The organism is Microvirga yunnanensis (assembly GCF_025460875.1).
The window spans coordinates 1-56,660 of record NZ_JAMXFI010000032.1 but is presented as its reverse complement, the minus strand read 5'-3'; the positions used below and the strand labels follow the sequence as shown (position 1 = coordinate 56,660).

Sequence of the window (56,660 nt, the reverse complement as noted above, 5' to 3'; positions counted from 1 at the left end):
TAATGACGGGGCATCTGCCGCTCCTGAGCCTTACAGGCGGGAGCGCTCTCATCTCTCAGCCGCCAGCGCCTGTGGATCACTCGTGCCGGCAATGCCTCATTGTACGCCCTTCCCAAACCCAGTACCAGCACGGTCCATGAAGGCTTCTCGGAAATTTACACCCTTCTATGGTCTATTCTTCGGGCTCGGGAACGGGCTGTGCGAGACCGCCGGTTGCGCCAGTGCCGGTAGAGCATCTAGTGTGCCCTCTGTCCAAGCGTGTCTAGATGAACAACCCTCCCCCAGCGGGTTGGAACATTCCGAGTGCGACCTGTACATCCTCCCAACTGGCATACAAGAACGTGATGTAGTCTGGGGGCTTGCCTGATGTGTCACTAACCTGATTTATCACCAGCCCCATTGGAGTTCTGTCGTAGTCCAGATAAACCGTTGTCTTGTCGATCTTGCCGTCGCTGTTGAAGTCGAACTCTTGGTATGTTGTCCCTTCAGCGACAGCGTCTCCACCTACAAGGAGGAGACCGACTCCCTCACCGAAGACGATACGGTCGCCCTCGGAAGGATTCAGGTCCGTCACCGTATCCTTCCCGCCATCTCGCACGAAATGGAATGTGTCCGGCCCCTTACCTCCGATCAGCCAGTCGTTTCCCGCTTCTCCACGAAGGTGATCCGCTCCCCTTCTACCAAACAGATAATCGTTGTTAGGCCCACCGAACAGCGCATCATCCCCGCCATACCCGAAGAGCCAGTCAGAGCCTTCAAGGCCACGGAGCTCATTGGCGTGTCTGCTCCCGAACAGGTAATCATTACCGCTGGTGCCGTCTACATTAGGATCAGCTTCCGTCGCGTATCTGATGGCCATTCTCTCCTCCCATCAGCGCCAGGCTCAGTCGCCTAAGGTAAGCTTAGTCCCGCAATAGGGCAGCACTCTGACGGGCGTGGCTCATGTGTCAGGGCGGCGGCAGTACCGAGAGCAGCATATTTGCCATATAGGCGAGAAAGAGCAGAAGCGGCCCCAGAAGCAAGGCTGTCAGGAGACAGCCGAGCATAAGATTGGCAAATCTCATGACAAGGCTCCCACACGTCAGCTTCCACGCTCACGACAAACCTTGGCCCTCAAGAGGCGCAATCTTGGCTAACCACAAGAGGCCCTGTAAGTGGGACCTCAGTTTCTATTGGGAATAACCGATGCTCTCAGTTGGGGTTAGTCTCGGGTTATCCCTCAGGTCGGTCAATTCAAGTATCCTTGCAAATCATGTAAGGAACACCTGCCTACGTGCAGCGGGACAAGCGCCTTTTGAGTTTAGTCGCCCAAACCTGCAAGCCCCTTGCTCAACCCTTGTCCAATCCTGTTCCCCCCTCCGGCACCCGTCACTTAGGGCCGCTCGGTCACAGATCAGAGGTCTATCAAGCCCGAGCGAGACTGTCAGGCACAGCCGTCCACATGGGGTAATCGCGGGAGCGAGTCGCCCTGAACCAGTCACGCTCGTGGAAGGCGGTGGCTGTTCCCCGATAAGATGGAAAACGGGCTCACGACGGGAAGCCGGGCCCAGGCATCGAATGGAGAACAGCCATGGACGATTATATCGGGCTCGACGTGTCGATGAAAGAGACGGCGGTGTCGATCCGTCGGGACGGCAAACGCGTCTGGCGCGGCAAATGCCCGTCCGATCCCAAGCTGATTGCTGACCTGATCCGCAAACGCGCTCCGTCTGTGAAGCGGGTGGTGTTCGAGACCGGCCCCTTGTCCGTGTGGTTCTATCACGCGCTTTGCGCCGAGGGGCTGCCGGCGATCTGCATCGATGCGCGTCATGCCAAGGCCGCCCTCGACATGGCACCGAACAAAACCGACGCCAATGATGCCGACGGTCTGGCCCATCTGGCCGAGGTCGGCTTCTTCCGTGAGGTGCGGGTGAAAGGCTTCGACAGCATGCTGACCCGCACGCTGGTAGCGGCCCGCACCCGGCTGGTCCGGATCTGCACCGAGCTGTCCAACCAGATCCGCGGCCTGATGAAGACCTTCGGCTTGGTCGTTCCCGCCGGCAAGGGCAGCACGTTCGAGACGAATGTGCGCGGTCTTCTGGTCGACCATGACGGGCTTTCTGCCATCGTGCTGCCGATGCTGGAGGCGTGGCGCAGCCTGCGCATCCGGGCTGCGGAACTCGGCCGTCAGCTCGTGGCCGGCGCGCGTCAGAACCAAGCCTGTCGCATTCTCATGTCGATCCCCGGTGTCGGGGCGATCACCGCGACATCGTTTGCGACCGCTGTCGAGGATCCGGATAACTTCAAGAAGTCCCGTTCCGTCGGTGCCTGGCTCGGTCTGACCACCCGGCGTTACCAGTCGGGCGAGGTCGACTATGACGGCCATATCTCCCGCCGGGGCGACCGCCAGGTGCGGGGGCTGCTGTTTGAGGCGGCAACGGTCATCTTGACCCGCAGCTCGGCCGAGAGTGGCCTGCGGACCTGGGGCCTCAAGCTCCGGGAGCGGGTCGGCTTCAAGCGGGCAGCTGTGGCCGTGGCGAGGAAGCTCGCTGTCATCATGCACGCAATGCTCAAGACCGGCACCTTCTTCGACCGGACTGTTGGCGCAGTCGCATGACGGATTGAGGATCGCGTTCAGGCTCTGAGCGCGCTGAGACGTCCCTGCCGGGACGTGGGCCGAGCCATTCCGCCTGTTGGGATGCACCGCTGATCCAGCCGAGTGCGGCGTCCACATAGGAAGGCTCCTCCCGCGAAGCTCTATCATGCGGCGACGGCTGTCGACCGCGAAGACGACCCTGTACCCGGCATACGTCGACCCGGCGCGCCTCTGTTCCGCTGTGATCGCTCCTCGTGAAGGCTCCCTTGACCCTAATCCTGGCGTCGAGCCGGGGAAGATTGAAAAAATGACTTGCAAAATGGCTCGCGATTAGACGACCCCCTCATAACGACCAACGAGAACAGTGACTTCTGTGGTATGTTCATGAAATGGAATATCTAGGAGGGAGTCATGACCTCCAAGGCCGTGAAGATCACGCTTACTGCTCTGACTGGCATAAGCCTAAGCTTGCTCCCGACCGTTACCGAAGCACAGGTGAGAACCGGAACATGGCGTAGCGGGACATCAGGTCCTTATAACCCCGGCTCTCCTAACGCAGGTTATGGTGTTCTATATGGGTTTCCTGGATACAGCTACTATCCTAGCGTGGAATATTATCCCGATTCTTACTATCGGGCGAGTCGCCCCACATCGGGTGCAGCCGCTGTGATGACCTCTCCGGCTCAGCCTTCTCGCTGTCCCATTGCACTTCGCCGCGTCGTAAGCCCATCAGGAGCGACCTATACCCAGCAGGTCCAAGTGTGCACGAAGCCGAGGGTGAGATAGCCACATCCTGCCTGTTGATTGGACCCACGCCTACAGAGGCAAGCTGGGGTCCTGATTGGAGCATGACCGGGATGACAACAACGGTCGGGTGTGTGGGCGAGGTCCGCATTGGCCTATGTGTAGGCTCTTCCTGATCAAAGATGGTCGGTCGCCAGCGGATTGCAGCAGGAGGGTGACAGGCATACCATAGCTCACGAGCGTTCAGCCGCGCCCGGGCTGGTGGAATAGGTCCAGGTCGGGTGTTTGCCGGCTCCGCCCAGGGGCAAGCATATCGTCGGCGTCATCCCGCCGGGCGACGGCGCGGGTCCAGGACGGGCTGCTCTGAGTGACATCTCAGACCGGGCGGGCCGCCTCGAGGCCCGATGACCTTCGTCACGGATGGTCTCGGACCTCACCTTCGAGCCGAATGGACGATGTACATACCGGCCTCACCCCTGAGGAGGCGAGAGCTATCCGATGCAGGACCTCGACTTTCAGGATTGCTCAAATGCTGCAGGGGAACTCGCTGGGGAGGCGAGGATTGCCCGAAGCTCGGCCTCACAGCTTTCCGGGGAGGGGAAGCAGTGACCATCCTCCTGAACACCGGATGCCCAATGGCGGGTCTGGGCTGCGTCGAGCAAACCCTGCTGATCCCCCTTGCGGCCCGGGCACTCGCCCGCCGCCTTTTCCCCGACCGGGGCTTTGCTGATCCCGCGGCCGAGGCGATCGCCGCTCGCCTCGCTTACGATCTCACTCGCTTCGAAGGCGATCGGGAGATGCTGCGCGGCCTGGTCGAGCGTAGCCTGGTCTTGGACCGGCTCCTGCGTGCCTTCCTCAACCATCATCCCGACGCTCACGTGCTCAGCCTCGGGTCCGGCCTGTCGACCCAGTTCGAGCGGGTTGATAACGGCCGGCTGCACTGGGTGGATGTCGATCTCCCCGAGGTTGCGGAGTTGCGACGCTCCCTCTTCCCGCCCCACTCGCGTAGGCAGCTAGTGAGCGCCTCGGTCACCGCGGCAGGCTGGACCTCCATCGTGGGAGATCTGCATGGCCCGACTTTTGTGGTCGCCGAAGGTCTCTTGATGTATCTCGAGCCTGCGCAGGTTTTTCGATTGGCGCGAGACCTCGCCGAGGTGCAATGGGGTGGCCCAGCCGAGTTGGCCTACGACTACTACTGTGCCCAGATGGTCGGGCACGCGTGGCTGAGCGCGTCCCTGCGTCAGCTCGGTGCTGAGTTCAAATGGGGGCTAACATGTCCGGAGGACCTGTCGCTCGAGGAGCCGCGCTGGGATGTGATTGGCACCTACCCGGTGATGGAGCGGCTGGGTTGGCCGTACGATAATTTCTGGTCGTGGTATCGCTTGTTCACAGGCGTCCGTCCCTATGGCATTGCCCATTTGCGGCTCGTCGAGGGCGCTTCAGGGGCATGCGACGCGGGGGCTTGAAAAAAAGTGTGAAAGTCAGGATTTGACCTGTCAGACAGTGTCAGACCCAATCGTGTTTTACACGAGGTAGCTGAGTTCAGAACCGGCCATTCTGGCATTGTGGCTCTCAGCTTGGGCGAGGCGCGCGGTCAAGCCCGCAGCCGCTCTGTGGTGCGCCGCAAGCGCAGGGCTTGAGGGCTCGCCGGAAACCCAAGCCATCATTCAGGCTGCCAGAGTGCAACTCACTCTGACACTGTCCGTCAAATCAAGTCCAGGATTCTACACTTTGAAGGAATGTTTCGTGATAACCCGGCAGCAGCCGACGAAAATCTGACCTACGAGGCTGACCGCATGAGGGGGGCGACGGCTGGAGCTCAGCTCTTCACCCGAACATAGCTGCCCGGCGCATCCTCGATGGGCGTGAGCTTACTCCCGCCGATCTCCCGGGCCAGAACCCGCCTCCCGTCCTGCACCTCGCGCCAAGCCTGCCAGTCCAGCCACCAAGAGCCCAGATGCTCCTCTGCGGCATCAAGCCAGGCCTCGAGCTCTCCCACATGTGGACCGTTGGTCCAGTACCGATACCGGTCCCGTGCCGGCGGGTTCACAACCCCGGCGATATGGCCCGAGCCGGTAACGACAAACCGGACGGAACTGCCAAGGAACCGTGCCCCTGGGAACACGGATCGCGCCGGTGCGATATGATCCTCGCGCGCCGCTAAGTGGTAGATCGGGATCGCCACCGTCGAATTCTAGGTCCAGGATCTCCTCGCTTCCCATGCTCCGCGTGCTGCTGGCGTTCGCCCCCTCGCCGAGCCGGAAGGCGATTTTCAGGATCACCCGAAACTGGATAACCTGCTCGTTCTCCACCACGACCTCGATCTCCTTGATCCAGACAGAGGATGTTGCGCATCGTCTGTGCGGCGCGCTCTAGCGCCTGAGCAGCGCCCAAAGGGACAAGCCCATAACAAGGCGGCCCTTCCTGGTCAGGAAGCTTCTCCCGGGCCCCATTCCCGTGCATGAGGCTATCTGCATACGCTGAAGCCTGGGCCCCTTAGGCAACCCAGCTGCTTCAGTCAATCAGACGCAGGCAAAGGTGCTATTCTGGCAGGACCTGCCCCAGATCGAAGCGGATTGGTCCCATGACTCACCATTACGTTCAGCAACTGCAGAAAGCACGCGAGCGGCTGGTCGCGCACCGGCGCGAGATGGCCGAAATCATCATCAACACGGCGGCCTTCATCCCTGAGAGAGCCGTCGAGTTCACGGAGATCCAGGATGCGATCAAGTCGATCGACGAGGCGATTGAGGATGAAGCCAAGCGGGTCGGCACCGTGCTTCGTGACGAAGGCAGCGTGTAACCTGACCGGGACCGGGCCCGCGACGGGGCCGTTTCCAGGTTTGGCGATGGAATTGTCCCGCTTGATGACGCGGATCATGTAGCAGCCACAAACCAGACGCGGAGCTGGAGCAAAAGCGTCATAATCTTGAGCCCTGCGCCAACCTGACGCGAGCTGATCTCCTTAACAGTCAAGGAGTTCGTCGCGGTTCGCTGGACATGACAAGGACCTGAACCTCATTGAGAGCGGTTCATAAACTCGCGGGATCTGGTATCCTTACCAGCAGCCTTGCGAAGAGCCACCTGAGCGGGGAGGTGTCCCATGCCAAAGCTGACCGTGAGTTGGGATGAGAGCGGGCCGCTGCTGCAAACGGCTGAAGTTGAGAGCCCAGCTTTCGATCGGCGCTGGAGTGCTCCGATCGGGCAACTAACCGAAGCCGAGAGGCAGGAGTTGTTGTCAGCCGCCCAAGCCCTGGCGCAGCTGATCGCTGATCTGGCCGCAGAGGACACCTTCTTCAGCAACCCCCGTTAGCACGCTTGAACTGAAGCGGGCTGGACGCAGAGTTGAAGGAGCCCATCGGAGTCTGCATCCGCAGAACGCGATGTGAGTTGCCGGTTGACCGTACCTGCAGAGGATGCTCCCGATGGCGGACATCGTCCTGATCAACCCGAAGTTCGAGGCCAGCTTCTGGGGGCTGGAGTACGCACTCGACCTCCTGGGCGTCAAAGCTAACCTGCCGGTGGCAGCTCTGCCGCTCCTCGCTGCGCTTACGCCCGCCGAGCATCGGATCGAACTCATTGATGAGAATGTCGAGCCGATAGACTATGGCCGCTGTGCTCGCGCGGATATTGTGGGCGTCACCGGCATGTCGGTTCAGCGCTTCCGCATGCGCGAGATTATTGCCGAGCTCAAGCGGCGCGGCTGTTTTGTCGTGGTTGGCGGGCCATGGGTCACCGTCCAGGAGGACTACTTCGATCCCGAGGCGGACGCCATCTTCGTGGGTGAGGCCGAGATGACGTGGCCCCAGTTTCTGTCCGACTGGAGCGCGGGTCGGCCTACCCGGCGCTATGAACAGCTCCAACGCACGGATGTCACACAGCTGCCGGTGCCCCGGCATGATCTGCTGAACATGAGCGATTACGCCTTCGGAAGCGTGCAGTTCTCACGCGGTTGTCCGTTCACGTGCGAGTTCTGTGACATCATCGTGACGTTCGGGCGCAAGCCGCGCCTCAAGACCAGCCGCCAGATCATCGCCGAACTGGACAGTCTCTGGCGCAGGCACCGCGTCACCAAGGTCTTCATCGTGGACGACAACCTCATCGGCAACAAGAAGGAGACAAAAGCGATCCTGCGGGATCTGCTTGCCTGGCAGCAGCAGAACAGCTTCCCCCTGCTGTTCTTCACACAAGCCTCGATCGACCTCGCTGACGACCCGGAGTTGCTCGCCCTGATGAGCGCCGTGAACATCCGCATCGTCTTTGTCGGTGTGGAAACACCCAATGAAGCCTCCCTGCGGGAGACCAAAAAGCTGCAGAACCTGCGCGCCGGTGGCTCGCTCGTGGAGAAAATCCACCGCATCCAGGCAGCTGGGCTCGAGGTCTGGAGCGGCCAGATCATAGGCTTCGACCATGACGGCCTCGACATCTTTGATCGACAGGTCGCATTCCTTCAGGAGGCCCGGATCATTACCTCGATGGTGGGGATGCTGAGCGCAATCCCCAAGACACCCCTGCACACGCGGCTGGCGAGAGAAGGGCGGCTTGACGAGGCCGACAGACCGGTGAACGGCACGAACGTGATCCCCCTGCAGCTTGACCGGGATCAGCTCAGCCAGGGCTATCTTCGTGTGATGCAGACGATCTACGCTCCCGAGGCCTATTTCGAGAGGGTGAAGCAGCTTTACCTGCAGGGGCCACTAGGCACTCTTGAGCATTGGCCTGAGCGGTCGTGGTTGGATGCTCTGAGGCAGAACGGCACCGCTCTGATGCAAGCGGCCTTCATTGTGCTCCGGTTGGAAACCCGGGTCAGAGATCGAGCCTTACGGCGGGTCTACAGGACTATGATCGGAGAGGCGCTTCGCCGCCACTCGCCGTTGCTCCTCCACATCCTCGCGATGAAGTGTGCGATGCACTATCATGCAATCCGCCTCGTCAGAGACATGGCTGCAAGCCGGATGCCGGTGAATACATTCTGAGCTAATGACCGGAGCCGATCTCGACCGAGAACCGGGACGAATTCGTCTGAAACCTTTGCACTATCCTCTTCGAGGGGGATCGTCAGGTTAACGGGAGAGTGAGCTGATCGAGGCGTATATATGAAGGACGAAATCGACCCCCCATCCACGTTACGCCCGCCACCGCTTCCCGGCTGAGGTCATCAGCCATGCCGTCTGGCTTTATTTCCGGTTTCCGTTGAGCCTGCGGATGGTCGAGGAGATGCTCGCTGCCCGGATTCGGGATCGGCACGGCCATCCCCTCGCGGATCAGAGCCCCGGCCGGCCCACGATTCCTCCTCAGATCACTGTTTCCAGGATGCCGAACCGCACCGGAATCACAGTTCGCGCCCTGATCTGTCCGTCGTCTGCTTTGTCGAGGACAGTGAGGTGTTGAATTTCCCCTGGGCCAAGGGGCAGGACCATACGGCCGCCCGGGGCGAGTTGCTCCAGCAAGGTCGGCGGCGGCACCTCGGCCGCGGCAGTGACCAGGATCTTGTCGAAAGGGGCGTGCTCGAGCCAGCCACGAGTGCCGTCGCCCACCCGAACGGCAACATTCCCGTAGCCAAGTTGCGACAGGCGTGCCTCGGCATGGCTGGCGAACTCCTCGACCATCTCGACGGTCCAGACCTGGCGAGCGAGTTCGGCAAGAACGGCAGCCTGATAGCCCAAACCGGTGCCGATCTCGAGCACGGCCTCATGAGGCTGTGGATCGAGCAGGTCGGTCATGAGGGCGCAGATGAAGGGCTGAGACACAGTCTTGTCAAAGCCGATCGGCAGAGGGGTGTCCTGGTAGGCGATGGCCGCCAGCTCTGGCGGCACGAAGAGGTGGCGCCGCACCCGCCGCATGGCGTCGAGAACCCGCTCGCCAAGGGTGGCCTTGCCGATCTCCTCGCTCATGAGGTCAGCCCGAAGAGCGATCACCTCCACCATGTGCCGGCGCAGGATGGCGAGGTGCACTTCCGTCATCGGCTTCATGTCGGCAGATCCTCAAGTGAGCTGTCCCGAACGAGGCCTACAATCTTACGCTGATTGGAAGCAGGAGCTAATCCCGTTCCGCAGCCTGGGACTGGTGTGTTTCAGACGAACGTGCCAGTCAGTAGGTTCTTGTGAGACCGCTGTTTCGGTCAAGGTGATATTGTTCCTGAGGCTGACGAGAGAGCGTCTAGCTCACGATCTGTATTGCCATCCTCCTGTGCCGTGCCGCGGTGGCTGGTGCTGGCATGGGAGGCCGCTCATTCGGCTTTGTGTGAACGGGCGAGTTGGATTACTTCCGTGACGTTGCCCCGCCGCAGGGCCTCGATCGGCGCTGCGCCACCGAGAGCGGGATCCCCGCTCAGCAGCCACTCAAGTCGCCTCCAGGGCGAGCGGATCGGCATCGAGCGGAGCGCCTCTGACAGGCCTGCCACCATGCCGCCGATCTGAAGCTGGCACGCCGGATAGGCGGTGCCGCCCGGTAGAGGCAGGGCAATGATCGCACCCTCGGCGGCCAGCTCCTGCAGCGTGACGACCTCGGTCCCGAGCATGCGGGCTGCCTCGGGCGCAGTGAGGGTGCCCCCCGCTTTGCGGAGAAGGTCAGCTTTGATGTCTTCCGTCCTCAAGCTGATGCACCTCACTGGCGATCGGGAGGATATCACAAGCTGGGAGACGTGGTGAATGGTGTGGCGGGCATGCCGCACTGAGACCATCCTCAGTAGATGGGTCGGTCACCATGTCGCGATAGCCATCGTGGGGAAGCTGCGAATGAGCGGAGGGTTGCTGGGTTAAACCAGAGCCGAACCGATAAAAACGGGCCCAATCCTCAGGATTGGACCCGTGGTAACACGAAGTCACGCGCTATTTGCGTTGGTCCGGATTACCCGGCTGATTGGTCAGATTGTCGAGCAGAAGGATACCTCAAACGCTCAAGCAATGGACGAAGAGGCGGACTTCAGCCCTGGTGGTGTCGGTATCTGAGCCTCCATTCGTCAGAGCCGGAGCGGGTGCCCGGCCGATGAGCCAACAGGCGCCAGCCGCTATGAGGAACCCGCGTGAACGGTCGTGCTGGCCTGCTCTTGATGACGGACTCTCTTCCAGGAGCGAAAGTGTCGCCCGTCAGCTTTGCCAACTAACCAGACGCCAGCCCGTTTCAGCTTGGCTGGAAAGAAAAGGACCCGGCACTGCTGTCGTGCCTTGGCCGGGGGCGGCCTCGGCTTGGCGCTCGTCACGGTGCTCCTCGCCTTCGCTTAGTCAATTGTCAACAACCATCTCGATGTTCGCGCCATGCGAATGCGACCGAAAGATCTCCGATCCATCGCAATTATCTGCCCATCGCGGCAATGCCGCTGCTCAGGTAGATGACCGGCACGTTCACGGCCTGAGCCAATTCCCGAGCGCGTTCGCGTGCATTGTCCAGCGTACACTCCGTGGAACCGCTGGAAGATTGGTAATCCGAACCCAAGCCCTTTCCGGTCACCCGGTAGTGGTAGCCGATGGCCGGCTCGCGAATGACCTCAATGAGGATATATTTCTCTGGATTGGCGGGCTGTTCCCCTTCAGCCAGTTGTTGGAAGCGGGCCATGACACCCTCCCTCTGGGCTCAACAGCCGATTATCCGTTGTTTGCCGAGAGCCTGATAGCCCCGAAACACCAAGCGGCCATGGGCAGAACTGGCGGAAGTGGTTTAGCTCAGCCAGTCGTGGCCGAGTTCGTCGTTAAACCAATGCTCAACGTCGGCTCGGACTGAGGTTGCGCTTCGGAACTCCAGGTAAGGCGAAAGGTCTGGCTCGAGCCATGAGTAGAAGTCCGAGAAGCTCTGCCCTTGCGTCTCTCCCCTGAGTTCGACCAATCCTTCGACGAGCCGCCGAATGATGTTCTCGCTCTCTTCCCATGTCATCAGTTTGTCCTCACGAAAAGCCCCATCTCACTCGCGTCCGATTTCCTTCCGCCGAGGTTAGGGGAAGGCTCCTGATGTAGGACCATGCAGAGCCAGCTATGATTTGTCTGCCTGGAGATGCGGTGGCTCCGACCCGTGATTGGAACCGGGCGGGGGCCGGGAAGAGGGAGGTGTTGTCACGTTAACGGAAATCGGGCGCAGTTAAGCAACCGCCGTTACCTGACGGGCTCACGCTGCAACGCAGGCTACAGACTTCCATTCCGCCATGGCGGTGAGACGATGCAGATGGGCGGCAAGAGCAGAGCGGCGGGAGCGGGGTGGAACGAACAGGTTGCGGATTGCGGAAAACACGGAGGTGAACCTCTGTAACCCGCCCGATGAGCGAAAGCCCTGCATCGCCCGCTCCCGCCGGCGCAGCGGCAGATGCGAATTTTCTGCTCTGTTATTCAATCCCTTGTGCGAGCGGTGCTCGACTGCCGGCATGATCTGGCGCCGGGCAGCAGCGTAGGAGCCGAGCTTGTCGGTGATCATCCGCCGTGGAGGGCAGCCCTGCTTCTTCAGGAGGCGTCTGAGCAGGCGCTTGGCCGCTTTTGTATCGCGCCGGCTCTGAACGATTTCGTCGAGGACATAGCCATCCTGATCGACGGCTCGCCACAGCCAGTGCTTCCGGCCGGCGATCGTGACCACAACTTCGTCTAGATGCCAAATGTCGCGCCGGCTCGGCCTCTTGTGTTTGAGGCGGCGGGCGTAAGCAGGCCCGAACTTCAGCGCCCACCGGCGAACCGTCTCATAGGAGACGAGGATGCCGCGCTCCAGCAGCATCTCTTCGACCAGACGCAAGCTCAGGGGAAATCTGAAATACAGCCACACGGCATGGGCGATGATTTCAGGCGGAAAGCGGTGGCGTTTGTAGCTGACGGACTTGCTCATGCCGGACCATCTACACGGCTCGCCCTCATCCCCGAGTTAACGTGACAACGCCGTCGTGATAGCTACCAGCTTAAGCGGCCACTACTTTCCGGGCCGGTGTGGTCGAAAAGGCATCCAATACGTGGGCTCCAGGCGCTTTAGGCGCTCGTTGATGTGGCGCTCATCCCGAGACAGCCATCGGCCCGAGACGCTGCTCAAGTATCCGATCTCGACACGCCCGACCCAGAGAAGGACATCATCGTCGGTCCTCGGCGCGGTTTCCATCGGCAGCCATTCGTCCATTCATCCGTTCCCGTGCAAGTCAATCTTGAACCGTCAAGCTAGAGGGGGTGCATCCAAGATAAAGACTTGACAGGACATTGGACCGCCTCGGTGGAGTGCCGAAGGAGAAACTTTCCCGGGCAGCCGAGGGCGATCTGGTCGATTGTCGGGCTGAAGAAGTGCCATAAGACCTGTGCCGAAGTCTGGGCGCGGCGCCACTGAAGCCTGGTGACGAGGTCGTCCCGGAGGTTACCGGTAACACCGACGCCATAGTGGGCCTACTGTCGCCCTTCGTGGCACGAATTCTCATTGCCAATCCGAACTTGGGACAAGGTCATGACTGACAAGATCGGCTTGCTTGTAAGAGTTACTTCTTCTGTAGGTCTACCTGGCTGCTGGCTACGGGCGCAGGATCGCCCCTCGGTCGAATCGTGCCGTGATGAATGCTGTTGGGAGGTCCCGATGTCACGTTCACAGACCAAAGACATCCTGTGTTCCACCGGCTGTGCCGTTGTCGTTGCTGTGGGACTTAGCATCGCCTCAGTCTCAAGCGCTGTCGCATCGCCAGAGGACGAGATCGCCCGGCTTAACCGCGTGCGTACCAACCTGTTCGAGGAGCTTGTGAAGACCCGAGCGGAAGCGGCCACTGCGCGTGCCGAACGAGACGAAGCTCTCAAGGCCCGCGATGCCGCCGAGGCTGAACTTGCCCGTCTGAAGCAGGAAGCTGCCACCGCCAAACCCGCCAGCCCTGCACCAAGCGCCGAGACCAAAGCCCAGCCGCAGCACCGTGCTGCGGCCGCAGCATCATCTGCGGTTCGTCGCCAGAGTGTGCATCCTGCAGCACCGGCAGCGACTGGATCGGTTCCGAGGACGAGCACGGCGCGTGCGCAGCAACAGGTCGTGCGGACGAGCCCCACTCTGCGCCCAGCCATCAGGCCGTCTGAGGCAGTAGCGCGTCAGGGGGCGCCGGTGGCCCGAACACAGGAACTGCCTAGCGTGCTGCGCCTGCAAGATCCGCAATAGTCGCCTGCCCGCGGCGGTCCACACGGCATTCGACGATACCTTGGCGGGCTTCGCGTCCGCTTGACCGCGAGTAGACGATCCCTACCTCTACCGGTGCCCGCTGGCCGCTTCGGGTGCGCCGCATTTCACCGGCGCTGGTTGCATCGACCCGGATCAACTCCGCGCCCACTTCGCTTGCATGGGTGCGAGCCGCCGCAATGGCCGCCTGTCTGCAGGTTTCGACGATCTCATTGGGTGTGCCCGGACGATACTGGAGCTTGGGAATGCTCGCCCGTTCGGCCGCGTAGCCGCCTCCCAATCCGGCGGCACCAAGGAGAAGAATGACCCACAGCATGTGTGTCTACCAAAGCGCCCTGCAGATGATGGGCCACGGCATCATGAGTACCGCTTCAAGAAATTCCAACCTGGGCTGTCAGTTCCTTATCCTGAGGTATTAGGAAGGTGGCGCAGCGTAGCTATCGATTTGCCTATCCCAACAGTCTTGTCACCATGGCCTAACCGAAATTCAAGATTTGGGATAGGGACAACCTTAGCCGTACTTCCGGGAATGGAGCACTATCGAAACCTGCGCCGAAACTTAACCTTGGGGCTTCGGCTGACCCGTCGCGGCGCTAGGGGTACTGCTCACGTGGCCACTTACCAAACAGGCAGATAAGGGGAACCCCTCAATGAACGGCTAGTTTGCAGGCTGGCAATGGCTCACTATTCTGCTTATCCCTTTCTGCCTTGAGTTTCGATGACCTCACTCCCTTTCGATCCTGATGACAAAGCGCTCCGCTGCCACGTGGAGGCCCTCACCGAAAGCGGGCAAGCCGTGTCCATCTTCGATGCCGAGGACAATCTCCGGTACGCCAACAAGACCTACCAGGGCATGTTCCTGGGAAAAACTACAACGGTCCGCTCACTTTCACCGGGGTCCTCCGCCACGCGCACAAGAACGGACTGGGGGTACGGATCGATGGCAATGACGTCGCGGCCTTCATCGCCCGAACCTTGCCGCGGCGCCGGAGTGTGCCCCGCAAGTCCTTCGAGACCGATCTGGTGGATGGCCGCTGGTACTGGATCGATCACACCATCCTGCCGAATGGCTGGGTGCTGTCCGTCGGGCTGACATCACGGCCTTGAAGAACAACGAGAAGTCCCTGCGCCAAGCCCACGAGGCGGCGCTGAAGGCATCCCAGACCGATCAGCTCACCGGGCTGCCCAACCGCCGCCACATCCTGGGACTGCTCGACGAGGCGCTTGCCGCCAATGAGAATACGGGATCAGGCCTGTGCGTTGCGGTGATCGACATCGATCACTTGAAGGCCATCAACGATGCGCATGGGCACAAGGCGGGCGACGCGGTTCTTGAGCATTTCGCGCGCTCCTGCCGAGCGAGGGTGCGGGCACAGGATCGCTTGGGCCGGACCGGCGGGGAGGAGTTCCTGCTCCTGCTGCCCGAGCTTCGGCTCGACCCTGCTGTGCACATCATCGAGCGTATCCGAGGAGGCTTTCCACCAGCAGTCCTGGAGCACAGTGAGCTCGAACTCTCTTGCACCTTCAGCGCCGGAGTGACCGAAGCCCTGCCGGACGACGACCGCAGCTCGATCCTCCGCCGAGCCGACAGGGCCCTGTATACCGCCGAGGAGGAGGGGAGGAACCGCACGAAGATCGGCTCCGAACGGAGCCTCTGAGGATACCGGTGCCCTCATGATGAGTACTCGACCGCTGCGTTGGTCAACGCACTGCCTGCGAGCGACCAGGATGTCGAAGACCCGGTAATCCGGTTGAAAGGTACGCATCCGAGGAAGACCGCAGGATCAGGCCTCGCGCGTCGATGGGATCGTGGCTAACGTTGGTGCAGGTTTAAGGGGCGGCTTTTTGTGATGCGACGGTCCTGCGGGCCTCGATGATGTATTTGAGGTTCTCGATGCCATCTTCGGTGAAGAGGACAATATGCTCGGTCAATTCGGAGGCCGGAAAGGTGTCGTAGGCACCGAGGCGGCCGTCTTCCGAGAACATTTCGATCGAGCACTCGTGCAGGAAGTCCTCGTCTTCACCGAGCATGTCAGCCACGTATTTCAGCGTGTACAGCGTTGAGTTGCGATATCCCACTCGTCGGTCCCTTTTCGGTTACGCAGCCAGCTGGGACGCCAGGTTCTCGGCCTGCCGTAGCCTTTTCCATTCCCAGGGAAGCAATTCGTGCAGGCGGGCGACAGGAAGATCGGCAATCCGGGCCAGTACGTCGGCGAGCCAGGCTTTTGGATCGACATCGTTGAGACGACAGGTCGTGATGAGGGTGAGCATGATGGCGGCACGATCCGCCCCGCGCTGGGACCCGGAAGGTCCAGTTGCGGCGCCCCAGGGCAATCCCTCTCAAGGCCCGTTCGGCGGCATTGTTCGTCAGACAAACCCGGCCATCCTCCAGGAAGCGGGCAAAGCCATCCCAGCGCTTCAGCATGTAGTCCATGGCGCCGATCACCTCGGACGATCGGGTGAGGGTGGCACGCTCCCGCTTCAGCCACTCGTGCATGTCATCGAACAGCGGCTTGCTCTTCTCCCGCCGCACAGCCAGTCGTTCCGCGGCGCTCAAGCCATTGATCTGACGCTCGATGTCAAACAGTGCGTCGAACCGCTTGACGGCCTCCAACGCGATCGGGGAGATCGGCTTGCCGCTTCTTTTGCGATCCCGAGCCCTTTTCTCGATATCGGCCAGTTCAAAGAATTTCCGCCGCGCATGTGCGTGGCAGAAGGCAAAGGTAAGGGGCACCGCTTTCTGTTCGGCAACACTGATCGGCTCAAAGCCATTGTAACAGTCACTCTGCAGAAGGCCGCCATACCCGGCCAGGTGTTTCTGCGGATGCTCGCCGCGGCGGTCACTTGAGGCGTAGTAGACCGCAGCTGGCGGCGCAGGCCCACCAAACGGCTGGTCGTCCCGCACGTAAGTCCAGATCCGTCCGGTCGTGCACTTGCTTTTGGCCCGGATGGGAATGGTCGTATCGTCGCCGTGAAGGCGCTCGGCCGCAAAGACATGGTTCTCGATCAGAGCGAAGACCGGCCTGAGAGCGGAGGTTCCAAACCCGACCTGATCGGCCAGCGTCGAGGTCGACAGCGCGATGCCTTCGCAGGTGAGCCGGGCGCTCTGGCGATCGAGCGGACTGTGCATGCCGAACTTGTCGAACAGAATCGTCGCCAGCAGATGAGGGCCGATGAAGCCGCGCGGCGTGGCATGGAACGGCGCCGGCGGCTGGCTGATCGCCTCACAGTCCCGACACGTGAACTTCTCCCGGACCGTCTCGATCACTTTGAACCGACGCGGGATCTCCTCCAGCGTCTCGGTGATGTCCTCGCCCAGTTTCGCCAGGCGCGAGCCACCGCAACAGGCGCAGGTCGCCGGGGGATCAATTACCACGCGTTCGCGCTCGATATCCTCCGGAAAGGGCTTTCGGACCGGCCGCCGGCGCACAAAGGAGCGCCCGTTTGAGCTCCTGGCCGCGGCCTGCGCCGCAACCTCATCCTCCGTCGCGGCCATCACCAGTTCTTCGAGCTGTAATTCCAGCTGGTCGATCAGTCGCGCCGCGCGCTCAGACCGCTGGCCGCGCAGTTCGCGCTTCAGCTTTTCGATCGCCAGTTCCAGACGGGCGATCAGGGCCTCGCTGTCGGACAACAGGGCCTGCGCCTTGGCGGCTTGCGCCACAGCCCTGTCCCTCTCGGCGACAACGACATCCCGTTCCGCCTGCAACCTCTCACGCTCGGACAGCAGCGCCAGATAGGCGCTCACAAGGTCGTCGGGAAGATCGACAGGCGTTGACGGCATGACGCCATTCGAACAGAATGTCCCTGTACTTTCAATCGAATAATGCTACCCAGCCCGTGTTGGACGCCAGGTTTCCTGCGGATTGCGCCAGTCGATTCCGGACAGAAGATAAGACAGCTGCGCCGGTGAGATCGCAACAGCGCCGCCCTCCACATTCGGCCAGATGAACCGGCCTTTCTCCAGTTTTCGCGTGAACAGGCAGGCTCCCTGGCCGTCATGCCAGATCACTTTGATCAGGTCACCTTTGCGCCCCCGGAAGCAAAAAAGGTGGCCTCCCAGAGGATCATGCTTCAATATCTCCTGCACCCGAAGAGCCAGAGTGGGGAAGCCACAGCGCATGTCGGTGTGCCCGGTTGCCAGCCAGACCTTCACACCCTGACCCATCGGAAACGGGTTCATGGCAACGTCTCCAGACCACGTATGATCCGCAGCAATGCCTCAACGTCGACATCCCGGTCCACACTCACACGCCTGCCGTTCGCGCTCATGACTTCCATGCGACCGTGGTCGGGTGTGAGAGGTTGCATAGGTGCAGCCGATGCAGGCTGCGCGGCTGCACCACGAGACGCGGGAACGATCAGTGCCGGAACAAAGCCGTCCGTCGAACGGCTGACGAGCCTTCCTTCCCGCGCGGCCCTGCGCCACCCGTTCAACTGCCAGCGCGTGATCCCATGGCGCTGCGCCGTTGCGGTGACCTGGCGCGGGCCGCTATAGCTTTCCGCCACAATCGCCAGCTTCGCCTCATCAGTGAACCGCCGTCGGCGACCGCTCTCGACGATCTCCATCCTGCTGACGCGCCCCGGGCGAGCATCCATCATGTCCATGGCTAAAGCACTGTCTATATTGACGTCTATATAAACAGACCATCCACAGTCTCACTCACTAGAGCATCGGACGGTTAAACGGACGCATATCCGGCAGCCCTGAGGAAGTTCCAACATTCTCGCGGCTCAAACAAATCGCATATGTCACCGAGCGCGCGCCAGAGTGCGTCGAACGTTCGGGCCTCAGCCTTGCGCAGGTGTGCTTTGATTTTGGCAAAGGCCTGTTCAATGGGATTAAGGTCAGGCGAATAAGCAGGCAGGAACAGGAACCAGGCGCCGCGTTCTCTCAGACACTGCGCAGCCTTTTCGCTCTTGTGGACCGCGAGATTGTCGAGGATCACCACGTCGCCTTTGCGCAGCGTCGGCGCGAGCTGCGTCTCGATGTAAGCCTCGAACGCCAACCGGGTGATCGGACCATCGATGATCCAGGGCGCGCACAACTCGTTGCACCGCAGCCCAGCGAGAAAGGTATGCGTCTTCCAGTGGCCGAAGGGCGCTCTCATGCGCAGGCGCTGGCCCCGGCGAGAGCGGCCGCGCAGGCGCGTCATCTTGGTGTTGACGTAAGTCTCATCGAGAAACACCAAGCGGTGCGGCTGCTCGCGCATGCGCGGCTGACGGTGAGTATGCCAAACCCGGCGCTCATCCCGCACGTCGGTGCGTGCGCACTCCGCCGCCATTAGGGCTTTTTTTATAACTGAAGCCGCGCCGGCACAGGAAGCGCGAGAGCATCGCCGGGGCTGCCACCACCCCATGTTCCTCCAGCAGCCGAGCCGCGAGTTCGGGCATGGTGATGGCAGGGCTTGCCTCGACGGCCTGGATCAGGAAGCTCTCATAAGGCACGAGCTTGCCGCCTCCCGGCGGGCGGCCTTGCCGGGCCGGCGCCGGCGAACCGGTGTCCCGCGTTCGCCGCACCAGCTTGATGGCGAAGCTCTCGCTGACATCAAAGTGCTCGGCTGCCGCTCGGCAGGTATGGCCCGCCTCGACAAAGTCGGCGACGCGCACCCGAAGATCGAGAGAATAGCAGTGGCCCATGATCCACCTCCCGTGCAGGAGAGTGAATCACAGATCGCACCAGCCCAAAACCCCGGGAGTCGGATTTCCTGTCCGGTGCTCTAGCGCAATGCGTCCTTCCTCGGATGCGTACGTTGAAAGGTGCAGATGCGGAGATCGAAAGGATTCCGGCTGTCGACTTCATTCAACAAAGCCACGGCAGGAAGGTCGCTTCATGCCGGTCCGCGGGCGAACCGGCCTGGCCCGCTTCAGCGGGGAAAAGCCGACGTTCATTGCGAAGGTGGAAGGTGAAGGTTCGACCACAGCGGCCTCAGGCCGGCGGAGTAGGGCGTGAAGGTGCTCCGCTGTACCACGGCGTCAGGCGCGGCATCCAGCGGCGCACCTCGGCGGCATAGGCCTCGTACTGCGCCCCATAGGTCCTGCGCAACGTCGGTTCCTCGTAGACCAGCACGAAGAGGTGGGTAACGACGCCAAACGCCAGAGCGTAGATCAGCAGCGTCAGGCAGCCGATGAGCAGTCCTTGGCCAGCGATCAGCGCGGTCACTGCGAGGTACATGGGATTGCGCACATAGCGGTAGGCGCCCGAGACCACCAGCGTCTCGGTCGGATAGATCGGCGCCGGCGTGCCGCGGCCCTGCCATGCGAAGCGGGCGAAGGAATCAAGAAGGACCGTGGTGCCAAAGAGGATCAGCGCGCCACCCAGCCAGCGCACCGGCTCAAACCCGAGCAGCGGCGCGTTCATGCGCCACCCGGTCGTGTACCACGGGATGAAGACGCCGAGCAGACCTGGCGCGGCGAAGAGAAACACGATCGAGCCGAGGACGGGCATGATGCCGCGAGAAGAAGACTGGTTCATGCCAAGTCATTACCTCCCAATCGGAATGCATCCGAGCTGCTGGAAGAGGCCGAGCCGGTCCAGTTCAACCCAGTCCTCTTTCAGCTTGCCGCCGACGAAGTGGCTGATGATGATGACGGTCCACGTCACGTGGCGACCGGACGCGGCGATCCCTTGCCATGCGCCCTGCTGGGTCGCCTGCCAGTGGCCACGCCAGACGCCTCGGTCGCCGGCGAAGAACATGTCGTCCAGGGTGTAGGCGGCGTCCGGAAAGGCGGCGAAGAAACCTTCCATCGCCGCGCGCCAGGCGGACAGGCTATGGATCGTCTCCATGCCCAGCCAATGCGACGTCAGATCATCGTCCCAGTACTTGTCCAGGGCGTCCAGACGATGCCCGTTGAAGACCTCGTCGATGTAGGCGCGGATCAACGCCTCGTGCTGGTCTGCTACCATGATCGTTGCTCCTCCAGGTGCTAAAGGTCGACCGGCCCGTGTCGTCGTCTGGCACGGGCTGGGATGGCCGGCGAGTGATTGCCGGACGGGAGGGGAGGGGCAGGATGCTCATGGAGCATGTCCTCGAGCCAGTGACGAGTGCCACGTTTTCCGCAGGTCGGCGATGCCCGCAGGATAGCGCAGAATTTCCCCCAACGCATGGATCATCATAGGGGCGGAAGGGCCACAACGAGCACATTTGCGAAGTAGATCGAATGTCAGCTTACGTGGGGAACACCGGTCGTTCCTGTGAGGTGCGGATCATCGCCGTCTGACCCGCTCCGGATCATTCTGAGGTCAGGGGGCACGGTGAGCGCTCGCGATCGGATCAGAGATCAGTTTTCAGCATGTCGTTGGGCCGTCTCGGATGCTCGCCCGGGCTACTCGGAACTGTCCGGCGGGTCATCCGGGAGTGCGGAGCCGAGCAGACGAAGGGCTCCTGCGATGAGGACAATGGCCGCCGGTTTCACGAGCATCTCCCACGTAATGCGCGTCTCAAGCTCCACCACGGCGGTGACGAAATCCACGACCAGGTAGACCAGAACCACCTGGATCAGGGTGATCTTAATCTCGCCGAGGCCCTCAACCCGCATCCACAGCGGGGCCTTGGTACGAAGGCCGGAGGGCAGACGAAAGGCAAAGCCGAAGGTGATCGCATAGGCAAACACGATCAGGACGAGGCCGAAGAGGAATGCATCCATGGCCTGCATCACTGTAGCGATGACCAATGTTTCCGTGTCGGCGCTCGGCTGAACAACCATCTTCAGGGCATAAGCCAATTTCAGGCAGCCCTCGAAGAACATCAGCATGGCACCGAGTGCCGCCCCAAGAGCAGCGACAAGTGTGACCCAGCGCAGGGACAGGATGAAGTGGATCATCTGCCGACGAGCCCTCAACCGGTATCGTGGTCAAGGTACGGTTTTAACATACCACCCAGGAAACACACCTCATTCCAGCCGAGATACGTGCAGCCGCTCGACCTTGGGCATCGTCAACTAAACCGAAGAGTGGCCCTGAGTGGGCACGAAGCAGGTCTGAGCCAAATTTCCGCAGTGGCGGCGTAAGCGCACCGGGAAACGGCCGGGATGTGAGACACGAAATTGGCCCAATGAGAAGCCGGAGTAGCCGAGGGGTCCTTAGCGCCTTGCAGGGTCGATTGGCATCGCTCGCTAGTGAACTGCCCACGAGACAGCTTCGGAACTCTCCCGGATACGCCGAGAAGACGTTTTATACAGTTCCGCAAGGTGTTGTATCGGAATTACGCTCCCCATCCAGAAAGCTCCCGGTCTCCGAACTTTTGCTCTCCCGGTGCCGCGACACGGTCGAGCTCTTGTCTGATGGCTCGCACCGTGATGGGTCCAAGGCCTTCGAAGCGCTCGAGCTGGTCAGCGACGGCCCTGAGCTCATCGATCGTCTGGATGTTCTCGCGCTGGAACACATCCCAGGCCAGTTGAGGTAAGTAGAGGCCCTCAATGGGTCCTTCGCAGGTTGGAAAATGACGGGGCATGTGCTGGTCCTGAACCTGACAGGCGGGAGCGCACGTATCTCTCGGCCACCGGTGCCTGGATCACTCATACCGGTGACGTTGGACAACGTCTCAGCAGCCAGCCTGTTCAGGTCTGTGGCCTCGGGACAGAGATCAGCGCTTAGTCAGACGCAAGGACTCAAGGGGAGGAACTCCATTTCCTCCAACCAGGCGTGGGTTGCGGCCTCGCGGGCGGTCTGCTCGTCCTCGAAGTCACGATCAGTGGGCTTTTCGAAGCCGCAGACGTGGCACTGCACAGCGGCGGCGAAGCACCTATCGCTTGTGGCAAAGCTCAGGACAGAGGCTGCAGCGCAGGAGCATTGTGGGCAGAGCCTCTGGCCCATGTGGCTCTTCCTCTCAGCGAGTGCGGCGGCTTCATGAGAGGCTAACACATATGGCGCCGCTTTCGAGCCAAGCAGACTGCGACAAATTTGTGCGGCGCAAAATGGCTAGCGATCCGGGCAAGGCATGGTGACCCTGATATCTCCCCGGCAGTTGCGATCCATGATCCGTACCCCTCTCTGGGAGGGAGCAGGGGCAAAAGGCTGTTGGCTGCTCTGTGGGCATCACTACAGCCGCAGAGGGCAGGTCAGGTATGAGGAGCAAACCTTCACACGGCCGCGCTTGACGGCCGCGGTTGACCTGAAGCGGTCCACCAGCGTGAGATTAGCGAGCTTCCGAGATGGAGACCAGGCATTGTACAACCGCGATCTCAGGTCTCGATCAATGTATCCTTGAGAGACGAAGGGGCCAATTCGACAAGCTTAACCGCTTCAAGCGCGTGGCGTCCCGGTGCGAGATGACGGCGAGAAGCGTCAGTTCAATCGCGGCCCTTGCGCCCGTTTCCATCATCGTGAACTCTGTTCACGGGCCCTCGTCTGGACATGTTCCAACCTGATGGAGAACCCCGATGGCTGACCTGTTTGACACTTGCCTCACCTTCACACTCACCGAGGAGGGCGGCTATGTCGATGATCCAGCCGACCCCGGGGGCGCGACCAACAGGGGCATCACCTTGGCCACCCTGCGGCACTGGGATCACGAGCCGACGCTCGGTCCCGCCGACGTGCAAGACATGACCCAGCAGACCGCGGCAGCGATCTACCGCGCGCTCTACTGGAATGCGCTGCGGGGTGACGCCCTGCCTGCGGGCGTCGATCTCAGTACCTTCGACTTCGGGGTGAATGCGGGCACCCGGCGCAGCGCAGAGCTGCTGCAGCAGGTCCTCGGCTTCCCCCCAGACCAAGTGGACGGCGCCGTCGGCCCGGAGACGCTACGTGCCGCCCTGACAGCGGACGCGGCGACAGTGATTGGTGGGTTAGCCGAACGCCAGGCTGCCTACTACCGCGGCCTCCCGGAATTCGGTCGCTTTGGGCGGGGCTGGCTTGAGCGGACCGAGCGACGCCGGCAGGCGGGGCTGGCCATGCTGCAGAGCACCCAGGTAGCGTGAAGCGCCTGTTGCATCGCGACCATGCTCCGGAAGTCACAGCCGCAGGCGGTGTGGCCAGGTCCGAGATTGGCGGATCCGGGTCCGGGCTGCCGGCGGAGGACAGCGCGCGATGACGGCCGCCATACCCTGCGGCGTCAGCTCGGGGTGCTGATTTTGTCGGCGACCGTCCGCACCAGAGTGTCCACCAAGCGGAAGACGATCTCGACACTAAAGCCGACGAAGAAGGCCAGGGCGCCGAGCGGCAGCGACATGCCCTCCAGCCGAACCGGCTGGTCATTGGTCCAGAGCACGCCAAGCAGCCCACCCAAGGTCGCGCCGAGCACCATGCGCAGGGTCCCGTGGATGCTCTCCCATGCCTCAAGCGTGGAGGTCTGGATCTGCCGGTTTATATTGCGGAAGACGTAGACCCAAGCCCCGAGCAGGCCCAGCAGGATCGGCATGACAAAGCCCGTCAGCGCGGTCAGAATGATCAGGCTCCGCAGCTCAGTAGACTCCCATTCCTCCTCTGAGAGTCCGGTCGTGTGGTCCAGATCCCGCGGGGCCAGCCAAGTGATGGGCGAGACGTAGGCGAGGCGGCTGGAGATCACATTCCAGTTCCGCAGCTCCTGTCGGATGATCCTCAGGCGACCCAGCGCATCCGCCATCTGCGCGCACAGGAGGTTCCCTTGGCCGCCCCGGCCAGCCTGTTCCGCCTGTGGGCTCGGCCCGTGCGCCGCTGGCGGCGCGGTGGGCTGAGGGCAGTCGTAGTCCGCAGCACCGCCGGCGGCCGAGGAGGCCGCGCGCGCCACGCCGAGGCTGTTCGCGACGGCCTGGTGCTCGGTGCGGATCTGCTCGAGCTGCTGGACCGCCCGTCGCCCCCGATCCACATGGACCAGCAGCAGGATCGTGGCCAGGAAGATCACGATGCCAAACACCGCGCTCCCCCGCACCCAGCGAAACAGCCACTGGGCTTGAGACCGCGTGTCGCTCGGCAGATCCTCGTCCTCATCACCCACGAAGGCCCGTGTGAGGCGGATGGACTTGACATTGGCAGGGGCCGCCAAGTCCGTCAGAACCTCCAGGCTCTCATAGAGCTGCCCAAGCAACCGTCCGTCGCGGGCGATGGCCTCTGGCGCGACGACCAGGAGCGCGGCATGGGGTTCGAGGGCAATCCGCGGGGCGGAGCCGGGGGGCACCACTCGGCCGTTGACCGCGGGGATGGACAGGGCCGAAGCCTCGGCCCTGCATGCGAAGTGCCGGATGAGCACGCGGAGGTCGCTTTGCAGACGCCTCACCCGTTCGACGGCGTCTGATCCGGGAGGCAGGTCGGTCGGGCTGCTATTCGCGGCGGGGCCGGTCACAGCCTCGGGCTGCGCATCGGCCGGCGGAAGCGGCGCGCTCATCGCCGCAAGGCGCCTGATTGTACGGGCTCCCGCCATTGCCAACGACCCCCAGCAACGGCCGTCCACTCCTCATGCGTCAGGCGCGTCAGCATCGGGCAACCTCCTGGGAGAGGCTCGATGCTCCACAAACATGGTTAACAAACTCTTAGGCCGCTCACATGACCCAAGAAGGTGCTCACAGTGCGCACTGCCGCCGTTCCGGCGGTGAGTGAAGATGGCTCGGCGCCTATTGAGATGATAGATGCGGCCGAGGGCGCGGACGTGTCCCAGTTCCAGGGCGAGGAAATCGCACAGTCTGGTGAGCCCGAGCAGACCTCGGCGCTGATCCCCCGGATCCTCATCTCGGGTGGGCGAACTCGGCTCAGCCGAGAGCGTCAACACCCCTATCGAGCCGATCAGCGACCAGTTCAGCGCGGCGATGGGTGCCTCGCGGGCTGCCGTGGATGCCGGCTGTGCTCCGTACGACTGATCGGCCGGCCAAGCCGGCTTGGTGGTGGCGCCCGACCCCTCTGTCACTGGCGGGAACTCCGGGGGCGTTCAGCACCTCGCGGTCGCAAAAGCTTCGAGGGTCATCGTCGCGATCAACATGGACGAGAAGGCGCCGATCGTTCAAGTGGCCGCTGATAACCCCTCAGCGACCTCTTCCGGTTCCTGCCACAGCTCCACGACAAGTTGAAAAGGTCGATCCATGAGGAAGCCATATCTTCCACGTTAAACAGGAATGTCGTTCTTGCCACTTGTCGGAAGTCGCGCTTGGGTCTGCTCACGATGGGAACACCGGATGCTCCTGACGGGCAGGCGGATCTCCTAGCGTACTCCTCAGCGGTGATACAGACGGATGCGATGATCGCTGTTACAGTAGGCGCAGGGAAAGCTATCAGGCTTTCCGGCTGCTCCCATTATTTGATGGGATGGGATCGGAGCAGGGCGACACATGATCCTCCTGGACACCCAACCCCTCTGGCTGTCGGGCGCCCTGCTCATTGGTGTGGCCACCCTGCTGGCGATGGCTGCGCCCATCTTTGTTCGTCGGCGCGTGCCTTCGGAGCGGCTCAGAATCAACAATGAAGTGGCGGGCTTCACCTTCGCGACCGTCGGAGTGCTTTATGCGGTGCTGTTGGCGTTTGCCGTGATCATCGTCTGGGAAAAGTTCAGCGAAGCAGAGCATGCTGCAGCCCAGGAGGCAGGCGCGGTAGCAACCCTCTACCGCCTGGCCAACGGGATTGGAGAGGGTCCGGGCGAGGCACTGCGTGAGAGCTTAACCCGCTACGCCAGGGCCGCCGTCACAGAGGATTGGCCTGCGATGGCACGCAGTGAGTCAAGCCGCGAGGTCACCCGTGCCCTCGACAGCACCTATACGGCCCTGCTCACGTTCACCCCGGATGATGGCCGCGGAACGGCGCTCCTGGATGAGGCGCTCCGTCAGCTGGATCTCCTGACCGAGGCCCGCCGCACGCGGCTCATCCTGGCCTCCGGCGCGGTTCCCGGCGTACTCTGGTTCGTGCTCGTCGGGGGAGCCTTTGTAACGGTCGGCTTCACGCTGTTCTTCGGCACCGAGAACTTGCGCGTTCAGGCATTGATGACCGGGATCCTGTCATTCCTGATCTTCTCCGGGCTACTCGTGATCATTGCCATCAACCATCCGTTTGCGGGACCCGTGAGGGTGCATCCGGAGGCACTCTTGGAGGTGCTGGAGGATTTAGGAGAGAAAGCCCAGCCGTAACCGCTGGTGGAACTGGGTACTGCTGGTGCAGAGGAGCATGGCCCGGAACTGCTGCATGTCTCGGAAGCAGACCGAGTGTCTGCTTCAGACTGCGACACCGGACGTTCCCGCAGAGTAGCGAATAGCAGAGGCTGGCCTTGAGCCGGCCTTGGCGGCTCAAGGGTGACATACTTTTAGCCCGGTCCTGAGGACATCATATGTGTGCATCGTTATGGAGGGCCACATGACCGAACGAGAGTTGACGTTCATTGAGAGGTTGGAACAAGAACGCCAATTTTGGGGCGCGCACCCCTCTATTCAATGTGAGCTCAATCAGATTTGGATTGGCGCTGCGCAAGGGTTGCCGTGAATGCAATCGTTGTCACCCAGTACGCAGGGTCACGCGAGAGACTATAGAACTCGTCGAGAGTTGCCTGGGATATCCCGCCGGCATCGTCAACTTAACGGCTTGAGATTAGTCTGCTCGCCTGGAGCGTCAGATCAGAGACCAGGGGCGGCGCCCGTTACCTCGGACCAGACTCTGAAGGCGTGAGCTCGGGACCTGCGGTGATCGGCGGCGTTGGTGTTGGCGCGGCGTCGGAAGAGATTTGCCACCTGATCGTGGACTGAGAGGAAGCGTTGGGCCTGACCAGCTGATTTGAAGCACTTCATGATCCGCTCGCGTCGTCGGGTGGGTTGGTGACTGTTTTCTGCCCGGTTGTTCAAGCCTTTATGCTGCCGATGCTCCACGCCAGGCATGACAACCCTCTTCGCGGCGGCATAGCTGGCCAGTTTATCCGTGATCATCACGCGCGGTGCCATGCCCTGCTTCTTGAGCAGCTTTCGCAGCAGACGCTTGGCCGCTTTGGCATTGCGACGGCTCTGAACCAAGATGTCGAGTACGGCTCCATGCTGGTCGACCGCTCGCCAGAGCCAGTGCTTTCGGCCTGCAATGCTGATGGCAACCTCGTCTAAATGCCATTTGTCTCCCGGCGCCGGAAGACGCCTGCGGATCTGCTTGGCAAAATCCTGACCGAACTTCATCGCCCACTGCCGCACCGTCTCGTGGCTGACCTCGATGCCGCGGGCCGTCAGCATCTCCTCTACCATTCGCAGACTGAGAGGAAATCGAAAGTACAGCCAGACGGCATGGCTGATCACTTCAGCCGGAAAGCGGTGACGGGCATAGCGGGGGTGATGGATCGAGTGCATCCGTCCTATATGGCTCCATCGGGTCACCCGCCGGTTAACCTGACGGTGCCGCCCTGAGGCCCGGTAGCTCTGGTTCTCGAACGTCCGGTCTGTGATCCGGCCCTGCTTATGGGCAAAGATGGCCTGAGCCATGGAATTGCGGGCCTCGCCCTTGTTGAGGCCGACATGGCAGCGCCGCCGCAGGTCCGGACTCTCCAGCCAGTCGAGCGTGAACAGGCTCCGCTCGATCCTTCCGATTTCCTGGAGGGCGAGGTCCACCCGGTTCCGGCGCTTGTAAGCACTCAGCTTCTTCAGCATCACAGAGGGAGCAACGGTGCCAGCCTTGAGGGAGGCCGCCAGATGCAGCACCTCGTCCCAGCCTTGACTCACCACGTCGGCGCGGATCGGGCGGCCCATCAATGGCTGGAGACTGCTCGGCACCTCCAGGCCCGCCATGGTGGCCAGCCGCCGATCCTTCAGATCCCGCAGGCGGGGCACAAACCGGAAGCCGAGCAGATGGCACAGGCCAAAGACGTGGTCGGTGGCGCCGCCCGTGTCGGTGTAGTGCTCCTGGATCGACAAACTGGTTCCGTGGTGCAGCAGGCAATCCAGAACATGCGGCGCCTCGCTCGTGGTGGCCGAGATCACCTTGGTGTGGAAAGGGCCGTATTGATCCGACAGGTGGGTGTAGAACTTTACGCCAGGATCCGAGCCATACTTCGCATTGACCTCGCCGGCTCCGGCACTCCTGCGCCCGGTACGGAAGAATTGCCCGTCTGAGGAGGATGTGCTCCCGTCGCCCCAGAGGGCTGCCAGCGGGAGACGTTGATGCGCATTGACGATGGCCCCGAGCGCTGCCTTGTAGGTTTCCTCCCGCAGGTACCAGGAGTGCACCCAAGTGAGTTGAGCCTTGGTCACGCCCTGAGAGGCATCCGCCATCCTCTCGATGCCGAGATTGGTCGCATCGGCCAGCACCGCCGCCAGAACAGCCGTCACATCATCGACTGGTCTGCCGTCACGTAGATCTGTGAAGCGATGCGCAAAGCCAGTCGCCTGTGCAACTTCGTTCAGCAACTCGGTAATGCGGATAGTCGGCATCAGCAGGTCGAGATCGCGATCAAGCCGATCCGCTTCTGGAGGCGTGAGGGCCCGCAGTGGGGTCACATGCAGTTCCTCGCCACGCAGGGAGACGCCCGGGACGGCGTTCTTGCTCAGCGTCCGGGCGAACCGCTTCAGCCGCCACTCAAGAAGCTGGCTTCGCTCCGCCAAATACGCGTCCGCATCATCCGGGGCTTTCAAGGTGGCGATCGCTGACGGGGCAGAGGCCGGAGGCAGCAGATAGGTATCGAAGCGCTGGTAGTTGCGTGTGCCCTCAACCCAGATGTCGCCGGAGCGCTGGCGATCCCGCAGCACGGCGAACATGGCCGTCTCATACAGCCGCCGGTCCGGCTGCCCAGACTCCATGATTAGCTGCTGCCACGTCTTTGGAAGGAATGACATCGGAGGCTTCTGGGGCAAGTCCCGACGACGGGAGCGAAGACTGTCCCGGACCACGTTGAGCGCCGCAAGAACAGGGTTGAGCCGGCTGGTGCTCCGGAAGGTGAAGGCTTCCAGAAAGGGCAGGGCAAAGCGGCGTACCGTCATGAACTTCGCGGCCGCCATGACCAGGGTGTCACCATCAGCGAGTTGGGCCAGCTCCTCAACCTGCGGCTGGAGTTTGATCAACCGGCTCCAACCGATCTCCTCATCAATGATCTCGAACGGGTCACCCCGTGTAGCGCGGGCCGTGCTCAGGGCCGTAATGGTAGAGTGGAACAGGCGCATCAGGCGGCTGACTTCACGACCTGTGGTCTGATAGGCGCGCTCCTGGCGTCGGCGGGCACGGGTGAAGAGGCCGCCCACCAGCCGATCAAACATCGCGATGGCAGCATCGGCCAGTTTAGCCTCGAGTTCGATGATCTGCGCCACGAGCGTCGCCCGACGCCGGCGCACGCCATATTCGTCGAGCAGGAAGGCTGGAGCAACAGATCCCTCGCGCACGAACTGCTGGAACCGTCATTCGTGGACCCGGTCTACGATCTCGGGGCTGATGTGGAGGGACCGAACGTAGGACAGTCTCTCGAGAAGCGCCGTCATGTTGGAGGAATTAGGTGCTTCGGCGATATCACGTAGCCAGGCGAGGGGAGTGCGCCTGAACGTGGCGTCATTCACCAGCACGGCATCGATCGCCTTGAGCTGATCCTTTGTCAAAGGAGCAAGAAGCGCCTCGGCAGCACGCTTGCGGGCCAGGGCTCTGCCGGCACGGGCAAGCCGCTCAAGCCTGTTGGGCGCTGGCAGAATGATCCGATGAGCGCGCAACCGGTCAAGAACACCCTGAACAATCTCTACCCCATTGTCCGTCGTCCAGGCTGCTTCCGCCGGAACACTCAGCATGAGCGGCCAGTCCTCCTGCATTGCGGGCCGCAAGTTCAGACGCGCCATCAATTCGGCGGCATGATCGAGCCGGGTTTGTGGCCGCCGGCTGTAGTCCTCGAAGACGTAAGGTGAGACCTGAAGCTGACCCGCCAGGAAGGTGAGCATCTCTCGCGGAGGAGCCTCGTTGAGGCGCAGCCCAAACCCAGGATACCGCAGAAGACAGAGTTGCACCGCAAATCCGAGCTGGTTGCGGGCACCGCGCGCTTGCGCAACACCAGATCAAGGTCGTCTTGGCTGAGGGTATAGTGCTTGATGATCAGATGTTCCTGCCGAGGGACACCGAACACGAGTTGGCGTTCATCGTCAGTCAGCAAGCCACGTTGTGCCATTGTACGCCCCTACATGGCCCCGGCTTGATGATTGGAAGGAGGCCGGGGTCCTGGACGGGATTATCGGATTGACGGGAGCGGCGTGCCGAATCCCGTTTGGCTGCTGTCCACAGAGTGAGCGGGGAGGGCGGCGGCCACCCCTGTCCATATCTTCTATGTTCCCGCTTTGTCCGGTTTACCGAGGATTATTGCACAAACCTTGCGCGCTCCCCCTTCACGGACGATTGCGGGCTATGAGGCCATGGCGATGATCCGCAAGGAACAGGTTGTCCGCGCACCAGCGAGTGACATGGGCGCTCAGCGCGACTTCATTGCCGCGCTCTTCGGCACGGCCGCTTGACCTGAGGTCCATTCCGGCTCGCGCGCGACCTATGTCCAGGGTTGCAACGGAACCCTGTCGGGTACGGTGCTCAAGAACCGAGATGCCGTCTGAACCATCCCGTGCAGAGACCCGGATGGTGACATGGGTGTTGAGGAACCAGAGGTCTCGATGATCAGCGGCATCATCCATGCCTGTGCTCTCCCTAGCAGCACAATCGCCAACAAGCGTACCGGTGCTGCGATGCTGTACAAGGGAAATTCTGGGATCAGCCGGTGCGCTGTTTCCGGTACGAGTTCTTCACTGCGATCTTCCCGTCCTGGAACGTGAAGACATCGCAGCCCTGGACTTCTACGAGCGCCATCTGGCCCAGTTGCGCGATCAAGCGGGCAAAGCGACCCAGCCGCTCCAACCAGCGTGCTGCGCTTGGATTAACCCAGGTCTCTTCCACGTTCGAGATAAGTTTGTCCAACCTCATTCGGGAAGACCCGCTTTCCGAAGCCCGTCCGCATAAGCCGGAAGCTTACCAAGAGCAGGAACGACCTGGATGATCTGCGAGATCGTTATGGACGGGTAGGCAGCGCAAAGCTTGGAAGCCGCCCGCCTTGCATCCTCGATCCGTCCTGCATTGGCGTAGGCTGCTGTCAGGAAGCGATACACCCAAACCGCGCTGGGCTTCTCGGCCAGACCTTTTTCGATCCATCTGACCGCTTCCTCATAGTCGGCCCGAACGAAATGAGCCCCGGCGATCCCAAACAACGTGTTGTAGTGCATTGGGTCTAGCGGACTCAGCCGGATCGCGCGCTCGAAATGCTCAATGGCTCGCTCTGGTCGGGATTTGTAGACATTGAGATATCCGCTCCGCGACCAAGCCCACGCGGAGTTTGGGTCTAGAGCCAGAGCCTTCTCAACAGCGGAAAGACCCAGATCAAACTGGCCGAGAAGCGAGTATGCGGTCGCGAGCGCGGTGAGGATAAGAGGATCATTGTTGTCCAGGGATGCGGCCTCCTGAGCCAACCGGAACGCTTTTTCCCGGTCCTCATCCGGCGTTGCCGTCCGGGTGTAGACTACGTCTTGAGCATGACCCCACGCGGCAAGTGCCTTCGGTAGGGCATATGTGGGGTCAAGGCGTATTGCTTCACGTGCGAACCTGAGCCCCTCTGTAATCTCGTCTGGCTCCTGTGACCAGAGTGCCGGAAAGGCTCGCATCACGTAGTCGTAGGCATCGAGATTATCTGGGCGCTTTCGCTTGGCCCGTTCGATCTCGGACAAGGTAATCCTGGGCTCAACTGCTCCAACAACAGCCTCTGTGACTCGATCCTGGAGGTCGAAAATATCCGAGACCTCGCCATCATACCGGTCACTCCACACGTGGATTCCGGCTGCGGCGTCGATAAGTTGAGCCATAATCCGCAGGCGTTGGCCTGACCGCCTGATACTTCCCTCCAAAATGTATCGGACGCCAAGTTCTCGTCCCACTTGGCGTGGATCGACGGCCTTGCCCTTGTAAGTAAAGGTGGAACTACGGGAGATGACAAAAAAGGAGCGCACACGGGATAGAGCGGCGAGAATTTCCTCCACGATACCATCGGCCAAATAGTCCTGGTCCGGGTCTCCACTCATATTCGTGAAGGGGAGGACGGCAATCGACGGTTTATCCGGAAGGGGGAGAGCCTTCGCTGACGCTGCTGCTGGTGTCGAGCCTGAGACAGGCGAAGGTGAAGTCGTGACACGGTAGACGCGAACCGGCCCGTCGATGTTCTTCATTTCCTGCGGACCGAGATCATCGAAGCCGAGGGTTGGTGATCGGCGAACATACGGGTAGGTGGCGTCAGAGATGTAGACGCTTCCGGGTTCAGCATGACTCTCCAACCGCGCCGCAACATTTACTCCGTCCCCAAGCAGATCACCGCCTCGGACCATAACATCGCCGACATGCACCCCAATTCGAAACTGAAGATGACGATCCTTCGGTGTGTCTTGTGCCATCTGGGCAATGGCCTCCTGCACAGCTACAGCACATTGGACGGCATCAACGGCGCTGGGGAATTCGGCCAGGACACTGTCGCCTGCGGTATTAGCGATCCGGCCTCCATGTTCTGAAATCAGGCGATCCATGATCTCGCGACGAGCGGTCAGGCTGCGGAGCGTTCCAGCCTCATCCCGGCTCATCAGGCGCGAATAGCCCGCTACGTCAGCCGCGAAAATGGCTACCAGCCGCCGCTCGACCTTATGCTCCTGCCGATCCATGGGACCCTCGGTGCCGCTTCAGGTGGGATTGTGATGCGGGTAGGGCACAGTGTCCAGCTTGGGTTGGGATCGAAGTATCAAGCTCAGCTTGGAACTTCAGGAGGGGACCGGTCGCGAGGGAGATTGGCGGGCCTTGTACATGGAAAATCCCACAGATTTGCAATTGCCAAGGCAAGTCGGTTGAGAGACCCTGGCAGTATGGACCGGTCTTCAGGCAGTTTGCCCGTTCGCGGCCTTCGAGGAGAGATCAGAAATGCCCCTCCAGACCCGCCTGACCGACGCATTTGGAATCGAACACCCAATTCTGCTCGCTCCTATGGACCTTGTTGCGTCCGGAAAACTCGCTGCTGCCGTCAGCCACGCGGGTGGGCTTGGCCTGATCGGTGGCGGTTACGGCAATGCCGAATGGTTGGAGCAGGAGTTCGCGGCGGCAGGCAACGCCAAGGTCGGCTGTGGGTTCATCACTTGGAGCTTGGCCAAAAAGCCTGACCTGCTCGACGTGGCGCTCCAGCACCAGCCTGCGGCGGTGATGCTCTCGTTTGGTGACCCAGGGTCGTTCGCGCACAAGATCAAGGAGGCCGGGGCGAAGCTCATTTGTCAGGTTCAATCCCTTGCCCAAGCGAGGGAGGCTGCCACCGCAGGAGCCGACATTCTTGTGGCCCAAGGCACCGAGGCCGGTGGGCACGGGGCGACCCGCACGACCTTGACCCTGGTCCCCGAGATCATTGACGCCTTCCCGCATCTCCCAGTGGTTGCCTCGGGCGGCATTGCCGATGGTCGCGGGCTGGCCGCCGTCTTGATGCTCGGAGCCGATGGGGTACTGATGGGCACCCGCTTCTATGCCTCGCAAGAGGCGCAAGGTCATCCAGAGGCCAAACAGCGGATCATTGATGCCTCGGGCGATGATACCCTGCGCAGCATTGTGTTCGATATCTCCCGGCGCAATCTCTGGCCTCAGCCCTACACGGGCCGGGTGATCCGCAATGCTCATGCAGAGCGGTGGTATGGGCATGAGGCCGAACTGCTTGAGCACCAGGAGGAAGAGGTGCAGCGTTACGCCGAGGCGAGAGAGCGCGGCGACTTCGACGTAGCGGCGGTCATTGCTGGGGAGGCGGTCGGCCTGATCCATGACGCACCGTCTGCCGCCGAGATCGTGGACCGGACCATCCTGGAGGCCGAAGCCCGGATCGCGCGAGGAACACGCTTGATCGTAAGCTGATGCTAAAGGATGACCCATAACGTCACTCCAGGTTTGAACAGCGTAAGCAGGCGCGGGAGGGAGACGCGCAAGCTGTACTCTCCTGGCGGACTGGCCTTGCGTACAGTTCGCGCAGGTCTCAGACGGGGCCTCGCCTGTATCCTTCGGTGAGGTTGTTTGGGTAGGGAGGCGGCTACAGACTACCCTGACACCTGACGCCTGAAGGATTGACGATTATGGTTCGCTTATTCATGCGGTTAGTGTGTGCCGTCATAACGCTGCTCCCGGCAGAGGGGCATGCTAACCATGACAGCCTGCCCGACCCGCCACCGGAGCACACAAGTCAGAAGCTGATTATGCTGTCCCACCCGGACCGAACGGCAGTCACGGTATCAGGCTTGTCTTCTGGAGGGTTCTTCGCGCATCAGTTTCATATCGCCTTCTCCAATCTCATCAAAGGCGCAGGTATAATCGCAGGTGGCCCGTATGGTTGTGTCGAGAACATCCCGAACCCTTGGACACCCTTCTGGTCAATGCCCCTGGATCGGGTATCGGCGGCAGTGGTAGCCTGCACCCACTACTATGGAGAACGCTACTACGGCCTTCGGCCTTCGCCACCAAGAGCCGAGGATTCCCTCAGGATTATCAGAGAGGCTGCGAACCAGGGTCTGATCGACAATCCGTCTGATCTCGCGGGCAGCCGCGTCTGGCTGTTCCATGGCAAGAGCGATGCCCTTATCCCACTCCAGGTGATGGAGACACTCAGACGACTCTATAACGCCCTCGGAGTTCGCGGGCCGAACCTCCAGTTCGACCAAAATCAAACTGGGTCTGCGGCCAATCACGGCATACCGGTCAACACGTTTGCCGGTGAGAGCAAGTTCCCGGTACGGAATTGCGGCCAGCACGCTTCACCGTTTGTAATCCAGTGCGGTTATGAAGCGGCTGAGATGCTCTTACGCCATCTCTACCCAGACGGCTTCAAGCCCGCCTCCGATGATCCTCATCGAGACGGAACGCTAGTCGCCTTCGATCAATCGGAGTTCTTCGACACAGCCGATGCGAGCGTTAGCCTCCACGGTGTCGGCTACCTGTACGTCCCAAACTCCTGTTCCGTCGAACAATGCCGTGTTCATGTAGCTTTTCACGGCTGTAACCAGAACGTGGACAGCGTCTATGACGACTTCATCCGGGATGCAGGCTATGATCGATGGGCAGCCAGCAACAACATTGTTGTGCTGTATCCCCAGACAAAGACCTCGGCGGCAAACCCGAACCGCTGCTGGGATTTCTGGGGCTACAGCGGATCAAACTATTATACCCGCAATGGACCGCAGATGCGAGCGATCAAGGCTATGATTGACCGTCTAATCGGCCAATCTCCGCAATGATGAGATCGCTAATGGAAGCTTAAACAGTTCGATGCGAAAGGTTAATTCAGGCGCGGGCGGTTACGAGAGGGGTCGAACCGGAGAGCATCACACTCGTACCCCAGCCTTTCGCAAACCATCGAATAAGAGTTCCCGCTTCTCGGGATTGCGGTAGCATGTCCGGTTCAAGTGGGTTCGCATCGCTTCCCAGCGGGTGGATTGCAACACACGTCCGACTTCTGCCGCCTCGGCCAGTCGCCCCATCTGTGCCAGCGCTGCGGTCAAATAGCGAAGCGAGATGGGATGATTGGGGTTCATCTCCAGGGCTCGCCGCGTGAACTGCTCCGACTCTTTGAAGCGGCTCCCCATGAAATGCACCGCCCCGATTGCGTTCAGCGTAATATAACCACGCGGGTCCAGTGGGTTGAGCCGCCGTGCCTTCTCCAAGCAAACAAGGGCGCGCTCGCACTCGTCGGTGTAGATCAGCACCCACCCGCAATTCGTCAGCACATACGATGAGTTGGGCTGAAGATACAGGGCGCGCTCGCAGAAGGTGACGGCTCGCTCCAGAACGCCTGAGAGCGAGGCCAAGGACCACGCAGCAACGGCGAGCACCCGCGCATTGTCCGGATCGCACTGAACCGCTTGGAGAGCCGCCTCCCGGCTCCGGGCCGCGTCTGCATCCCAGTCCTCGGTCCAACCTCCCACCATCAGACGGCCTCGACAATCAGCAAGGGCACCCCAGGCTTCCGCATAGCCGGGATCACGTTCGACGGCTTGCCGCAGCAGCGCCTCGGCGCGGCGAAAGCCGTGCTCGGTGAAGGCGTAGAACTCGGGCAGGGCGCGAAGATAGAGGTCATACGCCTCCAGGTTATTGGTCGCTTTGGCTCTGGCCCGGTCGATCTCAGCCGCTTGCAAGCTGGGCTCGATGGCCGACACCGCGCTCTCGGTGATCTCGTCCTGTAAAGCAAAGATGTCTATCAGGTCGCGGTCGAAGCGACCAGCCCAGATATCTGCGCCTGTGACAGCCTCGACCAATTGGGCCGTGATCCGCACCCGATTGCCCGCCTTGCGGACGGAGCCCTCCAGCACGTAGCGAACGCCAAGCTGGCGACTGACCTGCTTGATATCCACGGCCCTACCTTTCAGCGTGAAGACCGAGTTGCGAGCGATGACGAACAGCCACCGGCAGCGGGAGAGAGCCGCGATCAGGTCCTCCGTGATCCCATCCGCGAAATACTCCTGCTCCGGGTCGCCGCTCAGGTTTGTAAAGGGCAGGACGGCAATGAACGGCTTATTGGGAACAGAAAACTTTGGTCCAGGCGTCCGAAGAGAAGTGGTTCCACGGAGTGCGTAGACCCGTACTGGACGGGCGATGTTCTTGAGATTCTGCTCTCCCCTGTCCTCAAACGAAAGATCGAGCTTGCCTTGAAGCTCGTCGTAGACCTTGCCCGAGATACAGATGCCGCCAGGGTCAGCGATGCTCTCCAAGCGAGTGGCCACATTCACACTGTCGCCGAGAATGTCACCATCTCCGCCGACGAGAACATCTCCCAGGTTGATGCCAATTCGGAGTTGCACATCAGGGTATTCATGCTGGTGGTCGGCAATGGCGGTTTGCGTCTCCGCTGCGCATAGAACAGCTTCGACCGGACTGGCGAACTCCAGGAGTGCCCCGTCGCCCATTGTCTTTACGATGCGTCCTTGATGCCGCGCGGCGGCGGGTTCAATCATCTCGGAGAAGATGGTGCGGATTGCCGAGAGTGCGCTGGCCTCGTCCGCCTCCATCAGCCCGGACGCACCCACCACGTCAGCCGCCAGGATGGCTGCCAGTCGCCTCTCGACCTTGCGCTCCTGCCGATCCATGGGACCCTCGGTGCCGTTGCAGAGTGATTTTGCTGTAGGGCAGGGTGGCGTGTCTAGCCTACATCGGGGCTGGTTCTCTTCGCAGCTAAGCTTCGAGGTGTCGTGTAGGAGGAGCGGAGCGAGGCCCCTCGGCGCACCTGTCGCAGGGCGCTCCTATGGGGTGTATAGTGCGCTCCAGGTCGCCCAATTATCTCGAATTATAGCCAAGCTTGCCTGTTCAGGATAGATTCAAGCCGAATGGGCATAGGCTTATCGGATGACCAAGCAGGCAAACGCCAAACCGCTGATCCTCCTTCTGGAGGACGAGGTGCTTATTGCCCTCACTCTTCAGGACGAGTTGCAGGACGCAGGCTTCGCGGTCGCTGGTCCCTTCACAACCTGTGCTGCTGCTCTGGGGTGGCTTGGAGCAGCAACACCTTCCATGGCTATTCTGGATGCAGCCCTGAAGGATGGACCCTGTCGGGAGATCGCTCTGGAGCTTAGCCGTCGCGAGGTGCCGTTCCTGATCTACTCAGGACACCAGGAGAATGGGCAGCTTCTGGCCGAGTTCCAGCATATCACCTGGATCGAAAAGCCGGTCCCGTCTGTTGTTCTGGTCCAAGCCTGTCAGAAGCTTCTCGTCGGCTGCGTCTAAATTGCCATGGGAAATCAGCCGCTTCGCTCGAACTAACATAGGTTATACGCGTTCCCACGGGTGATCTCAGCGGTACCTGACACGTGTTGAACGACAAATTGCTCCCAGCTTGGACGGAACGTGACCGGCTCGCAGTCCTGCGCAGCTACCGGGTTCTCGATACGCCGCCTGAACCAGCCTTCGACGATTTGGTGCAGCTTGCTGTCCGTGCCTGTTGGACGCCCATGGCTCTGATCAGCCTGATCGACGAGCGCAGGCAGTGGTTCAAGGCCGAGGTGGGACTGGGCGTGCGTGAGACGCCGCTCGACCGCTCCATCTGTCTCACGGCCATGCTTCAGCCGGGGCTAACCATCGTCCCTGACCTGACCGAGGACCCTCGGTTTGCACGCAATCCCCTGGTCGCAGGGGAGCCGCATCTGCGCTTCTACGCTGGAGCGGTGCTGCGAACACCTGACGGAGTGCCGTTAGGTGCGCTGTGCGTCCTTGACTTTGTTCCGCGCCGCCTGACCGAGGATCAGGTTGATACCCTACAACTGCTCGCGCGGCAGGTGATGTCGCACCTGGAGCACCGCCGCGCCATTGCCGAGCGCGATGAGAAGCTGGAGGCCAGCCACCAGATCGAGCAGCGGCAATCCTTGCTGGTCCGTGAGCTTCACCACCGGGTGAAGAACACCCTGGCCACCGTCCAGGCGCTGGTTGGAGCCACAGGCCGGTCCGCCGGCAGCTTTGACGCGTTCTATCGCTCGTTCTCGAACCGGATCACTTCGTTGGCGAAAACCCACAATCTGCTGACGGAGGATTATTGGCAGACAGCACCCCTGCGGGAGATTGCCCTCACTGAGTTGAAGCCCTTCGCCGAGAGCAGGCAGCCCCGCTTCATGCTGCTGGGACCACCTGTTGACCTTGCGGCTGATCTGGCGGTTCCGGTCGGCATGGCGTTGCATGAACTGACCACCAATGCCGTTCGGTATGGGGCGCTTTCCGTCTCGGAAGGATATGTCGAACTCCGCTGGAACGTCACCGAAGACCACGGTGTCAGAAAGCTCCATCTGGAATGGAACGAGTGCGGAGGACCTCCGGTGAATCAGCCGCAGCATCAAGGCTTTGGCTCGACGCTGCTCCAACGGGTTCTTCCGATGCAGTGCAATGCTGAGGTAGAGGTCCAGTATGAAACTCAGGGATTGCGGTTTCGGATGGATGCGCCGCTGATCGATCAGCGGCTGGTCCCAGCATATTAGCAGTCTGCCAGCGGGATGAGTCGCAGTCCGCAGGGTGATTTGCACCATTGGCCCCTGATTGCCCGCTTCTGACTTGGATCGGCGTATCATGGCGTTGCTGCCCTTCCGGTGAATCCAGATTTGTCACGGCCAAGGTCAACGTAAGTAAATGTGAGCCTTGCTGTTTTCCCTATAGACTTGAGCCATGAGCACAGTACCTGTTGTACGGCCCTGCTGCCTTGTCGTTGAGGATCAGGTCCTGATCGCCATGTCCGTCGAGGCGTATCTTGAGGATGAAGGCTTCGAGGTCGAGACGGTCACCTCAGCGTCTCAAGCCCAAGCATGGCTGGAGCAGGCCCACACCCCCGCTTACGCCGTTGTCGATTTCATGCTCCAGTATTGGCCTGCTACGGCGCTCGCAGAAGAGCTTCGCCGACGCGGCATCCCGTTTGTTGTGTATTCGGGCCACACTCGGGCGCTGGGCATCCCGTCCGATCTTACGAAGGTGCCATGGCTTGAAAAGCCGACGACGCGCGATGACCTGTTGCGGGCGCTCTTCAACCTGCGAAGCCTGACGACAACTAAATCATCTTCCTGCTCGTCCGTGCAAAACGGCTGATCGCTATCGAAGCTTTCACAGCGGATGACACGCTCTCTTCTTCCTGCTGCTCATCGCTATGCCGATCATGCGTACCGGCACGTCAGGCAATGCGCCGAGGAGGCCAGAGTGCCAATGAGGAAGGTGGCCGCACACGGGCGATAGCTTGGCCTTTTCGCTGCGTTCGAGCAGAAAACTTCTTCCATTCTAACGCAGGTAAATGTGCTCTGCAGCGCAGGTGATACGCTTCTAATACATGGGCATGACCTACCAACGTGTTCGCGTTGACACCGGCAGCGCCGATGAAGACGGCCTGCTCGTGCTGCGCGACAACAAGCTCGTTGCGGTCCTCGTCCAAGTATCCACTGAGATTGGCGACCCTGAGCTTCGCAATCAGTGGTTTCTGGAGGCAGGCTTCGGGCCATGTCTGGGGCGACGGCAGGGGCATGGCGTGTTTGGCAGCCTCGCGGCGGCAGCGGCTTGGATACAACAGGCTGTTTCCGAGGCTGACGCAAGACAACGCGCCTGGGTTCAGCGTCAAGCCGAGCTTCGGGCGCGACGGAGGCCGAGATCGGTCGGAGGGCGCGTGATGTCATCTTCTCCCCTCGATAGCAAGACGATCCTCTTGGTGGAGGACGAGCCGCTAGTGCGGATGTTCATGGTCGATCTGCTCCAGGAGGAGGGCTACCGGGTTCTGGAGGCCGCCCATGCTGATGAGGCTCTGACGTTGCTGGGTGCCCGTCCCGATGTACTGGCCGTGGTGACGGATGTGAACATGCCAGGGATGACCGGCTTTGAGTTGGCGCGTGCGATCCATGAGAAGAATCCGATGATGAGCGTTGTCATCATGTCGGCTGTGACAGGACCAGGGGAGGAAGGCTTACCCAGCAATGCCGTCTTCCTGGCCAAGCCGACCATGCCTGCGATGATCGTCGATACGGTCAATCGGGCGGTGATCGGCACGCTCAATGCCCGAACCAGCCTGTTCGGTTCAGAAGCAGCCTCACCGGAAAACTGCGACGCGAGCGAGGGTGCAACCATTGATCCATTTGATCCACTCTCCGGGAAGAGCCGCCACCGCTGATCAGGCGTGACTATGGCAGCCCGAGTGCTGCTACGGCATAGGGCTGCGAGGCTCCTGCCCCTGCGACCCGTCAAACCAGGAAGCTCGCCGCAGGTCCCTGCCGCTATCGCTCGCGTTGGTTGGCGTTGAGACCGTCGCCCTCATGCTCCAAGTGCAAGTAGTTGGAGTTGAACAGCGCAGCCTGCTGCAAGGCATTCAGGTCGAGAATGGAGAGATGCTTACCCTTGAGTTCGAGCAGACGATCCCGCCGCAGGTCCTGGAGCGTCCGATTAACGTGAACCACACTGAGTCCGAGCGTGTCGCCCAACTCGCTTTGCGTGACGGGCAGGATGCAGGAGTTGCCGTTGGTCAGCCCCACGGCGCGGAGCCGGAAGAACAACTCGCAGAGAAGGTGCGCCGTGCGCTCATAGGCGCTGCGCTGGCCCACGTTGACCACCCATTCGCGCAAGGTCGCCTCGTCCACCAGAGTGGACCACCACAGCGCCTGGGTGATGCGCGGATGCTGCGCCATCAGGTCGAGGATGATGTCGCGCGGAATGGTGGCAACCGTGGCCGGTGAGAGGGTTGCGATGGAGTGATCCATCTGGCGCAGGATGAACACGTTGATGTCGCACATGTCTCCTGGCACGAAGTAGGCCATGATCTGCCGCCGCCCGTCCTGAAGTTGTTTGTAACGGCAGCCCCATCCCTCGATCAGCAGCTTGACCGCTTCTGGGCGGTCGCCTTCGCTGATAATGTCTTCACGGGGGCGATAGGCCCTGACCTGACCGGCTGCTTTGTCCAGTGCCTGCCGGTCGTCCTCAGAGAGGTGAGTGAAGTTCTCCAGCTTGCGGATGACCGGGTTCAGCATAGCGGCATCCTCCGCATTGTTGATTATACCACACGACGGACTACGGTTGCCCAGCCGAATAAGCGGATCGCAAGGTCCTCAATCGGACTGGTTCGAGCGCGACGCGTTCAGCAACTCCTGAGAGCGACGGATGCCCTCCCGCGCCATCCTAACCTGCTCGTCGAGAGCGGCAGCCAACCGCCGAGTCCGGTCGGCGAGTGCCTTGGCGGTGCGAGCTTGATGGGGCAGCTTTTGCCGCGCTGTGCGCTGCTTGGTGCTGTCGAGGACTTCCGAGAAGGGAAGCGTCTGGATTACTTGCCCGCAGCAGTCCGCAATCTCGAACGTGTTGCGGGTTGGGTCTTCCCGCTGTCTCAGCAGGTCAGGCCACATCTCCAGGGCCGTCTGGAATGCCTCCAGATAGGCGGTCTCCACGTCAGGAAGCTCAAGCCCGATCTCGTAAGGCTTGAGACCCTGCGCCATCCTGAGATGAAAGTAAAAGCGAGGCATAGCCTTATTCGCCCTGTCGGCTCGGCGGAAGACGATCGAGTCAACGTTTCACAGGCGCTATTGTTCGTTGGTGCAGGACACGATGTGTGTTCAAAGGCACCGGAAGCGGTTAGGTGCCAGTGCCCGGAGAGATTGCCCTTTGGGATTAGCTCAACGGTGCTATCATCCCGGCTTCCCAGAAAGGGGAGGGTCAACGATGCTGCGTAGCTCTGCCGCGCCACAACCTCTCGGGTCTTTGACACAGCCCCCTTGGTATTCGGACGATCTTCTGCCTGAGCTTCAGGCCACGCTTGCCATCTTGGCTGATATCGAGATGCAGTTCCAGGCTGATCGGGAGCGGCTGGACACGTGGGCAGGTCCCGAAGCCCTCAAGAGGAAGTTTGCCGCTCAGCTTGAGGAGCGTCGCCAGCAGGACCGTGAACCGTATGTGCAGCGGCTGGCCGATCTCCATGGCCGGATGATCAGGGTTATGACCTTGGAAGATATTTGCTTCAATCCTTGAAGCTCTCAGCGACCTGTCCTTGCGGTCCGCCAATCAGATGATTGCTGCGACGGGTGAAGCTTGAAGACTGGACTTCTTTGGGCTGCGGAGGGAACGGGTTGGTGACCTCCGGGCATAGAGTGGCCTGTCTGCCGCATGCTTCGCCATAAACGCCTTGATGCGCGGGGCAATCTCCCTGCGGAAGCGCGAGCCGTTGAAGACGCCGTAGTGTCCCACATCAGCTTGGAGATGGCGCTCCTTCTTCGCATTCGGCAGGTTTGGCGTGAGATCGAGCGCCGCGACCGTCTGGCCGCATCCGGTGATATCGTCCTTCTCACCCTCAATTGTCATGAGAGCGCAGCGGTGGATCGCCCGCAGGTCCACGGGCTTGTCCCGGTGCCGCATCAGCCCTCTGGGCAGCAGATGATTGATGAATACCGTCTCAAGCGTCTGGAGGTAATACTCGGCAGACAGGTCCATGACGGCCAGATACTCATCGTAGAACGCGCGGTGCTTACCCGCCGAGTCACCGTCGCCCTCGATAAGATGCTTGAACATCTCCCAATGGGCCGAGACATGGCGATCCGGGTTCATCGCCATGAAACCACAGAGTTGCATGAAGCCTGGATAAACCATACGCCCTCGGCCCCGGTATCGGTCTGGTACAGGATGGATGCAGTGACGCTTGAACCAGCGGATGTCTCGCGTCTGAGCGAAGCTGTTGACGGCTGTTGGCGTGTGGCGGGTATCAACTGGACCGCCCAGCAGCGTCGCTGAAACAGGCACCAGCCGATGCTCTTCGGCTTCCATGCGGGCGATTGCTGCCAGCACAGGTACCGCAGGCTGGCAGACAGCCATCACGTGCAGGTCCGGTCCGAGGGCCTCGAACATGCCGACGCAGTAATCGACATAATCCGAGAGATCAAACCGGCCCTCAGAGAGCGACACATCCTTGGCATCGGCCCAGTCGGTGATGAATACCTGATGCGTGTCGAGGAAGGCTGCCACCGTGCCCCGCAGCAGGGTGGCATAGTGGCCTGACATCGGAGGGACAATCAACAACTTGGGCTTGTCAGCGGGTGGTCCGAAGGCGATCACCCGGCAAAAGGGCCGCTGCCACACAATCCCTTCCGACGCAGGAAGGTTGAACGCAGGTTTGGGGTAAGGCCGGGTGGTCCGCGTAAATAACTCGCACGAGGCGGCAAGCACCCGAGCACCGGGAGTGTAGGTTGCCGGATTGAATGGATTGGCGCAGGTGAGCCGCGTGAGGTCGGCAACCATCTGGGCGGGCGTTGCCATCAACTGTGACGCTTCATGCAACAGGTACAACATGCGACTGTGCCTCGCGGCCTGTCTGCGCCCCACTGGTGTTCTAAGCCGCTGGTCTTCGCCTCGGCTCGTACTGAGTTTGGGGCGGCGATGCTTAGCACCGAGTAAATCGGATGCTCTCATAAAATAGCGGGAAGCCGCAGCTTCCCGCTAGTGAGGAGGAAGGAACTAGGAGCTTCAACTCATGAACTGTGAGGCAAACGACATTTAAAACAAGATTGTTCCTGGAACAACCTTCAATAGGAGAAATTTAACTCGATAAATAACTTATGATAATACCTTAACTGTGCCATAAATACGTTTATTAACTTAAATTATCCTGTGGCGCGGCCGATTCCAATTCAAGGCTATGTATCATTCCGCGCTATAATGAGAGGTGTTTCTGACGAAATGTGCTGAGCCTACAACCTTGAGAGCAGTTCAGCGCGTTAAGCTGACATAGAAGAAAGAAGAAGCGCTTTGTCAGGATTTCAACATTCACGGACATCACTCTTGAATCGGGTCTATCCTCTGGACCTAACCGGTAAAGCCGAACTTGGACCCGACGATGTAACCAAGGCCGTGCTGGCAGCGGATCAGGGCTAACAGGATGTCCGTGCTCTTGTGGAGCGGCTCGCGCGATGCGAGCAAATCAAGCATCAGGTGGGCGGCGGATGAGTGGGCTGGGCTCTGGCTTGCTGGGGACCTTTCTTGGATCAACATGCAAGCCGCTCGTGGGGAAGATCAGGGATGGTTAGGGGCTTGAAGCTGATCTATCACATCGACCCGCCCCCTCGTGCTCCAGGTGCAAATAGTTCGGGTTGAACATTGACAGGTCCGCCAGTCGCTCGAAGTCGAGGATGGTCAGGCGCTTCCCCTTCCAGGCGATCAGCCCTTCGGCGCGAAGCTCCTGGAGCATGCGGTTGGTATGAACCAGGGTCAGCCCTACCGTGTCGGCTAAGTCAGTCTGCGTGACCGGGAACTCAAAGCTCAGGTCCTCCGCAAGCCCAACAGCCCGCACCCGCACGAACATCTCACAGATCAGATGCGCGACCCGCTCGAAGGCTTTGCGCTGGCCCACATTGACTACCCACTCGCGCGTGATCGCCTCGTCCACCAGCGTACTCCACCACAGCGCCCGCGCAATGCGAGGGTGACACTCGGTGAGGTCAATCATTGTCTCTGCCGGGATCACTGCCACTTTAGCGGGCGTGAGCGTGCTGATGGAGTGATCCATCCGCTTTAGTACAAAGATACGCTGGTCGCATAGATCACCGGGGATGAAGTAGGCCATGATCTGCCGCTCGCCATCGGGCAGCGTCTTGTAGCGGCAGGCCCAGCCACTCAGGATCAGGTAGACCCCGTCCGGAGGTGCGTCTTCTCGGATGAGATCAGTGTGCGCCGCGATATGAGTTGGCGTTTGTGACAGTCCTTCCAAGGTCCGTTCATCAGCCTCTGGCAGCATGATGTAGTTGCTGAGCTTGCGGATCAGCAGGTTCATCAAGACAAAGCTCGGATCAGGACCTTGCTGGGTGGGCATTGCGGGCGCATGGCTTTCCTCCCTAGTCGTGAGGAACAAGATCATCATAGCATAGCTGGCAACTGCGCTCACCAAAGTGATGCCGAGAGATGGAGGAAAGGCACAGATTTCGTCGGCAGGGCAGTCCTATAGCTAAGACAAAGTCACTTACTGCTAAGATAACTTGTCTACAAATGTCGAAATTTGGGGTTCGATAGGCTTTATTTTTGAGTTCTTTCGGTTATCCGACAGACAGACGTCTTTCCCCCCTCTTTAACTTTTGTTAAATCCTATGCGAAAAGAGGGGAGCAAGCATGGCCGCGCAAGTGATCCCGTATGTCCCTAATCAGGTGCTTGGGAACGTCCAGCAGTCAGATCATCCGGAGCCAAGGGTCACGACAGTGTTGGTGTGTGACAGCGCCGTTCTGCCGATCGGGCTTCAGGACATCCTGCGGGGGACGCCGTTTTCTCCTGCTGCGACAACGTCGCCCGCCGATCCGGTCGTGGTCCAGGATATGGCCTCGGAACCTGCCCTGGTCCTGATCGAAGCCGGTCAGAACACCAATCACGTGCTTGAGGTGATTAGGCACGTAAGAGAGCAGGCTCCTAAAATTCGCATTGTAGTCCTGGCGGATCGGTTCGACCTCGGCTTCGTGCAACTGGGACATCAGGCAGGGGTGAACGGCTTCTGTTCATCAGCCAGTGCACCTGACGTTCTGATCAAGTCTTTGGAATTGGTCATGGTGGGGGAGAGCATTCTGCCCTTTGCGGTCCTCCGCGCAATCTTGGATGAGGTTCTCCGAAAGCAAGACCAGCCGCTCCAGGACAACAGCGAGGAAGGGACATGCGTGTCTGACCTGAAGACTTGCAAACTCTCCGCGCGGGAGATGGAAATCCTGAGGTGCTTGACGAAAGGAGAGCCCAACAAGGTTATCGCCCGCAAGCTGGAGATCACCGAAGCCACCATTAAGGTCCACGTCAAAGCCATTTTGCGCAAGATCGGAGCCACGAATCGGACCCAGGCCGCCATGTGGGCGTCACAGCGACTGTCCCAAACAGGAGTATCTACCCTGAATGCCTGAGACCTTGCCGACGAAGATAGCGATTGGGATCGGGTTCGTGGTCATCATCCACCCGGTCCGATGAGAAAATTGCCGAAATACCTTGCCATGAACGCGCTGTGTCGATCGACAGGAGCCCCCATGAAGAAGGCGCGCAAGCTCCATGAAAGCTCAAGTGGTGATCGTTGGTATTTGGTCCGCGACCCTTCAGGAAGTCTGTTCATCCATCACGAAGCTAATGCGGCGTCTGGAGGGTACGTGGAACACGAGGACATTGTAACCTTCCTAACTCGAGGCGATGGTCCCGAACAACAGGAATTGCTGCGCCTGATCGGAACCCTTGTCGTGGAGCATCCCGCCCACATCTGACGCCTTGCGGCAGATGGGCTTAAACAGCCGACGACAGGCGGGTCAGTCACACGGCTGGGTTTCACTCAGTTCTCATCCTCTTCGGGCAGAGACTCGATTTCGCCGATGCCCCAAGCACGATGGCCAGCGCGGCGCTCCAGGGCCTCGACCTGCCGCAGAAGCTGGGTCGCGAGGGCCGCTTCGCGCCGGAAGCCCTCGTCACCAGGGTCACCTCCCAAGCGCGTGTGCATGTCACGCACTCTCGCTTCGAGGGCGCGCCTGAGAACGCCGAATTGCTCTCGATTCAGGTCAAGCAACATGTGCGTCTGGCCCCCGTGCTCCCGTTGGCGATCAGCCTAGAGCCAAATGGCGGCAGCCCACCAGCACAAGCCGATGGTGACCACAACGGCTGTCCAATTCAGAATACGAGCGAAAGGTCCACGCGCCGAAGCGATCTCACGACCACTCGGTGTCGGACGCATGTCAGAGCTGGCTCGGGAAATTTAGACAGTGGGCTAAGTGGAGTTTCTGCCTGAGAGCAGCCAGAATGGCTGCCGAACAGGAGAAACTATGAGCAAGAGACCGCGCCGGAACCACTCTCCGGCTTTCAAGGCTAAAGTGGCCCTGGCCGCCGTGAAGGGCGAGAAGACCCTTGCCGAATTGGCTCAGCAGTTCGATGTGCACCCGAACCAGATCACCCAGTGGAAAGCCCAGCTCCTCGACGGGGCGGCCGACGTGTTCGGGGCCGAGAAGGCTGGAGCGGCGAACCCGCCGGTGGATGTGAAGACGTTGCATGCCAAGATCGGCGAGCTGACCCTGGCCAATGATTTTTTAGAGTACGCGCTCGCCAAAGCCGGAGTGTGGCCGAGCGCAAAGCGATGATCGACCGCTCGCATGCCCTGCCGCTGATCCGGCAGGCCGAGGAGCTGGGGATCAGCCGGGGCAGCCTTTACTATCGCTCGCAGCCGGTCCCGGCCGCTGATCTGACCCTGATGCGGCGGATGGACGAACTCCATCTGGAGTTTCCGTTCGCGGGCAGCCGCATGCTGCGCGATCTCTTGGTGGCCGAGGGCTTCACGGTCGGGCGCCTGCATGTTGCCACGCTGATGAAGCGGATGGGCATCGAGGCGCTCTCCCGCAAGCCCAACACCTCCAAACCGGCGCCAGGGCATCAGACCTATCCTTATCTGCTGCGCAACCTGGCGATCACGCGCCCCAATCAAGTCTGGGCCATGGACATCACGTAGATACTGTCGGCGAATTCCGTTTGGCTATTTAGCAAGAGGAGGAGTCCATGAGCCTTCATCCTGAGCCAATTGGCGAGATCCCGGCTGAGACCATGCGGGTTGCCCGGGCAGCTTTCCCTAAGGGCAACATTGTGACCCGACTGCGGGATGAATTTGCCATCCTCTACCAGGACGAGGACTTCCGACAGTTCTATCCGAGCCGGGGGCAGCCCCCCCTTGCGCCGTGGCGGCTGGCTCTGATCACGATCTTCCAGTTCCTTGAACACCTCAGTGACCGGCAGGCCGCCGATGCTGTCCGGGCGCGGATCGACTGGAAGTACGCTCTGGGGCTCGAACTGACCGACCCCGGGTTCCACTTCAGCGTGCTCACCGAATTCCGGGCCCGCCTTGTCGCCGGCCAGGCGGAGCACCTGCTGCTGGACACCATGCTCGAGCGCTTCAAGGCCCGCGGTCTGATCAAAGCGCGCGGCAAGCAGCGCACCGACAGCACGCATGTCTTGGGGGCCGTGCATGACCTCCATCTTCTGGAGCTTGTCGCCGAGACACTCCGCGCCACTCTCGATGATCTGGCCGCCGTTGTGCCGGATTGGCTTCGCGTGATCGCTCAGCCGGCTTGGTTCGAGCGCTATGCGCATCGCATTGAAGACTATCGCCTGCCCAAGAGCCGGGACAAGCGCGAAGCCCTTTCGCTGGAGATTGGCGCGGACGGGTTCTGCCTGCTCGATGCCCTGGACGATGAGAGCGCGCCGGCTGCCGCCCGCGCGGTGCCGATGGTGCAGACGCTGCGCGACGTGTGGCGGGTGCATTACGCACGGGATGACGGGCAGCCGCGCTGGCGGGCTGGAGCGGAACTGCCGCCGGTCGGCGAGCGGCTGCAGTCGCCCTACGATCCCGAGATGCACTACAGCACAAAGCGTCAGATGGAGTGGTCAGGCTACAAGGTTCATATCACCGAGACCTGCGATGCCGACGCGGCTCACCTGGTGACGCACGTGAAGACCTGCCCGGCCATGGAGCAGGATATGACCAGCACTGCCGAGATCCACGCCTGCCTGGCGGCCAAGGGTCTCCTCCCTTCTGAACACTTCGTGGACTCAGCCTATGTTGATGCAGCTTTGTTGGTCAGCAGTCGGCGAGACTACGGGATCTCGCTCGAGGGGCCGGTGCGGGGCGTATCGAGCTGGCAATCCCGCATGAGCCAAGGATACGACATGCCTCGATTTGCCGTGGACTGGGAGAACGAACAAGTGACCTGTCCGCAGGGCAAGACCTCCGTGGCCTGGCGCGTCGCGCGCAGCGAGGACGGAAGCCCACGCATCCATGCTCGCTTCAGCCGCTCGGATTGTGGAGCATGCGTCGCCAGGGCGTTGTGCACGCCTGCGAAGGATGCGCGTCGCTCCGTTTATTTCCACATGCGTGAGGAATACGAAGCGTTGAGAGCCGCACGGGCTCGGATGCACGACCCCGAGTGGAAGGAGCGCTATCACGTCCGAGCCGGGGTGGAGGGCACGCTCTCACAGGGGGTGCGGGCGTTCGGAATGCGACGGAGCCGGTATATCGGATTGCTGAAGACCGGGCTTCAGGAGGTCTGCACAGCCGCCGCGATGAACGTCTCGCGGATTGTGCATTGGCTGGACGGATCGCCACGGGCCACAACGCGCGTGACACGCTTTGCCGCCTTGGCGCCGATCGCCTGAATTCGCCGACAGTATCTAAATGATCGACCGACCGCGACCGGCAGATCGGCGTCTTCCTGACGTGTCTGAAGCCTGCCCTTGAGCTTGTAAGAATATAGGCTGATATGCCTAAATCTATTGCGTTCAGAAATCTGCTATCTGATAACCGAGGGAGCCATGGCTTCGTTTCCATTCACACCGGGACTGATCCTGGTGAATGCCTTCAACGACGAGACGTTTGTCTTCACCACGCCCGAGAGTGCCGAGGCAGCCGAATTCGAGGTTCGCCTGGGACCAGGAGGCTCCGGTGGCGGCAATGCGATGGTCCATATCCATCCCAAGACGGACGAAACCTTCACGGTTCGGTCGGGCCTACTGAACGTCTCCATTGATGGTAAGCTACATGACCTGCGGCCCGGTGAGACGATCACCGTTCCCCACGGGAAGCCGCATTTCTTCCGCAACGCCCATGAGGGCGACACGGTGGTGGTGATCCGATTCACCCCGGCGCAACAGCAACTGCGTTTCTTCCTGAACTTCGCCACCATCGCGCAGAACCACCCCGAGTGGTTCGGCTCCAAGGGCGAACCCAGCTTTCTGCTGATGGCACTCACTCTCCATGCCTTCAAGGATCACTTCTATGTGGCCGGCCCACCGGTCTGGGTGCAGAAGATGCTCTTTGCAGCGCTCGCGCCCATTGCCCGGCTCCTGGGCTACAAAGTCGTCGTCAAGCCCTAAGCGAGCAGTTTACTCCGGTGCAGGACGAGCACGCCGACATATCGATCTCGCCCTTCGGGTTCTTAGCGACCTTAGGATGGATCAACACGTTCGGCAGCGGAAGGAAGCCATCCAGGCGAAGATACCAGTAAACGAGACGTTCGTCAGTCAGCACGCAGCCTTCTTTCTGCCCAGTGGCTCAAAGGAGCCGAATCCCGTCAAACGGTTTGGCGAGGCACCACAGTCCGGATTGAGCCCTTCCGAAATTGAACGTATTCCATCACGCCCAGAGACGTTTACCACGACCAGAAAGCAAGGTTTTGCGAGGCCCAAAACCCAAAGGCTAACCGAGACACCCACCCATCAGTTGCAGTGAAGATGGTTTTAAGGAGTGGGCGCTCGGGCGGGCAGGGCAGTACCTATTCACACCCCAGCAGCTTCCTTCAAGGGTCCAAGGAGATCCACTGAAGCCCATCGCTCCTGGATCTTGCCGTCTGCGATGCGCCAGAACACCATTCCGGTGAACTCGATGAGCTTGTGTGAGGCCGGAATGCCCCGGAAGTCGGCGCTGTGCGTACCTCTCCAGCGAGCCCGCACGGCAACCTTGTCGCCCTCTGCGACAATATCCTCGATGACCACGTGCAAATCAGGGAACACGGCTTTCAATCCCTGAATGTGCTGCTTGACCCCATCAGGCCCGAGACGTGAGCCAGCAGCATGGTCGAAGAAATCATCATCAACCTGCTCGTTGATGGCAGCCGGATCGAAGCGATTTGCCGTTGCCTCGTAATGCGCTCGGATCAGGCTCTTGTTGTACTCAGGATCACTCATCCTGTTGACTTTCCCTTAGAGGTTACGTTGGCGTTTCCTGCCGCCTTATCGTGATTATTCCGTTGCTCACCAGCCGGTCTACCGAGACGAAGATCGTTCAAATCGCTTTCCAGAATCACTCTGAGTCGGATCAGGGCATCACGGTGCCGGGTTTCGATCGCTGCCAAACGAATCTTCTCATCGATCAGCCTCAGCATGGAAAGCATGTCTGGTTCAGGCAAGAAGAGCGAAACAGCCGTATTCTCAGTAAGTGATCTCAGAACTTCTGCTTGGCCCGCGAACAGACGTAATCGTATTCGCCTTCTCGGTCCTCGCCCTTCTGGATTACGAGCTTGCCTTTGCCGGTCAAACGGTTTGCCGTGAAGCTCCAATGCGGCTTGAATGAATCCGACATCCAGCCGCCGTCGAAATGGATGGCTTCAGGAGTCACGAAGTGGTGGGTGACACCACCGTGATGATCACCATAATCCTGCCACCGATTGACGATCTCACGCAGGTTCGCCATACCGGTCGGATACGACAGACCGTAACCTCCGTTGGTCGCGCATGGCGTCATGTCGGCGACGAAATCGCCCGAAATGCAGCTTACCATCTTGTTCAGCATCTTTCGCGCTTCAAGGCTCATGATGACCTCCGGCGCGTTCTTGCTCGTGCACTGGATGATATCTTTCGCGGCAACGGGTGTCGCCAGACAGAGCACAGCAAGTGTAATTGTGAGTTTCTTCACGGTCCCCCCATTTAGGTCCAGACATTCGCAGCTAAGAGTTCAGCTCCGGCCCCGGTTCTATAACACCCCAAATCCGCTTTTAGGAAAGAGGCCCTTGATTGTCTCGACCGGTATGTTGCTATCTATAATGACGTATGCACCCGGTCGGATACGCCGGGTGCCCTTCCCGCAGCTTGTCCAAAGGCGTTTCGTGTTCCCGCTCCGAACCGCCATAGCTACAGCCTTCTTCAGGCCGACGAGGACAACGATCCGTTTTCTCTTGTGGCTGGCTTTTTAGATGGTCAGAAGATCATTTCATGGAGGGTGCCGAACCGAATGGCTACCCTGAAACGTGGGAGGAGGCTCTGGAGGGATGCTCAAAAGCAGGGCCAAGAATCAGATCTTGCTGCCATATTCACCCCAATTCATGCACTGCACGAGATGGCGACCGGTGAAAGAAGCTCCGGAGAGCACTTTTCCACTGATGTGGGTGACCTTTCGATTGGTAGACAGCACAACCGTGTGCCCATCGCGAAGACGGTGCTAAGCTGCCGCTGGTCATAAATTAACAGGACGAGGGGCATATGAGATCGCTTGGTATCGCTCTCTTAGCAATAGGGGTAGCTGGAATGGGAGCGGCATTCTTCTTCCCGGTCGAGCGCACAATGATAGGATCTGCATCCGAGCTTGGGCGCATCGCTAACCTGGATCTCATAGCAGTAAGAGCAATGCTACATTCAACAGCCGGATTTTTTGCAGTCATAGGGGCGGTGTTTTTTGGGGCCGCACATGTTCGAGTGTCAGCGGCACAACCCACTGTGAAATCGACACTCACAGAGCAGGATTACGCCGAAGTTGATGCAATCTGGATGGGCAGACACCGCTCGTAGTTTGATAGGAGCCATTAGCTTCCAGGGGAGAACCCCATTAGTCGCACCTGGATCGGCATTCCAGATACAGATCGACTGCGAGCCTTAAGGTGCAAATCTCTTAAGAACTTCGCTTATCTCCTCTCGGCTCGACAGGAAGCGGTTCGTGTTCAGGAACCCCGCAGGAGGCGCAGGGACGCCAGGAAGCTCATCCGCATTGATCTCCATGCCTTCACACCAGCACCCGATGTTCAAACCGCCTGGAGACGAATAGTTGAGGTAAGCGCTAATAACCGGCTTAGTACTACAGCCGGGCCTTGCGTCGGGGCCGCGTGCGCTTACGCCAGTGGCACTCACGAGCGCGCTGCTGATGGCGTCGGCGCCACACCGACCAGTGCTCGACCGCCTCAACCGAAGGCGGTCGCTCCCACACCAAGTGCCAAAGCAGCCGCCGCACTTCCGGCACGGTGAGCGGTAGCAGCCGCACGCCGCGTTTGATCGGGACTTCTCCCCCCGATGGCGTGCTGACGCACGATGGTCAGATACGCATGCGCCAGCATGGATAGGGTGATGTGGCGATGCCAGCCCGTCCATGAGCGCACCTCGTACTCGTCCAACCCGGTCTCGCCCTTGGCTTCCTCAAAGCAGTTCTCGATCGCCCAGCGCATCCCCGCAATCCGCACCAGATCAGCCAGTGATGTCGCCTCCGGCGCCCAGGTGAGATAGAACGTGAACTGATGCGGCCGCCCTTTCTTCCGCCGGATCAGCAGCCCGGACTTCCAGCCTGTCGGCGGGATACCGTAGGGCAGATAGGCCCAGTCATACAGGCGCGGGCCCTTGGCCCCGTCGCCGGCACTCAGCCGTGTCCAGCCTCTTGTGGGCACATCCTCGAGCCAGTCCTCCACCGGCTTGAGCCCGATCCGCTGGGCCGAGGTCACCGCCAGCACGTAGCCACGTCCGTGCGCCTCAATCAAACGGCGGGTGTGAGAGTCGGCGCCATAAACACAGTCGCCGACCACCCACCGGCACGGCACCCCGGCCGCAAACGCGCGCTTCACCATCGCCTGGCCGAGCTTCGGCTTGGTGGTGAAGCCGATCTCCTCCGGCACGCCCGCTTCTGCGCGCCTTGCCGCATCGAAAGCCCAGGTGTCCGGCAGGTAGAGCGCCCGGTCTATCAGCGCATGCCCGTGCCGGCTGGCATAGGCGAGAAACACCCCGATCTGAGAATTCTCAATGCGCCCGGCGGTGCCGGAGTATTGGCGTTTGACGCCGGCCGACTTGTCGCCCTTCTTCACGAAGCCGGTCTCGTCCAGCACCAGCACGGCATCCGGATCGCCGAGATGCTCGACCACATAGGCCTGCAGGTCATCGCGTACCGCCTCGGCATCCCAGTGCATGCGGGCGAGGAAATCCTGCACGCCGTCGGGGCTGACATCGCCGGCGGCTTCCGCCAGGTGCCAGCCGTTCTTACGCTCCAAAGGTGAGAGCAGACCCTGCAAGTAGGCCCGGGCGCGTCGGCGCGGTTCGATGCGGCTGAAACGGGGAGCGATCCGGATGCAGAGGTCATCCAATTGAGCGGCCCAGAGATGGGCCTCGTTTGCATGCGTCATGGCACGACACCTCCGTGTCTAAGTCAACGCATAAACCCGGCTGTAGTATTAGGACGTGTGTGCCCATCAACCTTCCGCTTGAGGGTGATTGTCCAAGAACCAGTGCCAATCTTGAAGCCGTAAGTCGGAGCCGCGCTCACTAAGTGGGAAACGAGATGACCAATCCCACGCTCATCAGCAAGTACAATGAGTTCGCTAATGCTGCGAGGCTTTTGGCGCGGGATGCGTCCAATCAGGTGGGGCACAAAAATAGCCTCATATGAGGTTGGCTCCAGCGCTGGTCTATCCCGATTCGTCAGGACCTCAATGTTGTTCCCGGTCCACTGCCATATTGCGAAATCGAAGTGCCAATCGCCTGATCGTCGGATCAGCATCTGCTCCAATTGAGACAGATCGCTGATATCCCTGGCAAGGATAACGATTAGGGGAGGGCTTCGCCGATCCCACAGCCGGGTTCCGGCATCCGCAACAGTGTCGGCCTTCTCTCGGCGATAGAGTGGCCCCAGTGCACCAGCGATCTTGCTTTCCAGGCTGTGGGCGCGGTCGGGCCGATAGTCAACAATTTCTGCGGTGACACGCACCTTCACTTCGATAAGAGTAAGCCTGCCGTCCAGAAGGCCGATGCTGTCAATACGAGCGCCTCGGGCTTCCACATCCGAGAAGGTTTCGATGTAGCCCCACTGCTGTCGGAGCCAATCGATGGCGACCTGCTGTAGCCTTTTCTCCGGGTAGCGGTTGGCCATGGTCACACCGGGCAGGTGGTCAGCCGGGCACCACGGAAAGTCCGGCAGCCCCGGACAAGACCGCAGGCTCTTGGATGAGGGACGGCCCTCTCGGGATAAAGTTGGTGAGATACTTGGCTGGCTTTTCGAAGCCCCGAAGCTGCCCAATCTTGATCCACTGGCTCTTAGAGAGTGGCGTTAGATCGGTAACCTCCCAGAAAACCGCCCACGACCCCTGGTTATCCAGCGGGTACTTCGCCGTGCTCGCTGGGCGGTACTTCATCCCGTCTGGATGTGCACCTCCTTTCGACTGGACGAAGCCGGTGTAGGTTGCCCTCCAAGTGATGGTCGGTGGACTGATCGGCTGAGCCGCATCGGATACATATATCAACACCCATGGGTCGTTGCCGTTCAGTTGAAGGACTACAAAGGGGAAATTCCGGCATACGTCGCCGATCAGATAGAAGAGGCAATCACGGCTCGGACTGACGGAAAAAGAGGATCACAGACTCTGGTGTCCGTTATCCTGGCATCAACGGAAGCAAAGCCGAGCCCATCCCTCATTGAGCGGCTGGCCGCATTGCAGGAAAAGTACAACATACCTGTGGAATGCGTGCACGGTGACGATCTTATGCGAGTTTTTGCCCGAGGTCTGTTTGTGCGCCACCGAGAAGCGCGGTTGTGAGGCGTTGCGCGACTTCTGCTCTCGAGCTGAAGCGGAGTTCCCAAATATTTCTCGTTAGGAGTGTAGTAATGCTGTTGAAGAATGACCAACAGGGTCGCGACAAAGCCATTGAGCTGCTGCGCAGCGGACTTGTGCTGAGTGCCCACCCTGAAGAATATGAGGACGATCGAAGCGAATTCATCCAGCCGCCGAGAAAAGGCGTCAGGCTTCGGGGAACACATATCGAGGCAGTCCGTCCATTGGTGCTGCACCTGATCAAGCAGGCACGCAAGGAAGTTGACGGATTGAGATTTGGGACATTTCAACTCCCCGAGTGCGGTCCAGGGTGGTACGTGTACCACGAGTCCACCGATCTCGTTCGCTTCTCGGTTCCCGCTGATAAGACTCCCTCATATATTGTAGGTGAGGATCCGTTCTACGATAAGAGCTATGGCTTGTAGGCCTTGTAGTGACACACCTCTCAGCTGGAGTTTGGCCCTTTCAGGCGGGGAAGCATGCGGCCTCAGTGAGGCGATTGAGCAAGGCCCGCGGGATTTTCACCTGGTCTCGGTCTTGCCGGGACATGTCAAAACTGGCGCTCCATAGTTTGGC

The 56,660-nt window shown here is 60.6% G+C and carries 52 protein-coding genes and 7 pseudogenes; 23 read left to right on the top strand and 36 right to left on the bottom strand.

Translation table 11 applies throughout. From position 1 onward, the window contains the following. Positions 1-262 precede the first annotated feature (262 nt). On the bottom strand, positions 263-859 hold the full coding sequence (locus NF876_RS17275) for a calcium-binding protein (RefSeq protein WP_262270017.1): 597 nt from the start codon (positions 857-859) through the stop codon (positions 263-265). 711 nt (positions 860-1,570) lie between these two features. Between NF876_RS17275 and NF876_RS17270 the strand changes: the two genes are divergently transcribed. Both NF876_RS17270 and NF876_RS17265 read left to right on the top strand, forming a co-directional pair. Beyond that, entirely contained in the window at positions 1,571-2,596 is a 1,026-nt protein-coding gene (locus NF876_RS17270) for an IS110 family RNA-guided transposase (RefSeq protein WP_262270016.1), read from the top strand. Positions 2,597-3,924: 1,328 nt separating this feature from the next. Further along, a complete protein-coding gene (locus NF876_RS17265) occupies positions 3,925-4,785 on the top strand; it encodes a class I SAM-dependent methyltransferase (RefSeq protein WP_262270015.1) in 861 nt (286 codons plus the stop codon). 353 nt (positions 4,786-5,138) lie between these two features. Here NF876_RS17265 and NF876_RS17260 read toward each other — a convergent pair. Together NF876_RS17260 and NF876_RS43465 are read right to left on the bottom strand one after the other, a co-directional pair. After that, a pseudogene (locus tag NF876_RS17260) lies at positions 5,139-5,504 on the bottom strand (class I poly(R)-hydroxyalkanoic acid synthase); the annotation flags it as partial. 82 nt (positions 5,505-5,586) lie between these two features. Next, positions 5,587-5,652: pseudogene (locus NF876_RS43465) on the bottom strand (hypothetical protein); the annotation flags it as partial. A gap of 251 nt (positions 5,653-5,903) precedes the next feature. Here NF876_RS43465 and NF876_RS17255 point away from each other — a divergent pair. The 4 genes and pseudogenes from NF876_RS17255 to NF876_RS17240 all read left to right on the top strand — a co-directional run. Next, positions 5,904-6,122, top strand: coding sequence for a hypothetical protein (locus NF876_RS17255; protein WP_262270014.1), 219 nt, complete (start codon positions 5,904-5,906; stop codon positions 6,120-6,122). 300 nt (positions 6,123-6,422) lie between these two features. Then, positions 6,423-6,632 carry a hypothetical protein gene (locus tag NF876_RS17250; protein WP_262270013.1) on the top strand — a complete coding sequence of 70 codons (210 nt, stop codon included), beginning with the start codon at positions 6,423-6,425 and terminating at the stop codon, positions 6,630-6,632. Between the two features lie 112 nt (positions 6,633-6,744). Then, on the top strand, positions 6,745-8,295 hold the full coding sequence (locus NF876_RS17245) for a B12-binding domain-containing radical SAM protein (RefSeq protein ID WP_262270012.1): 1,551 nt from the start codon (positions 6,745-6,747) through the stop codon (positions 8,293-8,295). Positions 8,296-8,443: 148 nt separating this feature from the next. After that, positions 8,444-8,551 (top strand): annotated as a pseudogene (locus NF876_RS17240) (IS6 family transposase); the annotation flags it as partial. A gap of 62 nt (positions 8,552-8,613) precedes the next feature. Here the strand turns inward: NF876_RS17240 and NF876_RS17235 are convergent. The 7 genes from NF876_RS17235 to NF876_RS17205 form a co-directional block, all read right to left on the bottom strand. Continuing rightward, positions 8,614-9,291, bottom strand: coding sequence for a protein-L-isoaspartate(D-aspartate) O-methyltransferase (locus NF876_RS17235; protein WP_262270011.1), 678 nt, complete (start codon positions 9,289-9,291; stop codon positions 8,614-8,616). Positions 9,292-9,548: 257 nt separating this feature from the next. Beyond that, positions 9,549-9,914 (bottom strand): Rv2175c family DNA-binding protein, encoded by a 366-nt coding sequence (locus NF876_RS17230; RefSeq protein ID WP_262270010.1) that lies wholly within the window; start codon positions 9,912-9,914, stop codon positions 9,549-9,551. Positions 9,915-10,612: 698 nt separating this feature from the next. Continuing rightward, entirely contained in the window at positions 10,613-10,873 is a 261-nt protein-coding gene (locus NF876_RS17225) for a hypothetical protein (RefSeq protein WP_262270009.1), read from the bottom strand. Between the two features lie 102 nt (positions 10,874-10,975). Next, positions 10,976-11,188, bottom strand: a complete 213-nt coding sequence (locus NF876_RS17220) for a hypothetical protein (protein WP_262270008.1) — start codon at positions 11,186-11,188, stop codon at positions 10,976-10,978. Positions 11,189-11,416: 228 nt separating this feature from the next. Next, the gene (locus tag NF876_RS17215; RefSeq protein ID WP_262270007.1) at positions 11,417-12,118 is read right to left on the bottom strand and encodes an IS6 family transposase; all 702 of its coding nucleotides are present in this window, start codon (positions 12,116-12,118) and stop codon (positions 11,417-11,419) included. 807 nt (positions 12,119-12,925) lie between these two features. Beyond that, a complete protein-coding gene (locus tag NF876_RS17210; RefSeq protein WP_262270006.1) occupies positions 12,926-13,165 on the bottom strand; it encodes a hypothetical protein in 240 nt (79 codons plus the stop codon). 205 nt (positions 13,166-13,370) lie between these two features. Further along, complete coding sequence (locus NF876_RS17205) at positions 13,371-13,736, bottom strand: hypothetical protein (protein ID WP_262270005.1); 366 nt, start codon at positions 13,734-13,736, stop codon at positions 13,371-13,373. A 787-nt stretch (positions 13,737-14,523) separates the two neighbouring features. On the opposite strand from NF876_RS17205, the gene NF876_RS17200 reads away from it, so the two are divergent. Next, entirely contained in the window at positions 14,524-15,078 is a 555-nt protein-coding gene (locus NF876_RS17200; protein ID WP_262270004.1) for a GGDEF domain-containing protein, read from the top strand. A 172-nt stretch (positions 15,079-15,250) separates the two neighbouring features. Here NF876_RS17200 and NF876_RS17195 read toward each other — a convergent pair whose 3' ends face one another. The 9 genes from NF876_RS17195 to NF876_RS17155 all read right to left on the bottom strand — a co-directional run bounded on the left by NF876_RS17195 (position 15,251) and on the right by NF876_RS17155 (position 21,870). Next, positions 15,251-15,451 (bottom strand): hypothetical protein, encoded by a 201-nt coding sequence (locus NF876_RS17195; RefSeq protein ID WP_262270043.1) that lies wholly within the window; start codon positions 15,449-15,451, stop codon positions 15,251-15,253. A 66-nt stretch (positions 15,452-15,517) separates the two neighbouring features. Continuing rightward, a protein-coding gene (gene tnpC, locus NF876_RS17190) for an IS66 family transposase (RefSeq protein WP_262270003.1) occupies positions 15,518-17,201 on the bottom strand; the annotation gives its coding sequence in 2 pieces (ribosomal slippage) (positions 15,518-15,725 and positions 15,724-17,201; 1,686 coding nt in all). Between the two features lie 45 nt (positions 17,202-17,246). Next, positions 17,247-17,600 (bottom strand): IS66 family insertion sequence element accessory protein TnpB, encoded by a 354-nt coding sequence (tnpB, locus tag NF876_RS17185; protein ID WP_373696678.1) that lies wholly within the window; start codon positions 17,598-17,600, stop codon positions 17,247-17,249. After that, positions 17,597-18,025 (bottom strand): IS66-like element accessory protein TnpA, encoded by a 429-nt coding sequence (gene tnpA, locus NF876_RS17180; RefSeq protein ID WP_262270002.1) that lies wholly within the window; start codon positions 18,023-18,025, stop codon positions 17,597-17,599. The genes tnpB and tnpA overlap by 4 nt, the downstream gene beginning before the upstream one ends. Positions 18,026-18,099: 74 nt before the next feature. Further along, positions 18,100-19,057 (bottom strand): IS630 family transposase gene (locus NF876_RS17175; RefSeq protein ID WP_262270001.1). Its coding sequence is split into 2 segments (ribosomal slippage): positions 18,100-18,705 and positions 18,707-19,057, totalling 957 coding nucleotides; the frame shifts between segments, so codons are not numbered across the junction. 289 nt (positions 19,058-19,346) lie between these two features. Then, positions 19,347-19,892, bottom strand: coding sequence for a methyltransferase family protein (locus NF876_RS17170; RefSeq protein ID WP_262270000.1), 546 nt, complete (start codon positions 19,890-19,892; stop codon positions 19,347-19,349). Positions 19,893-19,901: 9 nt separating this feature from the next. Further along, positions 19,902-20,324, bottom strand: coding sequence for an ester cyclase (locus tag NF876_RS17165; RefSeq protein WP_262269999.1), 423 nt, complete (start codon positions 20,322-20,324; stop codon positions 19,902-19,904). A gap of 419 nt (positions 20,325-20,743) precedes the next feature. Continuing rightward, on the bottom strand, positions 20,744-21,241 hold the full coding sequence (locus NF876_RS17160; protein ID WP_262269998.1) for a YqhA family protein: 498 nt from the start codon (positions 21,239-21,241) through the stop codon (positions 20,744-20,746). 380 nt (positions 21,242-21,621) lie between these two features. Next, the gene (locus NF876_RS17155) at positions 21,622-21,870 is read right to left on the bottom strand and encodes a hypothetical protein (RefSeq protein WP_262269997.1); all 249 of its coding nucleotides are present in this window, start codon (positions 21,868-21,870) and stop codon (positions 21,622-21,624) included. 928 nt (positions 21,871-22,798) lie between these two features. Here NF876_RS17155 and NF876_RS17150 point away from each other — a divergent pair. Next, positions 22,799-23,338, top strand: coding sequence for a glycoside hydrolase family 108 protein (locus tag NF876_RS17150; RefSeq protein ID WP_262269996.1), 540 nt, complete (start codon positions 22,799-22,801; stop codon positions 23,336-23,338). Positions 23,339-23,472: 134 nt separating this feature from the next. On the opposite strand, the gene NF876_RS17145 is transcribed toward NF876_RS17150, so the two are convergent. Next, entirely contained in the window at positions 23,473-24,720 is a 1,248-nt protein-coding gene (locus NF876_RS17145) for a hypothetical protein (protein WP_262269995.1), read from the bottom strand. 934 nt (positions 24,721-25,654) lie between these two features. Between NF876_RS17145 and NF876_RS17140 the strand changes: the two genes are divergently transcribed. Further along, complete coding sequence (locus NF876_RS17140) at positions 25,655-26,443, top strand: bestrophin-like domain (protein WP_262269994.1); 789 nt, start codon at positions 25,655-25,657, stop codon at positions 26,441-26,443. 480 nt (positions 26,444-26,923) lie between these two features. Here NF876_RS17140 and NF876_RS43845 read toward each other — a convergent pair whose 3' ends face one another. The 3 genes and pseudogenes from NF876_RS43845 to NF876_RS17130 all read right to left on the bottom strand — a co-directional run. Further along, a complete protein-coding gene (locus NF876_RS43845) occupies positions 26,924-27,634 on the bottom strand; it encodes an IS6 family transposase (protein ID WP_444939748.1) in 711 nt (236 codons plus the stop codon). After that, positions 27,635-29,653 (bottom strand): annotated as a pseudogene (locus NF876_RS17135) (Tn3 family transposase); the annotation flags it as partial. 15 nt (positions 29,654-29,668) lie between these two features. Beyond that, a pseudogene (locus NF876_RS17130) lies at positions 29,669-30,286 on the bottom strand (DUF4158 domain-containing protein); the annotation flags it as partial. A 336-nt stretch (positions 30,287-30,622) separates the two neighbouring features. On the opposite strand from NF876_RS17130, the pseudogene NF876_RS43840 reads away from it, so the two are divergent. Continuing rightward, positions 30,623-30,757 (top strand): annotated as a pseudogene (locus NF876_RS43840) (IS6 family transposase); the annotation flags it as partial. A gap of 247 nt (positions 30,758-31,004) precedes the next feature. On the opposite strand, the gene NF876_RS17120 reads toward NF876_RS43840, so the two are convergent. Both NF876_RS17120 and NF876_RS17115 read right to left on the bottom strand, forming a co-directional pair. After that, entirely contained in the window at positions 31,005-31,208 is a 204-nt protein-coding gene (locus NF876_RS17120; RefSeq protein WP_262269991.1) for a hypothetical protein, read from the bottom strand. Between the two features lie 2 nt (positions 31,209-31,210). Further along, the gene (locus NF876_RS17115) at positions 31,211-32,986 is read right to left on the bottom strand and encodes an adenylate/guanylate cyclase domain-containing protein (protein ID WP_262269990.1); all 1,776 of its coding nucleotides are present in this window, start codon (positions 32,984-32,986) and stop codon (positions 31,211-31,213) included. A gap of 253 nt (positions 32,987-33,239) precedes the next feature. Here NF876_RS17115 and NF876_RS17110 point away from each other — a divergent pair, with 253 nt between their 5' ends. Then, complete coding sequence (locus NF876_RS17110; protein ID WP_262269989.1) at positions 33,240-34,205, top strand: NAD(P)H-dependent flavin oxidoreductase; 966 nt, start codon at positions 33,240-33,242, stop codon at positions 34,203-34,205. A gap of 215 nt (positions 34,206-34,420) precedes the next feature. After that, entirely contained in the window at positions 34,421-35,575 is a 1,155-nt protein-coding gene (locus NF876_RS17105) for an extracellular catalytic domain type 2 short-chain-length polyhydroxyalkanoate depolymerase (RefSeq protein WP_262269988.1), read from the top strand. An 87-nt stretch (positions 35,576-35,662) separates the two neighbouring features. On the opposite strand, the gene NF876_RS17100 is transcribed toward NF876_RS17105, so the two are convergent. Continuing rightward, the gene (locus NF876_RS17100; protein WP_262269987.1) at positions 35,663-37,420 is read right to left on the bottom strand and encodes an adenylate/guanylate cyclase domain-containing protein; all 1,758 of its coding nucleotides are present in this window, start codon (positions 37,418-37,420) and stop codon (positions 35,663-35,665) included. A 256-nt stretch (positions 37,421-37,676) separates the two neighbouring features. Between NF876_RS17100 and NF876_RS17095 the strand changes: the two genes are divergently transcribed. The 4 genes from NF876_RS17095 (at position 37,677) to NF876_RS17080 (ending at position 40,953) form a co-directional block, all read left to right on the top strand. Then, the gene (locus tag NF876_RS17095; protein ID WP_262269986.1) at positions 37,677-38,054 is read left to right on the top strand and encodes a response regulator; all 378 of its coding nucleotides are present in this window, start codon (positions 37,677-37,679) and stop codon (positions 38,052-38,054) included. A gap of 83 nt (positions 38,055-38,137) precedes the next feature. Further along, complete coding sequence (locus NF876_RS17090; RefSeq protein WP_262269985.1) at positions 38,138-39,292, top strand: sensor histidine kinase; 1,155 nt, start codon at positions 38,138-38,140, stop codon at positions 39,290-39,292. Between the two features lie 184 nt (positions 39,293-39,476). Continuing rightward, positions 39,477-39,890, top strand: a complete 414-nt coding sequence (locus NF876_RS17085) for a response regulator (protein ID WP_262269984.1) — start codon at positions 39,477-39,479, stop codon at positions 39,888-39,890. Between the two features lie 235 nt (positions 39,891-40,125). Then, positions 40,126-40,953 carry a response regulator gene (locus NF876_RS17080; protein ID WP_262269983.1) on the top strand — a complete coding sequence of 276 codons (828 nt, stop codon included), beginning with the start codon at positions 40,126-40,128 and terminating at the stop codon, positions 40,951-40,953. Between the two features lie 103 nt (positions 40,954-41,056). Here NF876_RS17080 and NF876_RS17075 read toward each other — a convergent pair whose 3' ends face one another. Next, positions 41,057-41,803: a Crp/Fnr family transcriptional regulator gene (locus NF876_RS17075; RefSeq protein WP_262269982.1), complete on the bottom strand. Its 747-nt coding sequence runs from the start codon at positions 41,801-41,803 to the stop codon at positions 41,057-41,059. 78 nt (positions 41,804-41,881) lie between these two features. Continuing rightward, a complete protein-coding gene (locus NF876_RS17070) occupies positions 41,882-42,289 on the bottom strand; it encodes a DUF6894 family protein (RefSeq protein ID WP_262269981.1) in 408 nt (135 codons plus the stop codon). Between the two features lie 196 nt (positions 42,290-42,485). Between NF876_RS17070 and NF876_RS17065 the strand changes: the two genes are divergently transcribed. Then, entirely contained in the window at positions 42,486-42,791 is a 306-nt protein-coding gene (locus NF876_RS17065; protein WP_262269980.1) for a hypothetical protein, read from the top strand. Positions 42,792-42,824: 33 nt separating this feature from the next. Here the strand turns inward: NF876_RS17065 and NF876_RS17060 are convergent, their stop codons facing one another. Both NF876_RS17060 and NF876_RS17055 read right to left on the bottom strand, forming a co-directional pair. Further along, complete coding sequence (locus tag NF876_RS17060) at positions 42,825-44,102, bottom strand: polyhydroxyalkanoate depolymerase (RefSeq protein WP_262270041.1); 1,278 nt, start codon at positions 44,100-44,102, stop codon at positions 42,825-42,827. A gap of 730 nt (positions 44,103-44,832) precedes the next feature. Next, positions 44,833-45,618, bottom strand: a complete 786-nt coding sequence (locus tag NF876_RS17055) for a Crp/Fnr family transcriptional regulator (RefSeq protein ID WP_262269979.1) — start codon at positions 45,616-45,618, stop codon at positions 44,833-44,835. Between the two features lie 293 nt (positions 45,619-45,911). Here NF876_RS17055 and NF876_RS17050 point away from each other — a divergent pair, with 293 nt between their 5' ends. Then, positions 45,912-46,679, top strand: coding sequence for a LuxR C-terminal-related transcriptional regulator (locus NF876_RS17050; RefSeq protein WP_262269978.1), 768 nt, complete (start codon positions 45,912-45,914; stop codon positions 46,677-46,679). 120 nt (positions 46,680-46,799) lie between these two features. After that, entirely contained in the window at positions 46,800-47,027 is a 228-nt protein-coding gene (locus tag NF876_RS17045; RefSeq protein WP_262269977.1) for a hypothetical protein, read from the top strand. Between the two features lie 65 nt (positions 47,028-47,092). Here the strand turns inward: NF876_RS17045 and NF876_RS17040 are convergent, their stop codons facing one another. Continuing rightward, on the bottom strand, positions 47,093-47,257 hold the full coding sequence (locus NF876_RS17040; protein WP_262269976.1) for a hypothetical protein: 165 nt from the start codon (positions 47,255-47,257) through the stop codon (positions 47,093-47,095). Positions 47,258-47,576: 319 nt separating this feature from the next. On the opposite strand from NF876_RS17040, the pseudogene NF876_RS17035 reads away from it, so the two are divergent. From NF876_RS17035 to NF876_RS17025, 3 genes and pseudogenes are all read left to right on the top strand, one after another. Further along, positions 47,577-48,250, top strand: a pseudogene (locus tag NF876_RS17035) (IS3 family transposase); the annotation flags it as partial. A gap of 50 nt (positions 48,251-48,300) precedes the next feature. Continuing rightward, a complete protein-coding gene (locus NF876_RS17030; RefSeq protein WP_262269975.1) occupies positions 48,301-49,950 on the top strand; it encodes an IS1182 family transposase in 1,650 nt (549 codons plus the stop codon). A gap of 156 nt (positions 49,951-50,106) precedes the next feature. Beyond that, positions 50,107-50,667 carry a cupin domain-containing protein gene (locus tag NF876_RS17025; protein WP_262269974.1) on the top strand — a complete coding sequence of 187 codons (561 nt, stop codon included), beginning with the start codon at positions 50,107-50,109 and terminating at the stop codon, positions 50,665-50,667. 402 nt (positions 50,668-51,069) lie between these two features. Here the strand turns inward: NF876_RS17025 and NF876_RS17020 are convergent, their stop codons facing one another. The 5 genes from NF876_RS17020 to NF876_RS17000 form a co-directional block, all read right to left on the bottom strand. Further along, positions 51,070-51,477, bottom strand: coding sequence for an ester cyclase (locus NF876_RS17020; protein ID WP_262269973.1), 408 nt, complete (start codon positions 51,475-51,477; stop codon positions 51,070-51,072). Continuing rightward, complete coding sequence (locus NF876_RS17015; RefSeq protein WP_262269972.1) at positions 51,474-51,683, bottom strand: hypothetical protein; 210 nt, start codon at positions 51,681-51,683, stop codon at positions 51,474-51,476. Before NF876_RS17015 ends, NF876_RS17020 begins: the two co-directional genes overlap by 4 nt. Before the next feature lie 50 nt (positions 51,684-51,733). Then, a complete protein-coding gene (locus NF876_RS17010) occupies positions 51,734-52,204 on the bottom strand; it encodes a hypothetical protein (RefSeq protein WP_262269971.1) in 471 nt (156 codons plus the stop codon). Between the two features lie 1,255 nt (positions 52,205-53,459). Further along, complete coding sequence (locus NF876_RS17005; protein ID WP_262269970.1) at positions 53,460-54,662, bottom strand: IS701 family transposase; 1,203 nt, start codon at positions 54,660-54,662, stop codon at positions 53,460-53,462. Between the two features lie 23 nt (positions 54,663-54,685). Further along, the gene (locus NF876_RS17000; protein WP_262269969.1) at positions 54,686-55,405 is read right to left on the bottom strand and encodes a hypothetical protein; all 720 of its coding nucleotides are present in this window, start codon (positions 55,403-55,405) and stop codon (positions 54,686-54,688) included. Between the two features lie 732 nt (positions 55,406-56,137). Between NF876_RS17000 and NF876_RS16995 the strand changes: the two genes are divergently transcribed. Beyond that, positions 56,138-56,509, top strand: a complete 372-nt coding sequence (locus tag NF876_RS16995; protein ID WP_262269968.1) for a hypothetical protein — start codon at positions 56,138-56,140, stop codon at positions 56,507-56,509. The last annotated feature ends 151 nt before the right edge of the window (positions 56,510-56,660 follow it).

Excerpts from the sequence above, each read along its gene's own strand:
- NF876_RS17275 (WP_262270017.1), bottom strand. The coding sequence starts at position 859 with ATGGCCATCAGATACGCGACGGAAGCTGATCCTAATGTAGACGGCACC.
- NF876_RS17270 (WP_262270016.1), top strand. The coding sequence starts at position 1,571 with ATGGACGATTATATCGGGCTCGACGTGTCGATGAAAGAGACGGCGGTG.
- NF876_RS17255 (WP_262270014.1), top strand. The coding sequence starts at position 5,904 with ATGACTCACCATTACGTTCAGCAACTGCAGAAAGCACGCGAGCGGCTG.
- NF876_RS17250 (WP_262270013.1), top strand. The coding sequence starts at position 6,423 with ATGCCAAAGCTGACCGTGAGTTGGGATGAGAGCGGGCCGCTGCTGCAA.
- NF876_RS17245 (WP_262270012.1), top strand. The coding sequence starts at position 6,745 with ATGGCGGACATCGTCCTGATCAACCCGAAGTTCGAGGCCAGCTTCTGG.
- NF876_RS17235 (WP_262270011.1), bottom strand. The coding sequence starts at position 9,291 with ATGAAGCCGATGACGGAAGTGCACCTCGCCATCCTGCGCCGGCACATG.
- NF876_RS17225 (WP_262270009.1), bottom strand. The coding sequence starts at position 10,873 with ATGGCCCGCTTCCAACAACTGGCTGAAGGGGAACAGCCCGCCAATCCA.
- NF876_RS17220 (WP_262270008.1), bottom strand. The coding sequence starts at position 11,188 with ATGACATGGGAAGAGAGCGAGAACATCATTCGGCGGCTCGTCGAAGGA.
- NF876_RS17215 (WP_262270007.1), bottom strand. The coding sequence starts at position 12,118 with ATGAGCAAGTCCGTCAGCTACAAACGCCACCGCTTTCCGCCTGAAATC.
- NF876_RS17205 (WP_262270005.1), bottom strand. The coding sequence starts at position 13,736 with ATGCTGTGGGTCATTCTTCTCCTTGGTGCCGCCGGATTGGGAGGCGGC.
- NF876_RS17195 (WP_262270043.1), bottom strand. The coding sequence starts at position 15,451 with ATGCTCGGTGAAGACGAGGACTTCCTGCACGAGTGCTCGATCGAAATG.
- tnpB (WP_373696678.1), bottom strand. The coding sequence starts at position 17,600 with ATGAACCCGTTTCCGATGGGTCAGGGTGTGAAGGTCTGGCTGGCAACC.
- tnpA (WP_262270002.1), bottom strand. The coding sequence starts at position 18,025 with ATGGACATGATGGATGCTCGCCCGGGGCGCGTCAGCAGGATGGAGATC.
- NF876_RS17170 (WP_262270000.1), bottom strand. The coding sequence starts at position 19,892 with ATGAACCAGTCTTCTTCTCGCGGCATCATGCCCGTCCTCGGCTCGATC.
- NF876_RS17165 (WP_262269999.1), bottom strand. The coding sequence starts at position 20,324 with ATGGTAGCAGACCAGCACGAGGCGTTGATCCGCGCCTACATCGACGAG.
- NF876_RS17160 (WP_262269998.1), bottom strand. The coding sequence starts at position 21,241 with ATGATCCACTTCATCCTGTCCCTGCGCTGGGTCACACTTGTCGCTGCT.
- NF876_RS17155 (WP_262269997.1), bottom strand. The coding sequence starts at position 21,870 with ATGCCCCGTCATTTTCCAACCTGCGAAGGACCCATTGAGGGCCTCTAC.
- NF876_RS17150 (WP_262269996.1), top strand. The coding sequence starts at position 22,799 with ATGGCTGACCTGTTTGACACTTGCCTCACCTTCACACTCACCGAGGAG.
- NF876_RS17145 (WP_262269995.1), bottom strand. The coding sequence starts at position 24,720 with ATGAGCGCGCCGCTTCCGCCGGCCGATGCGCAGCCCGAGGCTGTGACC.
- NF876_RS17140 (WP_262269994.1), top strand. The coding sequence starts at position 25,655 with ATGATCCTCCTGGACACCCAACCCCTCTGGCTGTCGGGCGCCCTGCTC.
- NF876_RS43845 (WP_444939748.1), bottom strand. The coding sequence starts at position 27,634 with ATGCACTCGATCCATCACCCCCGCTATGCCCGTCACCGCTTTCCGGCT.
- NF876_RS17115 (WP_262269990.1), bottom strand. The coding sequence starts at position 32,986 with ATGGATCGGCAGGAGCATAAGGTCGAGCGGCGGCTGGTAGCCATTTTC.
- NF876_RS17110 (WP_262269989.1), top strand. The coding sequence starts at position 33,240 with ATGCCCCTCCAGACCCGCCTGACCGACGCATTTGGAATCGAACACCCA.
- NF876_RS17105 (WP_262269988.1), top strand. The coding sequence starts at position 34,421 with ATGGTTCGCTTATTCATGCGGTTAGTGTGTGCCGTCATAACGCTGCTC.
- NF876_RS17100 (WP_262269987.1), bottom strand. The coding sequence starts at position 37,420 with ATGGATCGGCAGGAGCGCAAGGTCGAGAGGCGACTGGCAGCCATCCTG.
- NF876_RS17095 (WP_262269986.1), top strand. The coding sequence starts at position 37,677 with ATGACCAAGCAGGCAAACGCCAAACCGCTGATCCTCCTTCTGGAGGAC.
- NF876_RS17085 (WP_262269984.1), top strand. The coding sequence starts at position 39,477 with ATGAGCACAGTACCTGTTGTACGGCCCTGCTGCCTTGTCGTTGAGGAT.
- NF876_RS17080 (WP_262269983.1), top strand. The coding sequence starts at position 40,126 with ATGGGCATGACCTACCAACGTGTTCGCGTTGACACCGGCAGCGCCGAT.
- NF876_RS17075 (WP_262269982.1), bottom strand. The coding sequence starts at position 41,803 with ATGCTGAACCCGGTCATCCGCAAGCTGGAGAACTTCACTCACCTCTCT.
- NF876_RS17070 (WP_262269981.1), bottom strand. The coding sequence starts at position 42,289 with ATGCCTCGCTTTTACTTTCATCTCAGGATGGCGCAGGGTCTCAAGCCT.
- NF876_RS17065 (WP_262269980.1), top strand. The coding sequence starts at position 42,486 with ATGCTGCGTAGCTCTGCCGCGCCACAACCTCTCGGGTCTTTGACACAG.
- NF876_RS17060 (WP_262270041.1), bottom strand. The coding sequence starts at position 44,102 with ATGTTGTACCTGTTGCATGAAGCGTCACAGTTGATGGCAACGCCCGCC.
- NF876_RS17055 (WP_262269979.1), bottom strand. The coding sequence starts at position 45,618 with ATGCCCACCCAGCAAGGTCCTGATCCGAGCTTTGTCTTGATGAACCTG.
- NF876_RS17050 (WP_262269978.1), top strand. The coding sequence starts at position 45,912 with ATGGCCGCGCAAGTGATCCCGTATGTCCCTAATCAGGTGCTTGGGAAC.
- NF876_RS17045 (WP_262269977.1), top strand. The coding sequence starts at position 46,800 with ATGAAGAAGGCGCGCAAGCTCCATGAAAGCTCAAGTGGTGATCGTTGG.
- NF876_RS17040 (WP_262269976.1), bottom strand. The coding sequence starts at position 47,257 with ATGCACACGCGCTTGGGAGGTGACCCTGGTGACGAGGGCTTCCGGCGC.
- NF876_RS17030 (WP_262269975.1), top strand. The coding sequence starts at position 48,301 with ATGAGCCTTCATCCTGAGCCAATTGGCGAGATCCCGGCTGAGACCATG.
- NF876_RS17025 (WP_262269974.1), top strand. The coding sequence starts at position 50,107 with ATGGCTTCGTTTCCATTCACACCGGGACTGATCCTGGTGAATGCCTTC.
- NF876_RS17020 (WP_262269973.1), bottom strand. The coding sequence starts at position 51,477 with ATGAGTGATCCTGAGTACAACAAGAGCCTGATCCGAGCGCATTACGAG.
- NF876_RS17015 (WP_262269972.1), bottom strand. The coding sequence starts at position 51,683 with ATGCTTTCCATGCTGAGGCTGATCGATGAGAAGATTCGTTTGGCAGCG.
- NF876_RS17005 (WP_262269970.1), bottom strand. The coding sequence starts at position 54,662 with ATGACGCATGCAAACGAGGCCCATCTCTGGGCCGCTCAATTGGATGAC.
- NF876_RS17000 (WP_262269969.1), bottom strand. The coding sequence starts at position 55,405 with ATGGCCAACCGCTACCCGGAGAAAAGGCTACAGCAGGTCGCCATCGAT.
- NF876_RS16995 (WP_262269968.1), top strand. The coding sequence starts at position 56,138 with ATGCTGTTGAAGAATGACCAACAGGGTCGCGACAAAGCCATTGAGCTG.